The 57,671-nt window shown below is 61.3% G+C and carries 47 protein-coding genes and 1 pseudogene; 17 read left to right on the forward strand and 31 right to left on the reverse strand.

The features are described 5' to 3' along the window. Nucleotides 1–8 precede the first annotated feature (8 nt). Both rfbB and ACTJLC_RS04040 read right to left on the reverse strand, forming a co-directional pair. Complete coding sequence (rfbB, locus tag ACTJLC_RS04035) at nt 9–1,070, reverse strand: dTDP-glucose 4,6-dehydratase (RefSeq protein WP_114161957.1); 1,062 nt, start codon at nt 1,068–1,070, stop codon at nt 9–11. A 443-nt stretch (nt 1,071–1,513) separates the two neighbouring features. Next, the gene (locus tag ACTJLC_RS04040; protein ID WP_440843284.1) at nt 1,514–2,425 is read right to left on the reverse strand and encodes a GDP-mannose 4,6-dehydratase; all 912 of its coding nucleotides are present in this window, start codon (nt 2,423–2,425) and stop codon (nt 1,514–1,516) included. A gap of 201 nt (nt 2,426–2,626) precedes the next feature. On the opposite strand from ACTJLC_RS04040, the gene ACTJLC_RS04045 reads away from it, so the two are divergent. Further along, nucleotides 2,627–3,511 carry a symmetrical bis(5'-nucleosyl)-tetraphosphatase gene (locus ACTJLC_RS04045; protein ID WP_310130320.1) on the forward strand — a complete coding sequence of 295 codons (885 nt, stop codon included), beginning with the start codon at nt 2,627–2,629 and terminating at the stop codon, nt 3,509–3,511. Between the two features lie 76 nt (nt 3,512–3,587). On the opposite strand, the gene ACTJLC_RS04050 is transcribed toward ACTJLC_RS04045, so the two are convergent. The 8 genes from ACTJLC_RS04050 to ACTJLC_RS04085 all read right to left on the reverse strand — a co-directional run bounded on the left by ACTJLC_RS04050 (nt 3,588) and on the right by ACTJLC_RS04085 (nt 10,662). Next, nucleotides 3,588–4,424, reverse strand: coding sequence for a lysophospholipid acyltransferase family protein (locus ACTJLC_RS04050; RefSeq protein WP_114161955.1), 837 nt, complete (start codon nt 4,422–4,424; stop codon nt 3,588–3,590). A gap of 35 nt (nt 4,425–4,459) precedes the next feature. Then, complete coding sequence (locus ACTJLC_RS04055; protein WP_310130324.1) at nt 4,460–5,740, reverse strand: dihydroorotase; 1,281 nt, start codon at nt 5,738–5,740, stop codon at nt 4,460–4,462. A gap of 127 nt (nt 5,741–5,867) precedes the next feature. Next, entirely contained in the window at nt 5,868–6,893 is a 1,026-nt protein-coding gene (locus ACTJLC_RS04060; RefSeq protein WP_073431382.1) for an aspartate carbamoyltransferase catalytic subunit, read from the reverse strand. A 148-nt stretch (nt 6,894–7,041) separates the two neighbouring features. Further along, complete coding sequence (pyrR, locus tag ACTJLC_RS04065) at nt 7,042–7,584, reverse strand: bifunctional pyr operon transcriptional regulator/uracil phosphoribosyltransferase PyrR (protein ID WP_083085711.1); 543 nt, start codon at nt 7,582–7,584, stop codon at nt 7,042–7,044. Further along, entirely contained in the window at nt 7,571–8,011 is a 441-nt protein-coding gene (gene ruvX / locus ACTJLC_RS04070; protein WP_440843285.1) for a Holliday junction resolvase RuvX, read from the reverse strand. The genes pyrR and ruvX overlap by 14 nt, the downstream gene beginning before the upstream one ends. Then, entirely contained in the window at nt 8,008–8,586 is a 579-nt protein-coding gene (locus tag ACTJLC_RS04075; protein WP_073431379.1) for a YqgE/AlgH family protein, read from the reverse strand. The genes ruvX and ACTJLC_RS04075 overlap by 4 nt, the downstream gene beginning before the upstream one ends. 259 nt (nt 8,587–8,845) lie before the next feature. Next, nucleotides 8,846–10,258, reverse strand: coding sequence for a hypothetical protein (locus ACTJLC_RS04080; RefSeq protein ID WP_244744546.1), 1,413 nt, complete (start codon nt 10,256–10,258; stop codon nt 8,846–8,848). A gap of 233 nt (nt 10,259–10,491) precedes the next feature. Continuing rightward, on the reverse strand, nt 10,492–10,662 hold the full coding sequence (locus ACTJLC_RS04085; protein WP_007178992.1) for a rubredoxin: 171 nt from the start codon (nt 10,660–10,662) through the stop codon (nt 10,492–10,494). Between the two features lie 288 nt (nt 10,663–10,950). Here ACTJLC_RS04085 and ACTJLC_RS04090 point away from each other — a divergent pair, with 288 nt between their 5' ends. The 3 genes from ACTJLC_RS04090 (at nt 10,951) to cysC (ending at nt 13,255) form a co-directional block, all read left to right on the forward strand. Then, nucleotides 10,951–11,811 (forward strand): hydroxymethylpyrimidine/phosphomethylpyrimidine kinase, encoded by an 861-nt coding sequence (locus ACTJLC_RS04090; RefSeq protein ID WP_073431377.1) that lies wholly within the window; start codon nt 10,951–10,953, stop codon nt 11,809–11,811. Between the two features lie 483 nt (nt 11,812–12,294). Continuing rightward, nucleotides 12,295–12,606, forward strand: coding sequence for a hypothetical protein (locus tag ACTJLC_RS04095; RefSeq protein WP_114161951.1), 312 nt, complete (start codon nt 12,295–12,297; stop codon nt 12,604–12,606). A gap of 19 nt (nt 12,607–12,625) precedes the next feature. Next, the gene (gene cysC, locus ACTJLC_RS04100) at nt 12,626–13,255 is read left to right on the forward strand and encodes an adenylyl-sulfate kinase (RefSeq protein WP_310130332.1); all 630 of its coding nucleotides are present in this window, start codon (nt 12,626–12,628) and stop codon (nt 13,253–13,255) included. 149 nt (nt 13,256–13,404) lie between these two features. Here the strand turns inward: cysC and groL are convergent, their stop codons facing one another. Both groL and ACTJLC_RS04110 read right to left on the reverse strand, forming a co-directional pair. Beyond that, on the reverse strand, nt 13,405–15,048 hold the full coding sequence (gene groL / locus ACTJLC_RS04105; protein WP_073431375.1) for a chaperonin GroEL: 1,644 nt from the start codon (nt 15,046–15,048) through the stop codon (nt 13,405–13,407). A gap of 52 nt (nt 15,049–15,100) precedes the next feature. Then, nucleotides 15,101–15,391, reverse strand: a complete 291-nt coding sequence (locus tag ACTJLC_RS04110) for a co-chaperone GroES (protein WP_094778151.1) — start codon at nt 15,389–15,391, stop codon at nt 15,101–15,103. A gap of 513 nt (nt 15,392–15,904) precedes the next feature. Between ACTJLC_RS04110 and ACTJLC_RS04115 the strand changes: the two genes are divergently transcribed. Both ACTJLC_RS04115 and ACTJLC_RS04120 read left to right on the forward strand, forming a co-directional pair. Next, entirely contained in the window at nt 15,905–16,402 is a 498-nt protein-coding gene (locus ACTJLC_RS04115) for a diguanylate cyclase domain-containing protein (protein WP_310118888.1), read from the forward strand. Then, nucleotides 16,392–16,682, forward strand: a pseudogene (locus ACTJLC_RS04120) (diguanylate cyclase); the annotation flags it as partial. The gene ACTJLC_RS04115 and the pseudogene ACTJLC_RS04120, both read left to right, overlap by 11 nt. A 107-nt stretch (nt 16,683–16,789) precedes the next feature. Here ACTJLC_RS04120 and ACTJLC_RS04125 read toward each other — a convergent pair. Next, on the reverse strand, nt 16,790–17,266 hold the full coding sequence (locus tag ACTJLC_RS04125; RefSeq protein ID WP_310130337.1) for an SRPBCC family protein: 477 nt from the start codon (nt 17,264–17,266) through the stop codon (nt 16,790–16,792). Between the two features lie 1,968 nt (nt 17,267–19,234). Here ACTJLC_RS04125 and ACTJLC_RS04130 point away from each other — a divergent pair. Next, the gene (locus ACTJLC_RS04130; RefSeq protein WP_083085703.1) at nt 19,235–20,446 is read left to right on the forward strand and encodes a hypothetical protein; all 1,212 of its coding nucleotides are present in this window, start codon (nt 19,235–19,237) and stop codon (nt 20,444–20,446) included. Nucleotides 20,447–21,170: 724 nt separating this feature from the next. Continuing rightward, nucleotides 21,171–22,037, forward strand: coding sequence for a transposase (locus tag ACTJLC_RS04135; protein ID WP_310130340.1), 867 nt, complete (start codon nt 21,171–21,173; stop codon nt 22,035–22,037). A gap of 62 nt (nt 22,038–22,099) precedes the next feature. Here the strand turns inward: ACTJLC_RS04135 and ACTJLC_RS04140 are convergent, their stop codons facing one another. Further along, nucleotides 22,100–23,542: a tyrosinase family protein gene (locus tag ACTJLC_RS04140; protein WP_310130342.1), complete on the reverse strand. Its 1,443-nt coding sequence runs from the start codon at nt 23,540–23,542 to the stop codon at nt 22,100–22,102. Between the two features lie 34 nt (nt 23,543–23,576). On the opposite strand from ACTJLC_RS04140, the gene ACTJLC_RS04145 reads away from it, so the two are divergent. Beyond that, a complete protein-coding gene (locus tag ACTJLC_RS04145) occupies nt 23,577–24,692 on the forward strand; it encodes a zinc ribbon domain-containing protein (protein WP_310130344.1) in 1,116 nt (371 codons plus the stop codon). A gap of 47 nt (nt 24,693–24,739) precedes the next feature. Here the strand turns inward: ACTJLC_RS04145 and ACTJLC_RS04150 are convergent, their stop codons facing one another. The 8 genes from ACTJLC_RS04150 to ACTJLC_RS04185 all read right to left on the reverse strand — a co-directional run bounded on the left by ACTJLC_RS04150 (nt 24,740) and on the right by ACTJLC_RS04185 (nt 35,619). After that, entirely contained in the window at nt 24,740–25,921 is a 1,182-nt protein-coding gene (locus ACTJLC_RS04150) for a glycosyltransferase family 4 protein (RefSeq protein ID WP_310130346.1), read from the reverse strand. Next, a complete protein-coding gene (locus tag ACTJLC_RS04155; RefSeq protein ID WP_310130350.1) occupies nt 25,918–27,099 on the reverse strand; it encodes a glycosyltransferase family 4 protein in 1,182 nt (393 codons plus the stop codon). Before ACTJLC_RS04155 ends, ACTJLC_RS04150 begins: the two co-directional genes overlap by 4 nt. Continuing rightward, nucleotides 27,096–28,361: a glycosyltransferase family 4 protein gene (locus tag ACTJLC_RS04160; RefSeq protein WP_310130352.1), complete on the reverse strand. Its 1,266-nt coding sequence runs from the start codon at nt 28,359–28,361 to the stop codon at nt 27,096–27,098. Before ACTJLC_RS04160 ends, ACTJLC_RS04155 begins: the two co-directional genes overlap by 4 nt. Next, nucleotides 28,358–29,653 carry a murein biosynthesis integral membrane protein MurJ gene (gene murJ / locus ACTJLC_RS04165; protein WP_310130355.1) on the reverse strand — a complete coding sequence of 432 codons (1,296 nt, stop codon included), beginning with the start codon at nt 29,651–29,653 and terminating at the stop codon, nt 28,358–28,360. The genes ACTJLC_RS04160 and murJ overlap by 4 nt, the downstream gene beginning before the upstream one ends. A gap of 82 nt (nt 29,654–29,735) precedes the next feature. After that, a complete protein-coding gene (locus ACTJLC_RS04170; protein WP_310130357.1) occupies nt 29,736–30,827 on the reverse strand; it encodes an SDR family oxidoreductase in 1,092 nt (363 codons plus the stop codon). Nucleotides 30,828–30,887: 60 nt separating this feature from the next. Next, the gene (tviB, locus tag ACTJLC_RS04175) at nt 30,888–32,165 is read right to left on the reverse strand and encodes a Vi polysaccharide biosynthesis UDP-N-acetylglucosamine C-6 dehydrogenase TviB (protein ID WP_310130359.1); all 1,278 of its coding nucleotides are present in this window, start codon (nt 32,163–32,165) and stop codon (nt 30,888–30,890) included. An 87-nt stretch (nt 32,166–32,252) separates the two neighbouring features. Then, nucleotides 32,253–34,505 carry a polysaccharide biosynthesis tyrosine autokinase gene (locus tag ACTJLC_RS04180; RefSeq protein WP_310130360.1) on the reverse strand — a complete coding sequence of 751 codons (2,253 nt, stop codon included), beginning with the start codon at nt 34,503–34,505 and terminating at the stop codon, nt 32,253–32,255. A gap of 142 nt (nt 34,506–34,647) precedes the next feature. After that, nucleotides 34,648–35,619 (reverse strand): hypothetical protein, encoded by a 972-nt coding sequence (locus ACTJLC_RS04185; protein ID WP_310118912.1) that lies wholly within the window; start codon nt 35,617–35,619, stop codon nt 34,648–34,650. 686 nt (nt 35,620–36,305) lie between these two features. Here ACTJLC_RS04185 and ACTJLC_RS04190 point away from each other — a divergent pair. Next, the gene (locus tag ACTJLC_RS04190; protein ID WP_310130365.1) at nt 36,306–37,442 is read left to right on the forward strand and encodes an MraY family glycosyltransferase; all 1,137 of its coding nucleotides are present in this window, start codon (nt 36,306–36,308) and stop codon (nt 37,440–37,442) included. A gap of 24 nt (nt 37,443–37,466) precedes the next feature. On the opposite strand, the gene ACTJLC_RS04195 is transcribed toward ACTJLC_RS04190, so the two are convergent. Further along, nucleotides 37,467–38,606, reverse strand: a complete 1,140-nt coding sequence (locus ACTJLC_RS04195) for a GNAT family N-acetyltransferase (protein ID WP_310158637.1) — start codon at nt 38,604–38,606, stop codon at nt 37,467–37,469. Nucleotides 38,607–39,207: 601 nt separating this feature from the next. Here ACTJLC_RS04195 and ACTJLC_RS04200 point away from each other — a divergent pair. Further along, nucleotides 39,208–41,142 (forward strand): acyltransferase family protein, encoded by a 1,935-nt coding sequence (locus ACTJLC_RS04200; RefSeq protein WP_310130368.1) that lies wholly within the window; start codon nt 39,208–39,210, stop codon nt 41,140–41,142. A gap of 3 nt (nt 41,143–41,145) precedes the next feature. Here the strand turns inward: ACTJLC_RS04200 and ACTJLC_RS04205 are convergent, their stop codons facing one another. Continuing rightward, the gene (locus tag ACTJLC_RS04205) at nt 41,146–42,327 is read right to left on the reverse strand and encodes a GNAT family N-acetyltransferase (RefSeq protein WP_310130370.1); all 1,182 of its coding nucleotides are present in this window, start codon (nt 42,325–42,327) and stop codon (nt 41,146–41,148) included. A 434-nt stretch (nt 42,328–42,761) separates the two neighbouring features. On the opposite strand from ACTJLC_RS04205, the gene ACTJLC_RS04210 reads away from it, so the two are divergent. The 4 genes from ACTJLC_RS04210 to glmS all read left to right on the forward strand — a co-directional run bounded on the left by ACTJLC_RS04210 (nt 42,762) and on the right by glmS (nt 48,065). After that, on the forward strand, nt 42,762–44,000 hold the full coding sequence (locus ACTJLC_RS04210; protein ID WP_310130373.1) for a GNAT family N-acetyltransferase: 1,239 nt from the start codon (nt 42,762–42,764) through the stop codon (nt 43,998–44,000). 312 nt (nt 44,001–44,312) lie between these two features. Then, nucleotides 44,313–44,519 carry a hypothetical protein gene (locus ACTJLC_RS04215; RefSeq protein ID WP_310130376.1) on the forward strand — a complete coding sequence of 69 codons (207 nt, stop codon included), beginning with the start codon at nt 44,313–44,315 and terminating at the stop codon, nt 44,517–44,519. Between the two features lie 181 nt (nt 44,520–44,700). Next, entirely contained in the window at nt 44,701–46,113 is a 1,413-nt protein-coding gene (locus tag ACTJLC_RS04220) for a hypothetical protein (RefSeq protein WP_310130379.1), read from the forward strand. A gap of 134 nt (nt 46,114–46,247) precedes the next feature. Beyond that, a complete protein-coding gene (gene glmS, locus ACTJLC_RS04225) occupies nt 46,248–48,065 on the forward strand; it encodes a glutamine--fructose-6-phosphate transaminase (isomerizing) (protein WP_310130381.1) in 1,818 nt (605 codons plus the stop codon). A 121-nt stretch (nt 48,066–48,186) separates the two neighbouring features. Here the strand turns inward: glmS and ACTJLC_RS04230 are convergent, their stop codons facing one another. The 5 genes from ACTJLC_RS04230 to ACTJLC_RS04250 form a co-directional block, all read right to left on the reverse strand. Further along, nucleotides 48,187–48,459 carry a hypothetical protein gene (locus tag ACTJLC_RS04230; protein WP_083085040.1) on the reverse strand — a complete coding sequence of 91 codons (273 nt, stop codon included), beginning with the start codon at nt 48,457–48,459 and terminating at the stop codon, nt 48,187–48,189. A 20-nt stretch (nt 48,460–48,479) separates the two neighbouring features. Next, a complete protein-coding gene (locus ACTJLC_RS04235; RefSeq protein WP_310130384.1) occupies nt 48,480–49,463 on the reverse strand; it encodes an Imm72 family immunity protein in 984 nt (327 codons plus the stop codon). Between the two features lie 255 nt (nt 49,464–49,718). Then, nucleotides 49,719–50,825: an Imm72 family immunity protein gene (locus ACTJLC_RS04240; protein WP_310130387.1), complete on the reverse strand. Its 1,107-nt coding sequence runs from the start codon at nt 50,823–50,825 to the stop codon at nt 49,719–49,721. 638 nt (nt 50,826–51,463) lie between these two features. After that, nucleotides 51,464–52,606 (reverse strand): GNAT family N-acetyltransferase, encoded by a 1,143-nt coding sequence (locus ACTJLC_RS04245; protein WP_310130390.1) that lies wholly within the window; start codon nt 52,604–52,606, stop codon nt 51,464–51,466. After that, the gene (locus ACTJLC_RS04250) at nt 52,581–53,165 is read right to left on the reverse strand and encodes a hypothetical protein (RefSeq protein ID WP_310130393.1); all 585 of its coding nucleotides are present in this window, start codon (nt 53,163–53,165) and stop codon (nt 52,581–52,583) included. The genes ACTJLC_RS04245 and ACTJLC_RS04250 overlap by 26 nt, the downstream gene beginning before the upstream one ends. A 96-nt stretch (nt 53,166–53,261) precedes the next feature. Here ACTJLC_RS04250 and ACTJLC_RS04255 point away from each other — a divergent pair, with 96 nt between their 5' ends. Both ACTJLC_RS04255 and ACTJLC_RS04260 read left to right on the forward strand, forming a co-directional pair. Further along, the gene (locus ACTJLC_RS04255) at nt 53,262–53,813 is read left to right on the forward strand and encodes a hypothetical protein (protein WP_073428292.1); all 552 of its coding nucleotides are present in this window, start codon (nt 53,262–53,264) and stop codon (nt 53,811–53,813) included. A gap of 101 nt (nt 53,814–53,914) precedes the next feature. Next, the gene (locus ACTJLC_RS04260) at nt 53,915–54,964 is read left to right on the forward strand and encodes a zinc ribbon domain-containing protein (RefSeq protein WP_310130398.1); all 1,050 of its coding nucleotides are present in this window, start codon (nt 53,915–53,917) and stop codon (nt 54,962–54,964) included. A 96-nt stretch (nt 54,965–55,060) separates the two neighbouring features. Here ACTJLC_RS04260 and ACTJLC_RS04265 read toward each other — a convergent pair whose 3' ends face one another. Continuing rightward, the gene (locus ACTJLC_RS04265; RefSeq protein ID WP_310130401.1) at nt 55,061–56,137 is read right to left on the reverse strand and encodes a glycosyltransferase family 4 protein; all 1,077 of its coding nucleotides are present in this window, start codon (nt 56,135–56,137) and stop codon (nt 55,061–55,063) included. Then, complete coding sequence (locus ACTJLC_RS04270) at nt 56,137–57,390, reverse strand: oligosaccharide flippase family protein (RefSeq protein ID WP_310130403.1); 1,254 nt, start codon at nt 57,388–57,390, stop codon at nt 56,137–56,139. The genes ACTJLC_RS04265 and ACTJLC_RS04270 overlap by 1 nt, the downstream gene beginning before the upstream one ends. Nucleotides 57,391–57,671 lie beyond the last annotated feature (281 nt).

Below are 57,671 nucleotides of genomic sequence, written 5' to 3' on the forward strand. Positions count from 1 at the left end.
CCGTGCCCTTACGCGCGCTGCGCGTAGTTGGTTTCAACCCACTTGCGGTATTCACCCGACGCCACTTCGTCGGACCACTCCTGATTGTCCAGATACCACTGAACCGTTTTGGCGAGGCCTGTCTCGAACGTTTCCGCCGGCTTCCAGCCGAGTTCGCGCTCGAGCTTGCGGGCGTCGATCGCATAACGGCGGTCGTGGCCGGGACGATCCTTCACATAGGTGATCTGGTCGCGATACGAGCCGCCCGCCTTCGGACGCAGTCGATCGAGCAGGTCGCACAACGTGTGCACCACGTCGAGATTCTTCTTCTCGTTCCAGCCGCCGATGTTGTACGTCTCCCCCGGCGTGCCGCGCGCGAGCACTTCGCGGATCGCGCTGCAATGGTCGCCGACGTACAGCCAGTCGCGCACGTTCTGGCCGTCGCCGTACACCGGCAGGGGCTTGCCGCCGAGCGCGTTGGCGATCATCAGCGGGATCAGCTTCTCGGGGAACTGGTACGGACCGTAGTTGTTCGAGCAGTTCGTGGTGAGCACCGGCAGACCATACGTGTGATGGTAGGCGCGCACCAGATGGTCGGAACCGGCCTTGGTCGCCGAGTACGGGCTATTCGGCGCGTACGGCGTGGTTTCGGAGAATTGCGGATCGGTGGCGGAGAGCGAGCCGAACACTTCGTCGGTGGAGACGTGCAGGAAACGGAAGGCGGCCTTCTCATCGCCGGCCAGCGTGTTCCAGTAGCTGCGGGCGGCTTCGAGCAACGTGAACGTGCCGACCACGTTGGTCTGCACGAAATCAGCGGGGCCGTGAATCGAACGGTCCACGTGGCTTTCGGCGGCGAAGTGCAGCACGGCACGCGGCTTGTGTTCGGCAAGGAGCGCGTCGAGCGCGGCGCGATCGCAGATGTCCGCGCGCACGAAGACATGTTTGGGATTGCCCTGTTGCGACTTGAGCGTACCCAGATTGCCGGCGTAGGTCAGCTTGTCCACATTCAGCACCGCTTCGTCCGACGCGTTGAGCCAGTCGAGCACGAAATTGGCGCCGATAAAGCCGGCACCGCCCGTTACCAGGATCATGAAATTCCCTTCTAGATGTTAGTGGCAGGTCGGAATCGGTTCGCCGGCCTGCCACACCTCGCAGTGTGGTGTCCGATTCTCGTGACGCCCGCGCCGCCTTGCTGCACGGCGAGCAGGCGTTCAGACGCCAATCTTATGAAGCCCCGATTATAAAGCCGCTCGGGGCAAAAACTAGCGCCCTAACAACTTGAAACAGCTTGACAGGTTTGGTTTCGGATGATCTGGAGTGCGACTATTTCGGCGTAAGGTCGTGCCGAGTGCCGTGGAGCGCCGCGAGACAGCCGCAGCGTCCGGGGGAGACAGCGTGCGGAATATGCGGTGAGAGCAAGTCAGTGTGTGCGCATGGCGTGCGCCGGGTGGACACCGCGTTCAGCGCGTGCGCGCGAATGGCAACGGACTGGCGCGAATGCCGCCGCTCAAGCCGCTCAAGCCGCTTAAGCCGCTTAAGCGGCCAGCATCCAGCGCAGCGTATCCATGAACGGAATCGCCTCGACCTTCGGCACCAGCGAGCGCAGCTTGGCCGGCGAACCCGCCAGCATTTTCACGTCGGTTTGTCGCACGAACGCGGGATTGACCCGCACCTCGAGTTCGTGCCCGGTGAGATCGCTCGCCGCCGACAGAATGTCGCGTAGCGTATAAGGCGTGCCCGTGCAGACATTGACCGTTTCGGCAGCGGCCTCGGAATCGAGCAAGGCTTCATAAGCGCTTGCCACATAGCGCACGTCCGAGAAATCGCGTGCAACGTCGATATTGCCGAGTTCGATCGACGGTTCACGCCGCGCGAAGTGCTCGACGATCTTCGGCACGAGGAAGTTCGACGCCTGCCCGCGACCGGTATAGTTGAACGGCCGCACGATCAGGATCGGCAGCCGGTCGAACCACGTCCGCACCATTGTTTCCATTGCCGCCTTGCTGGCGGCATAGTGGTTGACGGGCGTGACCGGAAAGCTCTCGTCGATGGCGTCGCTCGTCACATTGCCATATACGTTCGCGCTGCTCGCGATCAGCAGCTTGCGCGGCGTATGACCGACGGCCGAGCAGGCCTCGAGCAGATTGAGCGTGCCGATTACATTGACGCGGTAAAAGTCGAGCGGATCGTTATGACCCACGAAGCTGATCGCGGCGAGGTGCACGATGTAGTCGGGCCGCGCCGTTTCGATCACGCGCCGGCACGCATCCGGCGACGTGATGTCGAGACGCAGGCGCGTGGGCGTTTCCGGCTCGTCGCACCCGGCGATCGTTTCGATCACCGTATGCCCGCGGCCGAGCAGATTGTCGACCAGATAACGGCCAGTGAAGCCGCTCGCCCCGGTGACGAGCGTGCGGATGGGTTGCTTCGCATGAGAGGTCGACATGCTTTCTCCGTTCACGAGGTCATCCTGTTGTGCCGCAATATCGCGTGGGCGCCAGCGCTGTGCCCTTCCGGCTGCGCCTGACGGCGCATGGCGCGATGCCCGCGCTTCAAACGGGCTATTATGTCACGCTACGATGTTGCACTGCCCACCGCGCCACGTCGCATGCGTAACCGCATGTATCAAACTGCACCGAATCCCTCGATGACACCCTTGAGCACTTCCAGCGCCCGCTCCGCTTCCCAGCCGCACCCGCCACCGCTCGCCTTCGGCGACCTGCAAGGCTGCCGCACACCGTTCCAGCGGCTGTTGGCCAAGGCCGCGCCGCCGGCGGGCACGCCGCTGTGGTTCGCCGGCGACCTGATCAATCGTGGGACGGAATCGCTCGCCACGCTGCGCGACGTCATTGCGATGGGTGATCTCGCCGTGCCGGTGCTGGGCAATCACGATCTGCATTTGCTGTCGGTGTCGGCGGGAATTCGCAAGTCGAGGAAAGGCGACACGATCGACGAAATCCTCGCCGCGCCGGACGCCCCCGAGCTGCTCGAATGGATTCGCCACCGTCCGCTCGCGCACTTCGACAACGGCATGCTGATGGTGCACGCGGGCGTCCTGCCGCAGTGGGACGCGGACCTCACGATGGAACTCGCCGATGAATTGCAGCGCGCGCTGCGCGCGCCGAGCTGGAAGGAAACGCTCGCCGGTTTGTACGGCAACGAGCCGAACCGCTGGACGCCCAACCTGAAAGGCATCGACCGCTTGCGGCTGACGTGCAGCGCGTTGACACGCATCCGTTTCTGCACCGCCGATGGCGCGATGGATTTCAGCACGAGCGGCGGCCTGAACGCCGCGCCGCCGGGTTGCATGCCGTGGTTCGACGTGCCGTCGCGCAAAACCGCGGACGTCACCGTGGTGTTCGGCCATTGGGCCGCGGTCGGCTTGACCTTGCGCGACAACCTGATCGGACTCGACTCCGGCTGCGTATGGGGCGAAAAGCTGTCGGCCGTGCGACTTGCGCCCAATCCCGCCGAGCGCACGCTGACGCAAGTCGATTGCGAGCCCTGTCGCGAGGCTGGCAGCGGTAATTGAGCCGGTCGTGCCTGGCAAGAACCGCCGGCTCATCGCGGCGCAACGCGGTCCGTCTGTCGGCTGAACCGACTGACCGTTACGCCGAGCGGCCCTGCTGGTCGATTGGCTCTTCGACCAGCGCATGCGCCGCGGCAGGCGTTGCGGCTTCCTCGGCACACACGGCACCGGCGCTCGCCGTGCCGCTTTGCATTTCCCGCAACGCAGCCGCAATGACCGCTTCCGCTTCGGCCGCCAGCGTGCGCCGGTCGGCGCCCGGCGCCAGCGGCGCACCCACATACACATGCGCGGTCAAGGGTCCGCCGCGCAACAGCAGGTTCAGCGAATCCGCCAGCGACAGATCGTCGATATAGGCGGGCGCGGTGGATTGCCGGCCCTGCGCGTCCTCGTACATGATGCACAGCGGCTGCACCGGCGCCGAGGCCGATACCGCCGCCTGAAACATGTTCGCGTGAAACGGCAGCAGCGCGAGTCCATTGGACGTCGTGCCTTCGGGGAACACGCACATCAGTTCACCGGCGCTCAAGCGGTCGGCGAGCTCATGCATGATCCGCTTCGCGTCGCTGCGCTTCTCGCGCTGGATGAACACCGTGTCCAATTGCTGCGCGAGCCAGCCCACCAGCGGCCAATTGCGAATCTCCGCCTTGGACACGAACGGCGTGGGCCGCCACGCATTGATCACGTAGATGTCGATCCACGAGATGTGATTGGCGACCACCAGCGCGCCGCAGTCGAGGCGCGCACCGTCGTTATGCACGACGAGCCGCATGCCGCACAAACGCAGCATTTTCAGCGACCATGCGCGATTGAGCGCATGACGCCGGTCCGGGCCGGCTTTAGGAAAGCGCGTCGCGACGATCCACATGCCGTGCAGCAGATGCGCGATGAGACGGGCCTTGCGTAACGCGAGCTTCATGTCGGAGCTTTCCGTAACGGGCAATGCCGCGGATGTTAGCGCTGTTCGAACGCGATGCGGCCGGACACGATGGTCGCCCGCACGCGCGCCGGCAGTTCATAGCCGAGGAACGGCGTGTTGTGCCCCTGGCTCTTCAGCGCGCGCGGTTCCACGAGCCAGTGCGCGTGGCGGTCGAACACGCACAGGTCCGCCGCGCCGCCCACGGCGATGCGGCCCGCGGCTTCCAGGTTCAGCACATCGGCCGGCGCCGCGGTGATGCGGTTGAACGCCTTCGCGAGCGGCAAGCCCGCTTCGTCGGCCCATTTCACCGTCAGCGACAGCAATAGTTCGAGACCCGTCGCGCCCGGCGTGGCTTCGGCGAACGGCAACAGCTTTTCGTCGTCGTCCACCGGGGTGTGGTCGGAGCAGATCGCGTCGATCGTGCCGTCGACGAGTCCCGCGCGGATCGCGTCGCGATCGCGTTGCTGGCGCAGCGGCGGATCGAGCCGGTACTGGGCGTCGAAATAGCCGATGTCGAGGTCGATCAGATGCACGTGGTTCACGGTGACGTCGCATGACACCGGCAAGCCCTCGGCCTTGGCGGCGCGTACCAGCGCAATGCCCGCCGCCGACGACACATGCGACAGATGCACCCGCGCGCCGGTCACGCGCACGAGTTCGAAAATGGTGTGCAGCGCGATGGTTTCCGCCGACACCGGCACGCCCGAGAGCCCGAGGCGCGACGCCAACGCGCCGCTCGCGGCCACGCCGCCCTTGCCGAGATAGGCATCCACGGGACGCAGCCATACGGTGTAGCCGTAGGTCCTCGCGTATTGCAGCGCGCGCATCAGCACCTGCGTGTCGACCACCGGCACGTCGGCCTGCGAAAAGCCGATGCAGCCCGCTTCCGTCAGTTCGACCATCTCGGTGATCACCTGGCCCTTGAGACCGACGGTCAATGCGCCAAGCGGATAGACGTGCGCCTGATCGAGATTGCGCGCGCGAAACTTGAGCATCTCGACGAGGCCTGGTTCATCGAGCGTCGGATCGGTGTCCGGCAGGCACACGAGACTGGTCACGCCGCCCGCGAGCGCCGCGGCCATTTCCGATTCGAGCGTGGCCTTGTGCTCATAGCCCGGCTCGCGCAAGCGCGCGGCAAGGTCGACCAGACCAGGCGCGATCCAAAGGCCCTTTGCGTCGATGGTTTTCTCGGCCTGGAAATCGGCAGGCGCGTTGCCGATCGCGGCGATCTTGCCCGCCGCGATAAAAATGTCTTGCTGCTGTTCGGTGCCCGCTGCCGGATCGATCAGCGTGCCGCCTTGAATATGAATCTTCATGCGCTGCCTTGTGTTCAGTGTTCAGCCAGGTTTCGCGTGACGTGCCGCGGGTTCGCACGCTGCCGTGCCGTCGTGTCGACGGCGCGCCGTGACACCCGTTGCGTGACCGCGCTCGAAACCGGCAAGTTCAATCGTGATTGCCCGCGACGATGCCCATCACCGCCATGCGCACCGCGATGCCGAACGTCACTTGATTCAGGATCACCGACTGCGGACCGTCGGCCACCTGCGAATCGATTTCGACGCCGCGATTCATCGGGCCGGGGTGCATCACGATCGCATCGGGCTTCGCGAGCGCGAGGCGCTCCGGCGTCAAGCCCCAGCTCTTGAAATACTCCTGCGCCGAGGGCAGCAGCGCGCCGCTCATCCGCTCGTTTTGCAGACGCAGCATGATGATGACGTCGACGTCCTTCAAGCCTTCGTCGAGATTGTGGAACACGCGCACGCCCATCTGTTCGAGCCCGCCCGGCAACAGCGTGCGCGGACCGATCGCGCGCACTTCCGGCACGCCGAGGGTGGTCAACGCATGAATGTCGGAGCGCGCGACCCGCGAATGCAGAATGTCGCCGACGATCGCCACCCGCAGATTGGTGAAGTCCTTCTTGTAGTGGCGGATCGTGTACATGTCGAGCAGTCCTTGCGTGGGGTGCGCGTGACGGCCGTCGCCGGCATTGATCACGTGCACGTGCGGCGCGCAATGCTGGGCGATCAGATACGGCGCGCCGCTCGATGCGTGACGCACGACGAACATATCGGCATGCATCGCCGAGAGGTTGTTGATCGTGTCGAGCAGCGATTCGCCCTTGCTCGTGGACGACGCGTTGATGTTCAGATTCAGCACGTCCGCCGACAACCGCGTGGCGGCGATTTCGAACGTGGTGCGGGTGCGCGTGGAGTTCTCGAAGAACAGATTGAACACCGACTTGCCGCGCAGGAGCGGCACCTTTTTCACTTCGCGATCGGTCACGCTGACGAACTGCTCGGCGGTATCGAGAATGTGATTGACGATCGCCTTCGGCAAGCCCTCGATCGACAACAGATGTTTGAGCTCGCCGTTTTTCGTGAGCTGCGGGTTGCCCTTCAGGAAGCCATGACGGAAGCGCTCGGTGGCGCTATCGGCTGGATCCTTCGGAGCCTGAGTGGCGGTGTTCATGGGTGTACCTGCTTCAAATACGGGCTTCAACGTGATCGATGTCGATGCGGACTGCTTGCGTGGTTTTCGGCTACGCCGGCCCTTCGCGCGAAACGCGGTGCGCCCGCGGGTAGTCAATGACGGTTTCGCGCAGCGTGCAAAGCCGCGTTCAGTCGACGCGTGCCTCGGTGTGAAAAGTGAAACGCTGCTGCCCCGCCGCGCCGCCCTCTTCGCGAGCCAGCACGAGCGTCGCGTCGGCGGGCACGTTCACCGTGCCGCCGACAAAGCGCGCCGCCACCGGCAACTCGCGTCCGCCGCGATCGGCCAGCACCGCCAGTTCGACCGACGCCGGACGGCCATAGTCGTATAGCTCGTTCAGCGCGGCGCGAATGGTGCGGCCGGTGTAGAGCACGTCGTCCACCAGCACGATGCGGGACTGGTCGACCGGGAACGGCAGCGAGGTCGGGCTCGCCTGCGAGTGCAGGCCTTTTTTCGCGTAGTCGTCGCGATGCAGCGCGACGTTTACCACGCCGAAGCTCGGCAGGTTCAGATCGCGCGCGAGCCGCTCGGCGAGCCATGCGCCGCCGCTATAGATGCCGGCCAGCACGGCGCCTTGCGCACCGTCTTGCCCCGCGCCGAGCTGCTCGCCATATACGGCGCGAATCTGCTCGAGCAACGCGCGATAAAGCGCTTCGGCGTCAATGGAACTCATGATCGTCGGAAAGTCCGTCTAGATATTGCTGGAGGATGATGCTGGCGGCTTCGGCGTCGAGCATGTCGGCGCGGCCGTTGCCGGCGCGGATTCCCGCCTTCGCCTCGACCGACGAATAGCGCTCGTCGACCCACGTCACCGGCAGGTTGAAGCGACCGTTAAGCTGATTGCCGAAGCGCTTCGCAAGCTGGGTCATTTCATGGGGCGTGCCGTCGGGATGCATCGGCAAGCCGACCACCAACGCGTTGGGCTTCCACTCGGCGATCAACTTGCCGACCGCCTCGAACCGGTATTCGCGGCTGCGGTTCCGCACGATCACGAGCGGCCGCGCGTGGCGCGTCAGCGAATTGCCGACCGCCACGCCGATGCGTTTTTCACCATAGTCGAACGCAAGCAGCGTCGCCTCACGTCCGGCCGGCAGGTTCATGCGTGGCCCGCCTCGCCCGACAGCATGGACAGCGAAATGCCCAGCAGCGCGAGCGCGGCTTCGAGCCGCTCTTCGGCGGGCACGTCGAAGACGATTTTCGGGTCGGCTTCCACTGTGAGCCAGCCGTTCTTCGAAATTTCTTCCTCGAGCTGGCCCGCGCCCCAGCCGGCGTGGCCGAGCGTGAGCAGGAAACGTTCCGGACCGGTGCCGCTCGCGACGGCTTCGAGCACGTCTTTCGATGTGGTCATCTCGAGCCCGCCCGGCACCGACATCGACGACGTGTACACGTTGCCGTCTTTCGGATCGTGCAGCACGAAGCCGCGCTCCGTTTGCACCGGACCGCCGAAATACACGGGCACGTGAAGAAGGGGTTCGATCTCGAGCTTGAGATCGATGCGACTGAAGAGCGCTTCGAGGTCGATATCGGTCGGCCGGTTGATCACGAGGCCGAGCGCGCCGCGCTCACTGTGATCGCAAAGGTAGACCACCGTTCCCGAAAACGTCGGATCGGCCATGTTCGGCATGGCGATCAGGAACTGGTTGGTCAGATTGATGCGATCGTTACTCTTGGACATAGTTCGGATTTTAGCAAAGACGATGCAGTGTGGCGGGCTTTGAGCATGGGACCGCGATGTGCGCGATGCAGTGCGCCGCGAGCCATCGACGGCCAGTCAAGTTCCACTCTATCACGCACGCGAGCCCTGGCCACGGTGCAGGTTAGCGGTTTGCGGCACGCATTTCATGTGCCTCCCGGTTCGATCATTGCTTCCTTCGTTGTTCGCTCTCCTGCCGGCGGCGACGCTCGCCACGGACACGGCCGGCCACGCATGCCCGTCAGGCGTCGCCCTCCTCGATCGAGCGCGTCAACGCGGCCAGCGTGGCGCCGCCGGCCGGTGGAGCGACGCCGGCCGCCACCTTGTGCAGCATCGCGCGCAACGCTTCGGCGGTCCGCTCCAGTGTGCTCGCCGCCGGCGCGCCGACGATCACGTGCTCGCGCACTGCCGGGGTCGAGACGCCCGCGTGCGCGCGGCGGCGCCAGGCGAGCCCCAGCGCGTCGGCAAGCAGCGCCACATGGCCCAAGCCGAGCGCGCAGGCGGCGGCGCCGAGCCGGTAGGCGGCGTCGCCCGCTTGCAGCGCTTCGCTCGGATCGGCTTTCTCGGGCTGGTCCGCCGCGCGGGCGTGCTCGGTCAATGCCGAAATCGCGGCATCCGCCGTCTGAAGAAAGTCTTCATAGGCGTGCGCGTTGACCGTGAGCACGCCCAATTCGCGTGTCAGCGCGGAACGGCTGGCGCTGATCGTTTGCGCTTGCACAGCGCCTGCCTCCCACAGCATTTCGGATGCCAGCGTTCCCGCGACGTGCCAATCGACCGTCAAGCCGTAGTCGTGCAGCACCTCGACCTGGTCGGCGTCTTCGGCTGCGGCGCCGAACAATGCATAGTCGCGCCACAGCAGCGCCAGCGTCGCGCGCACCAGTGAGCGCGGCGCTCGCTGGATACCGCGTGCATGGTCGGCCAGCGCGAGATTGCAGCGAGCGTAGAAACGCCGCGCGTCGGTTTCCCCGGTGGCGCGGCCGCCCGCGCGCAACGCTTTGGTGCAGGCCTTGGCGAGACGCCAGAAGTCGTAGGGGTCCGGGCCGGCGAGTTCGGCGAGCACGGCGTCCAGTTCGTCGAGCGCCGCGTGGGTGGCGGCCCGCGCGGCCGCGCTGCCGGTGTCCGGCTGGGAGCGCAGTACCGGCAGCAGCGCGCGTTCGTAGCGGGCGCGCAAATGGGCCAGCCGGTCGGCGGCCTGGGCGTGAAACGACACCGGCGGCACGGGTCGCGCGCTGAGCGCGAGGTCCTCGAAAGCGATGGTGAAGCCGGGCGCATGATCGGCCAAATGCGAGCAGAGGGCCCGATAGCGCTCGAACAGCGTGGGCGAGCACGCCAGTTCGCGCAGATTGTGCCGTTCGAGCGCCGTGCGGAAATCACGCAGCGCCGCGCCGAACACGGGCCGCGTGCTGTCCGCCTCGGCCGGATCGGCCGCCGCCAACGGCGAGAGCCGCACCAGGGCGTCCGCGAAACGCTGCGCGCTCAACCAGCCGGCGACGCGCAACGCATGAGACGCACGCACCAGCGCGGCGGTGCTCTCGCCGCGCTGTTCGAATGCGAGGAGCGCTTCGGCCAATGCAAGCTCCGCGGAACGGACGGCGCCGCCGCGCGGATTCGGCAAGGCATCGAAGGAATCAGGTGCGGCGGATCGGAGAGTCATGAGCAGGCGAGAGGAAGCTGACGGGCCGCCGCTTCGCGCCGCGCGCAGACTGATCGGCTAACGCGCGAACCGGCGACAGGACAATGACAGATTACCGCTGCGGCGCGGCGCAATCGAGAACGTTCGGTGTCGCCACGGCGGACAGTGCGCCGGCGTGCAACCGGCGCATTCGATGCGGCGCACGCCGTTTTGCAAAGGCAACGCCGCGCCGGCATTCGCCGGTATGCCCGCGTTCAGATCTGGACCATCTCGAAGTCTTCCTTGCGCGCTCCACACTCCGGGCAGGTCCAGTTAATGGGGACGTCCTCCCAGCGGGTGCCCGGCGCAATGCCTTCCTCCGGCAAACCGGCTTCTTCGTCGTAAATCCAGCCGCAAATCAGGCACATCCAGCTTTGATATTCCATTCTTGTGTCGCGTCGTAGAGTCCGTGGAAATGGGAGCCATGATGGTACCGTGTTGCCGCCCCAATGCCTAGCAATCACAAGCGCGCGATCGCAGTCCGCAGCGGCCGCTGGCTATGCCGGTTGCGTCGCCGCAGGCGGTCGCTCGGGCACCGTGCGGCCTTGCGCGCGCCGCTCGTTCCCGGCATTGCGCCCAGGAATGCGAAAAAACGCCCTCGCGACAGTTTAGGCCGCATAATTGAGTCGATTGCGCACTCTCTGCGCCTAAATACCGCTCCTTTTGTCAATTTCATGCCCAGCGATACGCCTCCGATCGTCCTCACCTTCGGCCTCTCCGACCCCACCGGCGGCTCCGGCCTGCAAGCCGACCTGATGACGCTTGCAAGCATGGGCTGCCACGGCGTCACCGTGCTCACGGGCTATACCGTGCGCGACTCGGCCAGCTGCGACGAAGTCAACGGGCTCGACCCCGAAGTGGTCGCCACCCAGGCGCGGATGCTACTCGAAGACATGCCGATCGCCGCGTTCAAGGTCGGCGCGTGCACCCGCGCCGAAGTGGTCAGCGCCATCGCCGAAGTGGTCGCCGATTACGACGACATTCCGCTGATTCTCGCCCCCGACTTCACGCTCGACGACGAACACGTGCTCGCCGCCGACGAACTGCGCGAAGCGATCGCCGATCTGCTGGCGCCGCAAACCACCTTGCTGGTCGCCGATTCCACCACGCTGCTCGCCCTCGCCCAGCCGGACGGCGACGCCGAGGCGCCGAGCCTCGACGCCGCGATTTCGCATCTGCTATCGCAAGGCTGCGAATATATTCTGTCGACGGAAACCGGCACCCACCGGCTCGTCAATACGCTGTTCAGCGAAGACGGCCAGTTGCGTCAGGACATGTGGGACCGCGGCAGCCATCGGATCATGGGGCTGACCGATACGTTGGGAGCCGCCATCGCCGCGCTGTTGGCCAACGGCCAGGAACCGGCCGAGGCCGTGCGTGAGGCGCAGGAATATCTGTATCAGGCCATGCGCAGCGCATTCCGGCCGGGCATGGGCGCCTATATGCCGGACCGTTTTTTCTGGGCGCGCAGCAGCGACGACGAAACGCCGCCCGCGGCCGGCAAGGACGCGGCGCCAGGAGAAGCGCGGCATTGAAATGCGTGGGGCGTTGATAAAAAGCGCGGGCGCGGCGCAGTTGGCCTCGCTGTTGGTCCCGAGCTACTGACGGTCAAAAAACCCGCCTCCGTGCGGGTTTTCTCTTGAGGCACCTTCTGCTCTTGCATAAGCAGCACATGTGATTTCGCATAATTACATGGCCGTCGGTAAACGAATCGCCGCTTGAACGACGCAACGAGGCGTTGTATTGCGCAATCAAACGTTACAACCAGCGTAGTTTTGATCACGCTACACTTACAACTCGCAAATCCGTCACCTAACCCCATGTCTTTGCCCGTCTTTTTCTTTCCTCTACCGAACGGCGGGGGATCGCCTGCCATTCCCTTTTTCGATTTGAATAAAGGCAAAGGTCGATTCCTCCACTTCGAATGCGATCGACAAGGGCGGAAAAGCTGCCGCGCAAGGCGTCGAGCAACGCGTATTGGCGGCGGCCAGCACGCATATCGCATTCACAGAAGCCCGATGAGCACCGCCAATTACCACATTGTCCTGCCGCTCGTTTTCGAAACAAACAGGACCAGCGGTTCACAAAAAAGCGCAAGCCGTTTGAGCGGAGAGGCCAAAACGGAATTCGTTGAAGACAATAGCTTCGATTACGAACTCTTTGTTCATGCCAACTCGGAAATCGAAAAACGTGCACTCGAATCGGGCAGCAATTTCTCGAAAGATCGGCAATGGGTCCAGCGTGTTGTCGCTCGAATAAATGAACCCGAAAATTCGCCGGAGCGCCTGAGCAACGCGGGAATCCGGCGCCAACGATGGCACCACGCCTGAGCGCCAGGGGAGCATGACAATGGGAAAGTCTCACGCTTTCGTGCAACGTTGCCACGGTGCGATTACCGCTGAGGACAGAATCCGGATGTTCCGCCAAAGGCCGGTCACCATCTGGCTCACCGGTCTTTCAGGTGCAGGCAAGTCGACCATCGCGTTCGCGCTCGAACAACAGCTCGTGTCACTCGGGCATGCGTGCTATGTGCTCGACGGCGACAATATCCGTCACGGCTTGGCGCGCGACCTCAGCTTCCAAAAGGAAGATCGGCGCGAAAACATTCGCAGAGTCGCACACGTCGCACAGTTGATGAACGACGCCGGTCTCATTGTCATCACGGCGCTCATTTCTCCCATGCGTGAAGACCGGGCCATGGCGCGCGAGATCATTGGGGCGGGCACATTCATCGAGACCCACCTGTCCGCGCCTGTTGACACGTGCGCTCGCCGTGATCCGAAAGGCCTCTATGCGAAAGCCAGGGCGGGAGAGATTCCTTCGTTTACCGGTGTATCGGCACCCTATGAAGCCCCGGTCGAGCCCGAGTTGCGGATCGATACCGCAACGTTGACGCCGGATCAAAGCGTGGCGAAGATATTCGACTATTTGCGCGAGAACGCTCTCGCCCTGAAGCTCGCCCGCGAAGCGGCCTCGTGATACCGGAAGTGCCCGCGCGCGCGCCGCCCGCTCCCAAGAAAAAACCCGCAAAGCTAAATGCCTTGCGGGTTTTTCGTTGGAAAGCACGCCTCGCGGCGCGCTTTCCCATGCATTCCCAAGCGAGCCTCGTAACGAGGCCCCACGCGGAATTACATGTCCATGCCCATGCCGCCCATGCCGCCCGGCATTCCGCCGCCGCCCATCGGAGCGTCTTCCTTCGGCAGTTCGCACACAGCTGCGTCGGTCGTCAGCAGGAGACCTGCAACCGATGCTGCGTTTTGCAGCGCGGTGCGGGTGACCTTCGTCGGGTCCACGACACCTGCGTCAACCAGGTCGACGTACTCGCCGGTTGCCGCGTTGTAGCCGTAGTTGCCCTTACCGGCAGCAACAGCCGCCACCACGACGCTGGCTTCTTCGCCGCCGTTCGTGACGATCTGGCGCAGCGGCTCTTCCATCGCGCGCAGCACGATCTTGATACCTGCGTCCTGATCGGCGTTGGCGCCCTTCAAACCTGCGATTGCCGTGCGTGCGCGGATCAGCGCGACGCCGCCGCCGGCCACGATGCCTTCTTCCACAGCTGCGCGCGTTGCGTGCAGTGCGTCTTCGACACGCGCCTTCTTTTCCTTCATTTCGACTTCGGTCGCAGCGCCAACCTTGATCACTGCAACGCCGCCTGCCAGCTTGGCAACGCGTTCCTGCAGCTTTTCACGGTCGTAGTCCGACGTAGCTTCTTCGATTTGCGTGCGAACCTGCTTCACGCGTGCTTCGATGTTTGCAGCTTCGCCAGCGCCGTCGATGATCGTGGTGTTTTCCTTGCCCACTTCGATACGCTTTGCTTGACCCAGTTCGGCCAGCGTTGCCTTTTCGAGCGTGAGGCCGGTTTCTTCCGCGATGACTTGGCCGCCAGTCAGGATCGCGATGTCTTCCAGCATGGCCTTACGGCGATCGCCGAAGCCCGGAGCCTTCACGGCAACCGTCTTCAGGATGCCGCGGATGTTGTTCACCACCAGCGTGGCCAGCGCTTCGCCTTCGACGTCTTCAGCGATGATCAGCAGCGGACGGCCTGCCTTTGCGACTTGTTCCAGCACCGGCAGCAGATCGCGGATGTTCGAAACCTTCTTGTCGTGCAACAGCACGAACGGGTTTTCGAGCACGGCAACTTGCTTGTCCGGGTTGTTGATGAAGTAGGGCGACAGGTAGCCACGGTCGAATTGCATACCTTCGACGACGTCCAGTTCGTCTTGCAACGACTTGCCGTCTTCAACGGTGATGACGCCTTCCTTGCCGACCTTGTCCATCGCTTCAGCGATACGGTCGCCGATCGACGAATCGCTGTTCGCCGAGATCGCGCCAACCTGAGCGATTTCCTTGTTCGTCGTGCACGGCTTGCTGATCTTGCGCAGTTCTTCGATCGCGGCGGTCACGGCCTTGTCGATACCGCGCTTCAAGTCCATCGGATTCATGCCCGATGCGACGTACTTCATGCCTTCGCGGACGATCGACTGAGCCAGAACCGTTGCGGTCGTGGTGCCGTCACCGGCGTTGTCGCTGGTCTTGGAAGCGACTTCCTTGACCATTTGCGCGCCCATGTTCTGGAGCTTGTCTTTCAGTTCGATCTCTTTCGCGACCGAAACGCCATCTTTCGTGACCGTCGGGCCGCCGAAGCTGCGCTCGAGGACAACGTTGCGGCCCTTCGGACCCAGCGTGACCTTCACAGCGTTCGCGAGGATGTTCACGCCTTCAACCATCTTGGCACGGGCGGAATCACCGAATACGACGTCTTTAGCTGCCATCTTCTAACTCCTTGAATTCTTGGGATATAACCGGGGAAGTAGCGGCTTGCGCTTACTTCTGCACCACGGCCATGATGTCTTCTTCGCGCATGACGAGCAGTTCGTTGCCGTCGACCTTGACGGTCTGGCCTGCGTACTTGCCGAACAGAACGCGGTCACCCACCTTCACGTCGAGCGCGATGGGTGCGCCCTTGTCGTCACGCTTGCCCGGGCCGACTGCCAGGATTTCGCCTTGATCCGGCTTTTCCGCTGCGGCTTCGGGGATCACGATGCCCGACGCGGTCTTGGTTTCTTGATCCAGACGTTTGACGATCACGCGATCATGCAAAGGACGAAGGTTCATACATACTCCTCTCTTGATTGAGACTGAAGAACGCTGAGAAAACCCGGCTGGCCGAGCCAACCGGCGATGTTGTTAGCACTCTCGTGCAGCGAGTGCTAATTATATGGACGGGTGGTGACAAATTCAAGAAGGGATGCGGCGATTGTCGAGGTCCGCTTGCCTTTGAGCTTTGTTCGCTTCACTTCGAACCTTGCATTGCGGCAAAAATTGGCGTCTCATTCGAGTAATCCTCTTTCGCGACAAGCACTTAGATTGCCGGGCATCGCCAAGTGTCATCGGTTCGGGCGCAGGCTGCCATTTGGAAATCAGCGCGCAGCAATTCGATGCGCGAGCATTCTGGCAGGGAAAACCCTAGGCGACCGGTAGCAAGAAGTATTTGTCAGCCTTTGAAGCAACCGCAGGGCGTGCTGATCATGTGTTTTGCTGCAAGCTCGATATTGGTTTTCTAAGGTCTTTTACCATAGCCTCCAGATCGGCAACCCGGGCGCTGTTGCCCTCGTTCTGAATAGCGGCGTGACGCTGATTCGTCGACCGTTCGACGTAGAAGTGATGCGCAAGAACGTGCGGGGCACCGAACCGTACTTCTATCGCACGCCCGGTCCGTCCGGACGGCGTTCATCCAATCAGCGCAGAGTGGCGTCATGCGGCTCAACACCTACCGCCGTCACCCGCACTGCCTTTGTCGCAGTTGCGTCGTCCAAAGGTGAGATTTTGCATGAGTGGTGGCGCACACAATCTGGCATTCCGCTGACGTGCTTTGCCTTGTCATTGTGTGAGCTTGATCGGCTGACATCCGATCCGGCAAATCGAACTCGTGATCGACTTTCATTGCAGGACGGCCTGACCTGGCTCGCAAATCGCCGCGAATTCGATATCGCATTGCATGACGAATTCAGTCGCGCCATGCGTCGCGTGAATGCTCTTGCACCGATCATGCTGGACGTCGATTGCTTCGAGCAATACTACACATCCAGGGACACGCAGCAGCCGATGACGGTCTGTGCTCATTAGAGATTTGACGGCCCGACGTTCTGAAGAGCTGACCGCACACTATGTGGGAGAGGAGATTGCAGCACTTCTTCCGTATGCCGATGTAGCCCATGCCGTAGTAATCGCGGACGCTATCCGCAACGCTATCCGTAGCCTGAAAATTGAACATTCGGGCAACCGAACTGGCTTCGTCACAATAAGCGCAGGTGTTGACGAGCGAATGCCGATACGAAGCGTGGGCGAGCCCATGGAGCTAATACTCGCTGCCGACAAGGCATTGGATAAGGCAAAGTGCAAAGAACAAAATCGAGCGCTCGGCGCCAACGGTGACTTCCGTCATCGATTACTGCCTTACATCGTCACCGAGCGCATCGAGTGCAGAGCGTTCAATCCATTGCCACGCTGGCTTCATCCATGCCCGACGCCAAGCAGCCGCCGCGCTAGCGCCGCGCCGCCTTCGCGCATCACTGCGTCGTGGTTCCATTGGAAAACCGGTCGCAATAGCGGCGCCAATGCATTCATCCATGCGCGGTTCGTACGGACGCACCAGTCATAGCGGACCACGGTAAGGTTGCGTCCGTCAGTCGAAAAGCTCCAACGGCCGACGCCTTCGACGTCGCCACTGGCTTCCCCTTCCAGCGCTACCAACGGTTCGACGCGCGTCACTCGCATGTCGAACACGAGACGATAAGGCAACCGGCCTTTCCACGTATAGCGTTGTACGGCGCCCACGCCCTGCTCGGAACCGGCCTTTAGCTGGTCCACGCGCTCGACGTTAATCCACCACTCCGGCCAGCGCGCCGAATCCTGAATTGCCGCCCAAACTTCCTGCACTGGCGCATCGATGCGCCAAATGGTGGAAAAGCGGTATTCGACCGTCCGCACTCGACCTCCATTTTTTGATGTTCTTGCAGAGATTTTGTCAGATGCTCATTGCACTTTCCATTAGCCGCGAAACGACACCGCTTTTCAATCCTCATCTCGTCAAGCCTGCTGCGACAGAATGCAGGATAGTTGAAGGCGGGCGAATGTGCATGAGAGCCGATGGCGAGAGCTTCAATCCCGGCACAAGCACGATCCATTAAGATCATCTCTTGCAGCCTTGAGGCGGCCGTGACGGTAGACGACGCATGTGGCGCTTCCTCCGCAGTTGTTGTTGGCAATAGCGGCCAGATCCACCGCCGCTACTTTCGATCTGCTCGCTCAAACGTCAAAAGCGAAGTCTTTGATCACGACGACAGAGTTGAGACAGCAACGGCGAAAGGCGAGGTACAACTACATGATTGGATGTATCTCCGCCCGCGGAGTTGTCAGCAACGCATTCATGTTCGGCCGTCGCCGGCGAATATGCTGTCTGCGATACCCGAAAATCCAACCCAATGGCGATGGCAACTCGGGGCCTGCGCCATCACTGGGCCGATCGTTCAAATGGTGATACAAGACGTTGCTCATGCTTGTCGCGAACTAGGGGAGCTCGGCAATCCAACACGTCTGGAGACCCTGCGCCACAAAAGAAGAGCACCGTTCACCCGTTGCTGCTGAGGTAATGGTTCGCTTGCTGCGATTGGCGCGCAATATTTTTCCAGCGCAAACCATCGACGTTGCGCACAAACAGCAGCGCAATAGTGATTTGAGCATCGCCGTGACGTCGCCGCGTCCGCCGAGACATACATTGCCAAAATCGGCTCGAGACAATGAGCGTAGTCGTGTCACGCCCATGTCGAGACTCGAGCGTCCAACGAACACCGTACCGCGCCTATGCAGAACCGTCCGGGTTTCCCGCCGAGATCGATCAATTCGATTCCGATTATTGATCTGATAAAATAAAACCGATATACTGACGCTTATTTATATTAATAATATAAAACTCCATAGCTTCAAATTATTAGTCCGTCAAGTCCAGACTAACGCGTAAAAAAATAAAAATACTCATTTTCCCGCACAAACAATGTACCGATTTCTTATTTCCGCGAGACGCGGAACATTCGAAGTAAATATCAAGCGACCGGTTTCGATCCGTCCTTATCAGCAATATTTCCAATCTCGTTACAGAAGTGAAACGTTTATAATTCTTCTGCCAAAACCTTCTGCAAGTAATACCTTGAAGCCCAAAGGATCAGCAATATTTACCGATCCCTGTTGGATACCGTCGGATAGACGTCCCGTGCAGCACTGACTAATGGAAGCGGAGCTTCAAACATCCGCGGCCATGCGCGCCGCAGATGCTGCGCTGCCGCAATCCGGCGCGGGCTGGCCCAAGGCTATTTGGTTCGCACCGAGGCGTTATGCATGAAAGCTTGGGGAAAAGAGATCTGTCATCTTTTAGTTATCCTCAATTTTTGAAGTTGAAGCATCGAGTCGAAGAGTCTGTTTTTACATCTACAAGCATGCTAAGAATCTAGCGTAAGTCTTACACGCTGGTCCCTCGCATGCATAAACTTCATGCGTTGGCCTTTGGCCTCGCGTGTGAGGGACGAGTCGTCGACCTAGCTGAGAGGTCGACTGAGTCGTGTCGCAGGTCGAGTGCATACGGGAGAATCTCGCCCGATCGTGTACTCCGGCCTAGTGGTGCAATCCAAAGCTTTAATCATTAATAGCACTTCGCTATATGGATCATATGCAAGCGTCTATTAAGTACTACGAAATATGTACCTGCCGACTACTTTCAAGTCAACAGGTTTAGAACACTGCCCTACCGGCAGCAGTCGATACACGTTCGTCTAACGGTATCTGCGAGCGCATATCGGCACATCGGAAGCGTCAGCTTCTTCAGCAATGAACGCGGTCAACGCGTTCCCTTGTTTCGCCTCTTCGCTAGAAATAGCGCCATGTCTAACTTTGGAATGTAACGGAATGAGACATCTCAAATACCTGCTTTTTTTCCTTTTTTCACTCGCCTTTTTGCCTGCGGCGTACGCGCAGAACAACCCGTCGAGTGTCGTCGTGAACGGCACTACGTGGAACAAGTGTGCAGACGAGCACGGTACCTGCTCGTTCTCCGGCACGCAGAACGTACTGTATGGCGCATGGCCCCCGAGCGCACCCTCGGCTAAGTACGCGGTGAACGGCACCTATACCGGCAAGGTGCCCTGTGACAATAGCGCCATGGCCGATCCTGCGGTTGGCTATCTGAAAGCGTGCTATATCAAGGCTACGTCTACCTCTACATCGACGTCCACGCAATTTACTCCGCCGGCGCTCGTGAACCCGGTGAATCCGATGGCCTATGGCGCGAAGTGCGACGGTGTAACGAATGACACGGCCGCATTCCAGAAGGCGATCAATGCTGGCGACGTGTTGGTTCCGTCCGGAACGTGCGTCATCAATGGCACTCTCAATGTGAGAGCGAGCAACCGACACATTCAGTGCCAACAGACCGTGCTCAAGCGCACCACCGGCTACGCCAACCAGATGTTCGTCATCGGCGACTACAACAACTACTATCACGACGACAGTATCGTTAACTGTAATTTCGTGGGCGCCAACACCGTGGTGCCGCAGTATTACAACAACGACGCACGGCATTGGGACATTCCGGTTGAAACCGTTGGTCCGGTCAGCAACTTCTTCCTGGCAGGCAACAGCTTCAAGCAGTTCTTCGGCCAGTCGATGTTCCAGACCTACGGCTCAACCAACGGCGGAAGCGGCGACAAGATCATCTACAACACCTTCGCAAGCTGCGGCTACTATGGACCGGTGTTCGTTGCTCATACGAACGGCTACATCGGACACAACACCGTGACCGACTGCGCTGTGGGTATCGAGAACGACAACACCACGCAACAAACCGGCCATAACGTGATCGAGTACAACACCATTAAGGCTGTCTATGGCTATGGTGCGCCTGACATGTCTTCCTCGGTGATGCTGACCGGCGGTGTCGCTGCAAGTGCCGACTACTCAACCAACATCGTGCGCAACAACACGGTGTCGGGCACGAGCAACGCGCAAGGCTTCCGCGGCGCTAACATCCCGAGCCGAACCATCATTGGTAGGAACTGGGGCGTAAAAGCCGCGCAGTACTCAAACAACACCTGCGTTTCGGGATGCCTGGTTACGCAGTAATCATGCGGCAGTAAAGAAGAAAGCAGAGTCGGACTATCGTGCGCGATTGGCTCGACTCTGCTGCTCTCAGGGCATCGATTTGCAATCGCATGCCCGCGCATGACCCTCTATTTGCGCCCACAGGTACTCGACAGGATTGACTTGCTGAGAACTGCAACCATGACGCGATCGAAGTGCACCCAAAGCACGTTGAAACCCGCCGTAACGTTGCCAGTCACTTCATGCACGGCATGATCGTCAGTGTCCTGTTGGGCGCAGCCAATCTCTCCGCTTCGTCCCCGCGCAATGCGGCGCGACCACCGGCATGCGATGTGCCGTGTCCAGGCTGCGCGATATCCTGAACGTCCCTGCCAGCCCATCAAGTCGATGGCTACACCTTCCCCTGCATCGCAAGATCGTCAAACCGCACTATTGCGCGCGCGTTCAGCCAAGGGACAGATCCTGCGTCAGCATATCCTGACAAAAGATTCAGCGGACGCTGCGTTGAGTCGTGTCCAAACCCTGACTGCAAAAAACAATATGGCATGGGTCAATCACTATCAGGCGGGAACTTCGCATCGTCCTGCCGCACCTATCCGGTTTCAGCCGGCGACAGAGCAGCCCAGACCTCTGGCAGGTTTGTCACCGCTATTTCCGCAGACAATACGCGTCGTCACCGCTTGTGCCCGTCGAACTGCATTCGCGCGCGGTGAGACCTGGGAGTTGCAATGTCCTGGAGGTTGCAATGTTCTTCGAAGAGCTTTCCGACGAGGAGTGGTCATTGATCGGCCCCATGCTTGCCGATCCCGTTGTTCGCATGACGAAACGCGGCCGTCCCCGGGTACAGCCGCGGGTGGTTACCAACGCGGTCTTGTGGATTTTGACCACAGGAGAATCGTGGTCGAAGCTGCCCGAGAAATATCCGTCGCAGCCCACCTGTAGGTACCGATTCGAACAGTGGCGGCTAAACGGAAAACTGGCGGAAATGATGCGCGTCCTGTCGCATGCAGGACGGCATTTTTCATATGTTCCCGACCGACCGCCTTCGGACAAGAAAGCGGATCAGAAGCCGGCCGTTGCTCCACTCGATGATGCGGGCACGGACGACGACGTCCGCACACCTGATGTGGTCTGGAAAAGCCAGGAGTCGTGGCTGAGCACGAGCACCGAACGCACCGCGTACCATGCCGATAGTTGGATATTGGGCGACATCGGCCGCACGCGCGACACGGAGCCCGGTCCTCCAGAAGCATGCAACGACGACGCGAGCGCGCGGGAAGAAGCCTCGTCGAAACGTCAGCGCGTTTACTCCCAAGGGGCATGGCGGACCGCGTCGGAAGCCAGCGGAACGAGCGTCGTCAACGAACGGGGCTATGTCGTCCACGCGGCTGCGGACCTCATGCAGAACGATCTGTTTCGAGGCTGGGCGGAAATCATGGAAAACGGACAACGCGTGGCGCACTCCGGCCTCGTGGGCCCGAGGTTTATCGCGCCGGAGGCTGCCAGGCAGTGTGCGTTGGACTGGGCGCGGGATTGGATCGACAAGCAGGAAGACGCTGCGAACTCCAGCCGCTACGCAACCAGGCCAAGGGCAACATTGCGAAGAGGCTGAAGTGAGCGGCAGCGACGCGCGCAACCCTACCCGCGCGTCACAGCGCTCACGCTCTCAGCAGGTCACGGGCCTTCCGTCGACAGCTCGAGACGCATCTCGCCTACCGTCAATACCGGGCCCGTTGGGTAGTTCGGACCATTGACGCGTACTAGCGAGATCACAACCTCCTTCAGATTCGCTACGCCGACGTTGCGCAACACGTCGGTCGCCGGCAATACCAGGCTGCCCTCGCCATGATGTATTGCTCCGGACACTTCAAATGGCCCGAACGTGCCGAGAAAGTGCGACTGACTCTCGACGTCCGCGCTACCCGAAGCGGGCAGATTGAGGTACACGTTGTAGAAATAGCCGCCCTTCTTTCCCGCACTGGTGACACCAAGCTTGTCCAGCACGATGCGCGGATACTTGAACGTTGTCGTTGTCGTTGTCGTCTCACTCGTGCTGGCCGTATCGACGGTTGACGCATTCGCAGCCACTGCATCCTGCAAGGAGGTGGTGCCTGACGCCTGCAACAGCACACGCGCACTGATGGACCGCTCGTTGAGCGTAAGATTCGCGACGCCACCAAGCGACCGGCGGGTCGTCGCGATCGAACGCGGGGGTGTCGTTGAAAAGCTGCCGAGCGCCGGTCGCACGAGGATCGGGGAAAGCTGCGCCTGCACACGAATGATGCGTCCTTCCTGAGCGTTCAGCGGCATTGCAGTCGGCACCTTTTGATTCGAATATTGGTAGTTCAGCAACGAGGGCATATAGGTCTTCGATCTCTTCATCGTAAGGCCGGTTGCGTAAGTGAACGTTCCGGACCAGTATGAACTGTTCGGATAAGGCATTGTGGTTTGCGGCTGCTGCGCCCACGCGTCCCATAGGCGGTCGACGTTCGCGTGATGCAAATAGAAGATCGGGTCGGTCGGCGACTGCATGTCGGCCATCCATCCACCGATGATGTTGTGCACCGGATTATGCGGAGCCGATTCGAAGGACGCCTCAAACGAGTTGGACGTACCGCGCTGAAAATTGATCACGGTCGGTGCGAACGGCGCAAGCGTGAGCGCGGAATAGACGTTCGAGTTGGCCCGCCCCGACACATAAAGTGCATTACCGCTGGAGGGATCGGTAAACTCGCTGGGCATGGTGGGATAGGTGTAGTAGTCCCAGTACGGCAAGGTCAACAGGCTGTCTCCGGACACCGTTCTCAACTGCTGCTCGAAGTAGTAAATGTAGCCCCTATGCCACGCGAGAAAGTACGGCACCATATGCGGACAGTAGTTCATATGGACGTTGACCCAATACGCCCAGGAGGTCGGTTTTGTCGCGTCCGTGACCGCTTTCATCAGTTTTACCGCATTCAGGAACGACGCGTACTGAGGCGTCGTTTTGAAAACCTCCCATTCCAGCCGGGTCGAAACCGGCCCTGCGCTCATGGCCGGCATTGGAAGCGACATGAGAGCCGCAGCCGATGCGGACCCCTGCAGGAAAGAACGCCGGCTGAAATGATTCTTTGACATTCAGGTTCTCCTCAAATCGGAAGGATCGGGGGCCTTGCTTCAGGGTGCCGGCTGCTTATTAAAACCGTCTTTTATCCGATCGCGCCTTTATAGCCACAGATACACGATAGCCTGGCTGTCCATCGATCACGGTGCTATTCCCGCGAGAAATGTGGTCGAGCCCACACTTCAATTTCGCCGAACAGCACAACATCAATATCCGCGCTTCGACGGCCGTCAGCCGCGTTCGGCGATCTTCATCGCATCGGGTCGCAGCGTATTGACGGACATCATGGCCAGGGTCGCTGGTCATAAAGCGACATACACCAGCAAGGGCGCGAATCATTCGAAAGGTTCGAGTATGAACAAGCGCATGCTGTTTCCAGTCGCCATGGTTTCCGCCGCCTGCCCGCGTTGTGGAAGCCTCGTACAACGAGAGCAACGCTTCTGTACCCGATGTGGAGCGTTTCAGTCCGCCATGCCCGAAGCAAACCGCGACCAGTTGGGCACGTACTCACAACGAGCGAATGTGCAGCAATCTCAGCCTCCGGAACGCGATCTGGTGAGCGTCGACGCCTACGACGCTCACGGCCCGTCCACGTTTCCTTCGAGGCCGCCTTCGCTGTTGCAGCGAACGCTCAGCGTAAGGACGGCTTTGTTGGGCGCATGTGTCGCGGCTGCCGTCGCCTTCGGCCTGGCCTATCTGCGCTATGCGCCACCTCAGACGGTTCGCGAGGAAGCGCAGCCTGCCCGTCATGACGATGCCGCCGCAGAACAGAACTCGTCTGCCGACACCGCTTTCATGACGCCGCGCGCGTTGCGCGAAATCGATGCAACGCTCGGCATGTCCAAAGACAGGTCCGACACCGCGCCGCCTTCCGGGCTTAAGTCGACCGATACGGCCCTCCCCTTCGCCCGGGTACTCACCGACAAAGACGTGCGCGTCGACGCATCACCTGCTGATAACCGCACGGTCGCGGAAACCGCGGCAACGGCAGTAGTAGAACCCAACCCGGTTACAGACACCGACGTCCCCCAGCTACAGCAACGGCCGGCACTCTCCGCGGATTTTTCAAACATTCGCGACCCAGACGCCTTGGAACAGGCGATCAAGCAGTACGGCTGGACCCTCGACAAGAGCGCTGTTACGCAGAGAGGCGGTGCGGACTAAAACACTTCCCGAACAAACAGTTCTACACGCCATGCGCGACCCGCCGCTCAAACCGCCGACTGTTCTCGCTTGCCCAGTGCTTCCACGTAGGTCTCTTCGTAACGGCGCCAACTCGCTTCTATCGAGAAGTGGCTTTGAATCCGCCTTCGCGCCGCATGTCCGAGCCTCGTGAGTTCGTCATGCGGCAACGCGAGTAACGAACACAGCGCGCGACCAAGCGCCTCGGGATCTTGCGGTGGCGCGACGCGGCCGGTCGTGCCGATCAGCAACGCAGTGTCGCCGACATCCGTTGCGACGCACGGCACTTCGCAGGCCATCGCCTCGCCGATCACCGTCGGCAAGCCCTCGCTGCTCGACGACAAACAGAACACGTCGAGTCCGGCGAGCAGGGTCTGCGGTTCTGCCTGCGGTCCAACCAGGCTACAGGCATGAGCGATTCCCGCTGCGTTGAGCAGCGCTGCCAATTCGTCATTACTCGGGTCGAGCCCTTGACCGGCCATCACGAAACGGCATTCCGGCATGGCGTCGATAACGATGCGCATCGCGGCGATGAACGTCCCATAGTCCTTGACAGGATGGTAGCGGCCGACGATTCCAACCAGTGGAGTGAGCGCCCCGATACCGAGCGAGCGCCGCAACATCTCGCGCGCCCTTGGATTGGCGTGAAAGCGTTCGAGGTCTATCCCGTTGTGAATGACGGTCATGCGCTGCGCGCAGTAGCCGCCCTGGCGGTGCGACGCTTTCGCCGATTCGGCGCAGCAAACGATCCGATCAGGTATGCGCGACGAGATCAGCGCGCATGCGCGCGCGATCCAGCGCGTCATGCGTGCGCTGCCGGCCAAACGCAGATCCGTGTGATGGACGCCCCACAGCAGCGCGGGTCGCTTCACATGCGCGCCGCGCAAAAACCGCGCGGCTTGCGCCCCATAGGTGGCCGCGCCGCCCATCAGGTCCGCGTGATACATCCAGGTCTGCACGACATCCGGTTCCAGTTCGTCGAGCCATCGGATGAGGCGGCGAAACGTCCTGATGTCAGGCATGCCGCGCCCCATGCCGAGGACGCGTACCTCCACGCCGAGTTCGACGAGACGATCGGCCAGCGGCGCCTCGCGCGAGAGCGAAATGACGACATGCTGCAAGCCCTCGCGCTGTGACGTTCGGATCAGCCGCACCAGCATCGTCTCCGCGCCGCCGACGGCCAGATCCGTAATCACGTGAACGATCTTCACGGGACGACGCTCCCGCTCACGGGCATGGCCTGCCGCGCCGGCTCGAGCACTTCCCGGTAGACGGCGAGCGTGCGCTCGATGATGATCTGTTCGTCGAATTCGCGTAGCGCCTTTTGCCGCGCCGCCTCACCGAGCTTACGCGCCAGCGCCCGGTCGTCGTCGAGACGACGAATGGCGTCGGCGAGTGCGCGGCCATCGCGCACCGGCACCACGAGCCCTTCTTCACCGTCGATGCCGACAACCTCGCGGCATCCCGGCGCATCGGTAATGATGAGCGGCAACGCGCACGCCGCCGCCTCGATCATCGATTTGGGCAGCCCTTCGCGATAACTGGGCAGCACCGCCACATCGGTTTCGGCAAAGAGCGCGGGCATGTCGCTAACGTGTCCCAGCCATTCGACGAGTCCATCCCTGACCCAGCCCCGCAGCAAGTTCTCGTCGACGGCAGCCGGATTGCCCGGGTCCGGTGTTCCCGCGAGAATGCATCGCACGCTGCGGCCTTCCGCTTTGAGGATGCGCGCCGCTTCGACGTATTCGGCGATGCCTTTGTCCCACAGCAGCCGTCCCGCCAGAACCACGCGTAACGACTGCGCTTCGAGCGGCTCCGCTTCCTCGGAACGCGGCTTGAAGCGGCTGATGTTGACCCCCGAACCTTTGATTACGCGTATCGCCCGTTCGTCGACGATATTGGCCGTGCGGAACAGCGCGAGATCGTCGGGGTTTTGCAGGATCAGCATGCTGCGCTTGCCGCCGAACGCCATGCGCATCACTCTGCGCACCAGCGGACGCAGAACGACCGCTTTGACGTCGCGGCTCGAAAATACATAGCCCATTCCCGCCACGGCGTTGACGCGCACCGCCACCCCGGCAAGACGGGACGACAACGATCCGTAGACCGCGCACTTGATGGTAAAGCCGTGCACGAGGTCGGGCCGTTCGCGCCGCAGGAAACGCACGAGCCACATCAACAGCGTCACTTCGCGCAATGGGTTGAGACTGCGCCGCACCATCGGGGCCGGCTCCCAGCGAAATCCCAGCGCGCGCAATTGCGGTCCGTATTCGCCCGGCGGAGAAAGCAGCACGACTTCATGGCCCAGTTCGCGCAACTTCCGCGCGAGCGATAGCCGGAAGTTGTAGAGGTACCAATCGGTGTTGGCAAACAGGATCACCTTGCTCATGTCGGCTCCTTGTCGACGCGCCGGATGTCTACGAGCGCGGGCTGGCGTGCGGGTTGGCGTATATCCCCGCACGAACTGTCGGGCGGGACGGCCGGCATCGCGGCACTCACTGCCGCGCCGGCGCGCCGCGGGCGCGCGCCCACACGCTCGAATTGCGCGTCCCACATGTCGAGCACGGCCCGCGCCGAAAAACGCTCGCGGATCGAGTGCGCCGCCCTGCGGCCGAGTTCGGCACGCAACGCATCATCGGCGAACAGGCGCCGCAAGCCCTGCTCCATTCCGTACGCGTCGCCCGGCGGCACGAGCCATCCGTCGCTACCGGCGCGCATCAGTTCCCTGGGTCCGCTACGGCAATCGAATGCGATCGTCGCCATGCCGAGTCCCATCGCTTCCATCAGTGCCATCGGCAAGCCTTCGAAACGCGACGACAGCACGAAGACGTCCGAGCGCGCCATTTCCGCCCACGGGTCGACGGTCTTGCCGGGCAGAAAGACGCGCTCCTTCAGGGCCGCATCCGCCACCTGCGCCTCGAGCCTTGCGCGCTCCGGCCCGTCGCCCCAGATCCACAAATCCCATTCAGGGAACGCATCGGCAAGCGACCCGAACACGGTGATCAACAGGTCATACTGCTTCTGTTCGTGCAAGCGGCCCACGGAGATGAGCCGTCGCCTGCCATCGCCATGCGCTGTCACGCCTCGCTCACGGGCGCGCCCGCCGAGGTCGGCGCGATCGAACAGTTCGTCGGGCAGCGGATTGGGCATCACGGCGACGCGCGCCATGCGCGGCACCATCTGCCTGAACGGCGCGACGACGTTCTCCGTCAGCACCGCTGCAAGGCTCGCCCGCGGATAGAACAAGCGGCACGCGAGCCGCCACAAACGGGAGCGCCCGTCGGCGGCGGGGTCATTGTGTTCGCACACGATGACGGGCACGCGCAGTCCCCTCGAAGCCAGGATCGCCGAAATATTGACGTTGGTGAGAAACGAAATGACGACATCCGGCTTGCTGTCGCAAAGTAGCGTGCGCAGTGCGCGCAGGCGTGCCGCATAACCGCGCAATCCCGAGCGCTTCCGCCCCGCGAGATCAGCAAGATAGATGAGCCGCACCTGGCTCGTGAGCGTATAAAAGCAGGAGCCGCGGCCGCTATACGTGATGACGAGCGTCACCGTGTCGCCCCGCCTGGCCCACGCATTGACGAGCGTCGATGCCACGCGTTCCGCGCCGCCCGTGCCCATCGAACTCACGAGAAGAACGATATTCATGGCTGCCCTGCCGCCGTCGTGGAGGTGTCCGTTGGCCAGCCTTGCACGTAGACGAGATAGTAGATGAGCGTCGTCGCGTGCATCAGCGCGGTGGCGGCGAAAATGCCGGGAATCGCCAGCCAATGCGTCATGACCACATTGGCGACAACCTTCACGACAAAGCTCATCAACGCGATGATGGCCATTTCCCGGTAACGTCCCGCGCTCGCGAACAGCGTCAACAACACGAGGCCGGAGAAATAGAACGGCACCTGCATTTGCCCCCAGCGAAAAAGCTCCGCCACGGCCGCCGTATCCCGCGCGGTAAATGCGCCGCGCTGGAACAGTAGCGCGACAGCTTGCGGCGCGAGCAGCCACGACACCAGCGCCACGCCCGTGCCGAGCAGAAACATGAGCAGCGTCCACTTCAGCGCGGTATGGCGGGCACGCGACAAATCGCCGACGCCGATGATATCCGACAGAATCGGCAGGATGGCCCGACCGATCGCGAGCGCACCCATGCTGAGCAGCAGCGAGAGAACGCGGTTGGTGTAGCCGACGGTGGCGACCGCGCCATCGCCGTAGGCGACCACGAAAAACTGATCCAGTATCGGCGTGCAGCACATGACCACCTGGCCGAGGGCGAGCACCCGCACCGCCCGGTACACCCGCTGCCATTGCGGCGCCTTCAGCGTCAGACGCAGCCCGTGGCGAATCGGGTCGACCCGCACGGACAGCATTCGCAATATCAGCGTTTGCACGAGGTAGCCGCCGATCGTGCCGCATATCAGCGGTAGCGCCGAGACCTCGCCGCCGGCCGACAGTACGAAGCCCAGTACGAAGCCGGCGGGCAAACCGTCGAGCAAGGTGTTGATGTGGCGTTCGCGCGATTGCAGCCTCGCCGCGTAGGCGCTGGACACGAGCATGAGCGCGCCGATCGGTCCCATCGTCAGGATCATCTGCCGGCAGATCGCGCGCGTTTCCGCCGACAGATTCGTCGCGCCGATATGCAGCGCGAGCGGCCAGCACGCATAGAGCAATAGCGTCAGCATCGCGCCGACCACGATGGCCCACCCTTCGAGCTCACCCAGAAAGCGTGTCTGATCCGCAAGCGGCTGCGCGCGCAACTCGACGAAGACAGGCACCAGCACCATCGAGAATATCGTCGCGAGCACGACCGGCAGCCAGCCCACCAGCGTCATGGTCAACTGGTACGCATCGACTATCGGCCCCGTGCCATAGCGATACGCGACCGCCATTTCCTTTAATGCGCCCGCGCAGCGTCCGACCAGCACGAAAACCGAAATGCGCATCGCACCGCGCGCGATGCGCATATGATCGGGGTGAAATGGCGGGATCTTGCTTCGTAACGTGCCGAAGTACGGAAACACGCGCTCACCCCGCCGTCATGTGAATGGCTTCATTGAAGCCGCGAGCGTCGTCGCCTCGGTCGTTGCGCTGAGCAACGAAGCGCACATACCACGGCATCGCCACAGCAAGGCCCTGCGCGAGTGGAATGGCGTCCGCGTAGCCGAGCAGTCGTTCGGCCTTCTCGACGTTGGCCTGTGAATGCCGGATGTCGCCGTCGCGCGCGGGGCCATAAGCGGCACGGTGCTCGCCTGGCTGAACGCCATGAAGCGCGAGCGTCGCCTTCAGATAGTCGTACAGTTGGTTGAGCGTGGTGCGGTCGCCCACCGCGACGTTGTAGACCTGGTCGCGGCTCGCTTCGTCGGCGCACGCAGCCAGCAGATTCGCCTGCACCGCATTGGCGACGAAGCAGAAATCCCGGCTCGTCTCGCCGTCGCCATTGATGACGACTTCGTTGCCGTTGATGAGCGCGGCCGTCCAGCGCGGAATCACAGCCGCATAGGCACCGTCCGGGTCCTGGCGCTGGCCGAAAACGTTGAAATAGCGAAGGCCGATCGTTTTGAAACCGTAATTGCGCGCGAAGACCGATGCGTACAGTTCGTTCGCGTACTTGGTGACCGCATAGGGCGACAACGGGTGCCCTATGCGGTCCTCGACCTTCGGCAATCCGGCGTGATCGCCGTAAGTGGAACTCGAGGCGGCATAGGTAAAGCTTTTGACGCGCGCATCGCGTGCGGCAAGCAGCATGTTCAGGAAGCCGCTGAGGTTGACCTCGTGTGTCGCAATGGGGTCCAGCAACGAACGCGGCACGGAGCCGAGCGCCGCCTGGTGCAGCACGTGATCGACGCCCTTCACCGCCGCCGCGCATTCGGCGGGATTGCGTATATCGCCTTCGATGAACCTGAAGCGCTGCCATTGGTCGATGCCGACCAGCGAACGGACTTCGTCGAGATTGCGGCGGTGGCCGGTCGCGAAGTTGTCCAGCCCGACCACATGCTGATCGAGCTTGAGCAATGTCTCAAGAAGATTCGAACCGATGAAACCGGCCACACCTGTTATAAGCCACGTTTGCGGATGCTGAACGAGGTCGCGACGTACCCGATCGTATCGGTTTGACATTGAAGTCCTCCTGACCATGAGACCCATGCCGGCACCGAGGGCCGACGGGCTTATCGAGCACTATAGGCGCAGGTCGCTCGACTCTGCCGGCAGCACATACTTGAGGTCGTAAAGCACATGCCGCGGCTTGCCGAACGAACGCAGCTTCTCGTATCCCCACTCGACGAACTGCCTGTGCGCAACGGCGACAATGGTCGCGTCGTACACACCCACATCCGGTTCCTCGATCGGATCGATCCCGTACTCGTGGTGCGCGGCCTCCTTGGACACCCACGGATCGAATACATCGACGAGCACGCCGTAGTCCTTCAGGCCGTGGATGATATCGACCACGCGCGTATTGCGCAGATCCGGGCAGTTTTCCTTGAACGTGAGGCCCAGCACCAGCACCCGCGCACCGGGTATGAAAATTTCAGAACGCGTCAACGCCTTGATCATTTGCGACACGACGTACTCGCCCATGCTGTCGTTCAGCCGTCGTCCGGCAAGGATGATCTCCGGGTGATAACCGATCGACTGCGCCATATGCGTCAGGTAGTAAGGGTCGACGCCGATGCAGTGGCCGCCCACGAGACCGGGACGAAACGGCAGGAAATTCCATTTGGTTCCGGCGGCCTGCAGGACCGCTTCGGTGTCGAGGTTAAGCTTGTTGAAGATGATCGAAAGCTCGTTGACGAGCGCGATATTCAGATCGCGCTGCGTGTTCTCGATCACCTTGGCGGCTTCCGCGACGCGGATGCTGCTCGCCTTGTGCGTGCCGGCCGTGATGATCTCGCGGTAAAGCGCGTCGACCACCTCCGCGACCTCCGGCGTCGAACCCGAGGTGACTTTGCGGATGTCGGTCACGCGGTGCGCCTTGTCGCCGGGATTGATGCGCTCCGGGCTATAGCCCGCGAAGAAGTCCACGTTGTATTTGAGGCCCGACACCCGTTCGAGAACCGGCACGCAGTCGTCTTCCGTCGCACCCGGATACACGGTCGACTCGTAGATCACGATGTCGCCTCTCTTGAGCACGGAGCCGATCGTTTCGCTCGCCCGCAATAGCGGACCAAGATCCGGCCGCTTGAAACGGTCGATCGGCGTGGGTACGGTGGCGATGAAAACGTTGCATGCCCGCAGATCCTCCACGTCGGACGTGAACGTCATGCCGGTCGCCGCCGCCAGTTCTTCCTCGCTCACTTCCAGCGTCGCGTCGCGCCCTTCCCGCAGCGCCGAAATACGCGCGCCACTGATATCGAACCCCACTACCGCACGATGCTTGCTGAACTCCACCGCCAAAGGCAAACCCACGTACCCCAAGCCGACTACCGCGACCTTTAGTCCATTCGACTCACGCATGACCAGTCTCCGCTAATGCAACGATTGCGTTGGGGCGCCCACGTATTGCCCCCGCTTTGTTCTTGAATGTGCAGCCGCTAACGTCGGTTAACGCGTCGTCGAGTCCGAATGGTAGTCGTACGCGACATAGGCGCGACTGCCGTAGCGGCGCGCGAGCGCATAGTCCATCGTGTGCATGTTGATGCCGTTCAGCAGCACGCCGTTCACTCGGGCGCCGGTCTGTCCAAGCCGCTTGACGGACTCCTCGAGCTCACGCACACGCGTGTCCGCGAAACGCGCGACGAGGAACAGCAAGCCCGCGACGGGCGCCATGATGCCTGTGTCCGACGCGACCAACACCGGCGGTCCGTCGATAACGACGATGTCGTAGCGCGCCGATGCGCTTTCGATCATCTCCCGGTACCTCGGCAGCATGAGCAGTTCGGCGGGGTGACTCGGGTAGGGACCGGTCTGCAGAACATCGAGCCGCGGCTGCACGTCTCGCGCAATCGCCGCGTCGAGTTCGCACGTTCCGGCCAGCACATCCGCGAGACCTTGACCAGGCTGCAAACCAACCAGGCGATGCAGGTGTCCTTTACGAAGATCCCCGTCGATCAGCAGCACGCGCCGGCCGCCCGATGCAAGCAGCGCCGCCAGGTTGGCGGACAGAAACGACTTGCCGATGCCCGGCAGCGGGCCCGCGATCATGACGACGTTGTTGCGCGCGCCGATCTGTGCAAACTGCAACGCGGAGCGGAGGATACGCAACGCTTCGACGGCGGCATCTCTCGGATAGAGGGAGGCAAGCAGCAGGCTCTCACCGGTTCGGGCCTTCGCCTTCCTGTCCACCAACTGCTGTTTGTCGCTTTGCGGAATGGCCGCGAATACACTCAGGCCCGTGCCGATTTCGATCTCGCGCGAGTCCGTCACGCCGCGGAAGACGTAGTCACGCGCAATCGCGAGCCCGATGCCCGAGAGCAGCCCGAACATCGTCGAAACCAGCATGACGAGCCATTTGATCGGCTTGACCGGCTTTTCCGGCACGTCCGCCGTGTCGATCAACTGCGCTGAGGCAGCCTTGCCAGCCTGGATAACGCGCAATTGTTCGATGTTGTTGCGCAGCGTCGTATACAAGTCTGTGTTGACGCGAACGTCGCGCATCAGCCGCATCGCGCCCTGCTGCTCGGTGGGCATCCCCTTGATCTGCGAGTTCAGGTCGTCGATGTACTTCTGTGCCGAGCCGATCTGCTTATCGAGTGCCGCGACGGCCGGATAGCTGGCCGAGAACGTCGCCAGCAGCGTGGCGCGCCTTTGCTGCAATTCGATCAGTTTGGTCGTCGCGTCCGCGCTGCGCGAGAGGAGCAGTCGTGCCTCCTCGTTCATGTCCAGCAGCGAGTGTCCGTTGCGATAGTTGTTGTACGCGTCTTCCGCCTCGCGAACCTGCCGCGCCATCGACGGCAACTGGCTTTGCAGATAATCGAGCGAGTTCTTCGCGATGACCGCCTTGCGCGCGGCGTTCCATTGCTCGTACTCGCGGCCGATCTGATTGATCGTCTCGGTGGCGCGAGCCGCATCGGGGCTTTCGATCGAGACCTTCAGCACGCTGGATTTCGCGCCCTGCTCCTTGATCTTGAGGGTTCGCTGCAGCCGGTCGACGGTCAGTTGACGCGATTCCCTCGTCAGATCGAATTCGGCGCCGGAACGTCCTACAAGCGATTTGACCAGCAGCGTGATTGGACCGGCTGCCGAGTCGACGCGCAGTACGCGCCCTACCGTGCCGGTTGCGCCTTCGTCGGGCAGTCCTGGCCCGCTCAACGAATACAACCCGTTCTGCAGCGCCTTCAGCGTGTAACCCTGGCCCTGATCTCGTTGCGGCACTTCAAACGACTCGACCTTGATCGATTCGGCGCCCCAGACATACCCCCCCAGCCCCATGAAGCCGGGCGCGGACAGACCGTCCGCGCGGCGAGCCAGCCATTCGCCGATCAAAGGGAAGTAGTGCGGCTTCGCGTTGACGTAAAGGTGCAGCGCATCCACCGCGCGCGCAATGATCAACCTCGAACCGAGCACCTGCATTTCGCTTTCGGCGGACGACTTCTCGTCGAAGCCGGGCGAAATGTTATTCAGGAGTTCATTACCGTCATGTCGTGGGGCCATGCCGGTCGAGTCTTCGACCTTGATGAGCACGCTCGCCTCGTAAATCGATGGCGTGAGAAATGCGTAGCTCGCCCCAAGCATCATCACGACGAGCGTCGTGACGATAATCATCACACGGTATTCGATCAAAGCGTCGAGGATTGAAGCCAGACCTGCCCGCTCGTCCCGGCCGACGCTCGCCTCTATGGTTGAAGCTTGTTTCATGGGCTTTCTCGCTAAAGACTGTTGCAGCGCTATCCGTCTGTCAGCGCGTACCTCAAGCTATCAGCGCACCCTCTTCAGGTATGTTCGGGAGCGCACGCATGCACGACGGCCCATCTCAGGCAGAGTGGCTGCGGCGAGCAAGCTAGGGGATGATCTTCTGATTGTTCACGACGATTTCCGGGCCGCTCACGCGGTCATAGTTCTCGCTTCTCAATGCCGCGAGGCGCGGCTTGACCCACACCGGCGAGTCGATCACGATGCGGCCTTTCACGATTCGGCCATTCAGTTCCAGCCCCGAGATGTTGACGGGGGAAACGGCCGCCGACTCGTCCCGGTGATGCGTTATTTCGATCTGAATGACCTTGGGGATCGGGCCGACGAGTTCCTGCAAATACATCAGGATGCCCGTGCGGCAATTGCGCGTGGTCGGGCTTACGACGCGGATTTTCTGCAGCACATCGAGGTTGCTGTTCGGCTCGATATCCAGACCCGCCGACGGCATCGTCCCGCCGATGTTCTCCCAGACCGGGTGCTCGAAAAGGATGTCGGAGCCGCTGATGATCGACACGCCCTGGCGGCGGCAGCCATACGCCCGATGGCCAATCACCTTGATGGCGCTGGGAAATCGGCCCTTGTACTTGTAGCTGTTGGCGATATAGATGCCATCGCCCCAGCATTCCGACGTGGTCGGCGCCATGAGCGTGACGTTCGAGCTTCCGGCGATCGAAATACCCATGCCGTATCCGCCATTACGGGTATCTTTTGGCGCGGCATTCAATTCCTTGCTGCCGTCCAGCATCGCGCGTTCCAGCACGACGTTCTGCACGTCCCAGATGCGGATGATTTGATAGAAGGCTGCGTCGTGCGGCAGCAACTTGATCGACGCGCCTTGCGCGAACCGCACGCGGCTCCCGCTGCGCAGATCCAGGCCTCGCTCGTCGATGCGGCATGCGCCCGTGATCACCAGCGTCTTGCCGACTGATCGGTCAATAGCCGCCTGCAGTTGCGCTCGATCGTTTGTCTGTCCGTCGCCTGCGACGCCGAACGAACTGGCCATCACGACCGGAGCGTTCGACGCGTCGTCGGCATACGCCGCGTGCGCCACGTGTGCCATTCCCGCCGCCATCGGGCATGCCAGCAACGGAAGCGCGCGGATCATGCGCCGCCGCGTGACCGAAATGGATGGCCCGGTCTTGCGCGCATCCTGCGCCATCTCCTCGCGGCGCCTCATTGTCGGCCCAAGGAATCAGGTTGCCGTTCGATAGCACACATGTCGTCTCCTCCGTGGGTTTCATACGCTGGCATAGGCATCGCCTGTCAAAACTTTAACTCACATTCTTAAACCAGCAAGTCGAAAAACACTAAGCGGTTACCCGATCGTTCAATCACGCAATTCCTCATATATATTAATTCCCGCTTATTCAGTGTTATCCGCGCATCACATCTCCGATGGAACAAGCGTCCATTAAGCAAACCGCGGAACCTATGTGCGCTAGCAGACATTGGCCGCTGCGCGAGTGGCGTACTAACACGGTAATACGGCGGACGTGTGCGGTCTTTTGCTGATCGGGCCGGCCATGCTGCTATCTCAGTGCGTCGAATGAAGGTAAACCGCCATGCTAAATAATCTTGAACGCGCGCTTTTTCTGGCTATGATGAAACGGTCGCGGGATTGGCCATTCATCTGGCTTGCTCATACGTAAGCATTATGCGAAATATTCTTCATTAAACCGAAAAGCGGACGCAAAGCGCACCTCCGTTCATGAGTCGTCCCATAGTTGAGCTGCCGGCCTGGATACCATGTTTAATCTCTCGCTTAGCTTCATTAGTTCTTTCCTCGTCACGATGCTGATCGTTCGCTACGCGGGCATGTTCGGCAAGTTCTCGATGGACTACGACTTACACGGGGTGCAGAAGAACCACACCCGCGCTGTGCCGCGAGTCGGCGGCATCGGCGTCGTGAGTGCAACCTGCTTCACCTGTTTCGTTGGCGCGCTGTTCGGAACCAATCCACGTGCCGAAACCATGCTGCTGTTGGCGGTGGCCGCGCCTGCCTTCTGCAGCGGCCTCGCTGAAGATCTGACCAAGCGCGTCAGTCCACGCGTGCGCCTGCTGCTCGCCATGGCAGGCGCCGGGCTAGGTGTGTATCTGCTCGATGCGGTAGTGGTGCGTGTGGATTTGCCGCTGATCGACGCGTACCTGGTGTTCGCGCCAGTCGCGATCGGTCTCACCGTGCTGACCGTCGCCGGGCTCACTCATGCCATGAATATCGTGGACGGCATGAACGGCCTCGCCTCGGTCACCGCGATCCTGATCTTCGGCTCGATTGGTTACGTCGCGCACGAGGTAGGGGACTGGTTCGTGATGAGCGTCGCGCTCACCATGGTCGGCGCAATCCTGGGCTTCGTCATCTGGAACTATCCGATGGCATCGGTGTTTCTCGGGGACGGCGGCGCATACTTCGCCGGCTTCGTGATGGCGGAGCTGCTGGTGATCCTCATACTGCGGCACCCGAATGTGTCCGCCTGGTATGCCGCGGTCGTCACCATTTACCCGCTGTTCGAAACCGTCTTCTCGATCTATCGCCGGCGCATGCTCAAGGGCCGTCCAGCGAGCCAGCCCGACGGTTTGCATATGCATACGCTCATCTACAAGCGCATCGCACGGCGCGGCGTGTATTCCGGTCACACCCGGCGGCGCGAGCGCGGCAATCCGACTGCGTCGGTCTACCTTTGGGCAATGGCGCTAATCGGCATTGTGCCCGCCACGCTCTTCTGGCAAAGCCCGCTCCTGCTTGCCTGCGCGGCGCTCGCCTTCGTCGCGGTGTATCTCTGGCTCTATAGCTGCATCGTGCGGTTCAGAACACCGCACTGGCTGCTCATGGGCCACCACGAAGTGATTACCGCGTCCGCCCCTGACAAGACGCGGCATCACTAAATCGCGCGCGCGAGGCGCGCCGCCCTACGGCGAATGCACCGGATTCCGTTCGGGCGTTCGCCGGCCCGCGATATTCGAGCTCACCGTGCGCAATTGTTTGGCGACCTGCTTCGCGGCATAACCCGCCTGCCCCCAGCGGGTTGGAATGACGAGAAACGACGAAGTGAGGTACGAGTGCCCGGCGCTCCAGAAGGATTTGTATTGCTGGTCGCCCGGCCCGAAGTCCATGTCGAGCCGATTGTCGAATGCCCATTTCACGCAGTAATCGACAAGCACCGTTCCCGGTGTCAACTTGCCGTATCTGAGATCGTAGGTGTTGGCCACCAGATAAGCGCGCGTGGCTTGCACGGCGACGATATTCAAGGCTACCGGCTCTCCGGCCAGCGTAAGGACGAACAGGCGGAATACGCCAACACCAGACGAATCATTCGACAACAGGCTGCGCCAGAACTTGCTGCTGGCTTCCGAAAAGGTCCACCGGCTGTCGATCAGATTGTGCTGCGCCCACTCGCGTTTGCGCGACACGAACCACTCGACGAGTGACGGCACGCGACTGTCGTTGACATCGATGATTTCAAACTTCATTTCACCGTGCCTTGCGAGGCGCCGCTCCAGATACTCCGGCCGGGTTTTCTTGCGGCCGGGCAGCGCGCGCACGAACGTCTCCCACGGGCCTTGATCCCTCAATCTGGCATAGGGTGTCGTTTCCTCGGTGCCTCGCTCGATGACACCATGGCGCGTCGCATTGCGACACAGCGGCGAATTCGAGCGAATTCGCCATAGCTCGATGGCGTCGGCGCGAGTCGATCGCAGTGCCGCTTTCCATGCGCCATTTACGATCTGCTCGACATCCGCCTCCGGCGAGGCAAGGATGTCACTGGGCGACCGGTTTGCGGGCGTAAGCGCTGTAGCGTATTTCCAGCAGCTTCTCCAGAACGTCATGAGAGGCCACACCACGACTAACCTGCCCTCGCGCCGTCCGGCGATGCAGTGGAGTTTGCGTCGGGATGCAGCGTCTTCCGCCTCGAGCGCGCCATGGCAGAAAGCGAAGGACTGGAAATACTCGCCTTCCGCGCGATGCCACAGATCGTTCCAATCGGATTGCAGCGCGCGGAACCGGTCGATGTCTCGAACGACTTCAAACGCGACGGGGCTCATTGCCATCGTGGTGCTCCTTTACGCATCGCATCGTGCATAGGGGGACGAGCGACGCCTGGTGGACCGCCCGTAAGCCGCTCAAGCCGGTGAAGGAACTGCCGCGCCATCGCAAGCGGCCACCTGTGAGTAGCGGCGCTTGCGCACTTTCCTGATTGAAGTGTGAGCAGTTCGATATCACGTCCACGGTTGCAATAGAGTCGACGAACGTGTTCATTCCGTTTGGCGGAAGAAAACCAGATATCGTGCGCACCGGCCGCGACGTCCGGGATGAAATCACAAAGGTCACATTATGAAGGCTCGTTGTAAGCCGCTTCTTCCTATTCAGAGAGAAGCGTGCGCAAGCGCACATTGGCTATTCCTTTTCCCATTCAGTAAGCGAGACAGTAATAGCCAGCGAAGTGGCGAACGTTCGATCGCCACGATTATTCCGTAGGCGTTTCCCCGCGCCGAGGGAGCATGGAAAGCGTGCGCCATCGCACATCGACAGCTCGTAGGGGCGATGCATCATTCAACTCGGGTCAGTGTCCAGCATCTCCAATTCAGGTATGTAAGGAACTCATCCGCCGACGTTCGCCGTCGTCGGCTTATCGGCACCCGGGAGACTTCGATGAAATTCCGAAGTGACATCAACGGTCTGCGTGCCATTGCCGTGGCAGCCGTCGTTCTTTACCACTTCTCGGTGCCGCACTTTCGAGGCGGGTTTATCGGCGTCGACGTGTTCTTCGTCATATCGGGCTTCCTGATGACCGACATCATCTTCAGGGGCATCGACAAAGGCTCGTTCTCGGTTCTTACGTTTTACAAGTACCGCGCGCGAAGGATCGTTCCCGCGCTGGCGGCAATGTGTTTCATGGTGTTGGCCATCGGCTGGTTCGTCCTTTTGCCCTCGGAGTTTCGCGCCCTCGGCAAGCAAGCCGCCACCAGTATCGGCTTTTTCTCCAATATCTCGTTCTGGCGCGAGGCCGGCTATTTCGATGTTCGATCCCTCGACAAGTGGCTATTGCACACATGGTCGCTTTCGGTCGAGTGGCAGTTCTACCTGCTATACCCGCTCGTCCTTGTCGCGTTGAGAAAGTGGCTGTCCGCCGCATGGTTGCGCAGATGGATCATGATCGGGACCGTGGTTTCCCTTGCCACCTGCCTCTACCTGTCCGCGCCGACGAGATGGCCCACTGCGGCGTTCTATCTCTTGCCGACGCGTTCCTGGGAAATGCTCTTCGGCGCACTCGCGTATCTCTACCCGATACGCGCACCCGAGCGTACGCGAGCGGCAATGGAGTGGGCCGGCCTTGCGCTGATAGCCTTTGCGCTATTGAGCTTCAACGCCGGAGTCAGTTGGCCTGGCTGGTTGACGCTATTGCCCGTGGGCGGCACGGCGCTGATCATCGCCGCGGCGCGAAGCACATCGTGGGCGACGAGCAACGCGGCGGCGCAATTCATCGGCAAGATTTCGTATTCGGTGTACCTGTGGCATTGGCCGATAGTCGTGGCGGAAAACTACTATGAAAAGGCCGCTCAACCAGTGTGGATCGCAGGCGGCATTCTCGCTTCGTTCGTCTTCGGTTATCTCTCGTGGAAGTTCGTGGAATTGCGCACGCAAGGCAAGACCGCTCCCTCTCATGCCTTTCTGCCCAGCGTTCCACTGCCCGTGACGCTTGCATTCGCGTTGCTGGTTTTCGTCGGCGGCGGCGCGATCTACTACCGGCAGGGTGTACCGGAGCGCTTCGACCATTCGGTCTTCATCGCGGACGAGGAAACGTACGACACCAATCCGCACCGTAGCGTCTGTCACATGCTCATGGATCCATGCGACGTATATAAAACGCAACTGGCGAGTCGTGCCGTGATCCTCGGCGATAGCCATGCGGACGCGCTCGCCGAGGCGGTGAACGCCGCCGTGCCGAACGGCAAGCGTGGCGATGTGATCCTGATCGCAGTGCAGGGTTGCCCGACGATCGACGGCGTGCGCCGCGATAACGGCGAATGCTTCGAGGCCAACCGGAAATACATCCATCTGCTCGGCAAGCAATCGTCGAAGAGTCCGCCTGTCATTATCGTCAACCACTGGTCCGAATACATGTCGGGCGAATCCGCCAGCAAGCTGTCTTTTTCGGATACCAATCAAGCGGGATACAAGGGCGAGCCGTTCTCGGCCGATCAATATCGCAGGCGCTTTCTCTCGACCATGTGCGGTCTCGCTAAAACGCGGCCCGTCTATCTGGTGCAACCGGTTCCCGAATTCGACGTGAACGTGCCGAATACGCTCGCGCGCGAAAAGCTCGCGGACCCAGGTGCCCCCGACCTGACGCTAGACATGGCTGAGTACTACAAACGCAACGCGCGAGTGCTCAAATTATTGCGTGAGGCACGCGATCAGTGCGGCGTCCAATTGCTCGATCCAACGCCGTATCTCTGCCCACAGGGGAAGTGTTTGGGTTCCTACCAGGGAAGGCCGCTCTATTCGGACAGGCATCACATGAGCGAGTACGGGAATCGCTTTCTCGTCCCGATGTTCAAGCAAGTGTTTGCGTTGTCGCAATAGGCGTCACCCGCCACGTTTCAGTTGCCTCACGCGCTGGCGCATCGAACGTGATACACATCGCCCCAGATGCAGGATGCTGCGCATCGCGGCATAGTCCGCGCTCGCTCGCGTGACCTCGAGCCGGGGAACCAATGTTCCCCCGAAACCGCTGAGGAACTTGAGAATACCGACATTGGAAATGCCGTCGAAGTCGAAAGTGAGATTTTTTTCCCTGGCATTGCGCATGGCGTTCCATAACAACAGGCCAATGACACCGCCGTGGGCCTCTTCTTTTCTCGACGACAGCAGGTAATACATCGTGTGCTTATCCCATATCACCGCGATGGCGGAGCACAAGCTGCCGTCCGCCTGGTAGGCGCCAAGCACCATGCCCGATCCCCTTGAGATGAAGGCATCGACGAGTTGCCTCATGACGTGCGTGCCGTACACGTTGTCACGATTCCGGCGCGTCAAATTGGCATCGTAGAAGCTGACGAACAGGTTCGCGTCCGTTATCTGACGAACGGTGTGCTGTTCGCCGGCACGGCGAATCAGGTTGCGGGTATTCGGACGAAGTCCGGCCCATACCTCCGGCTCGGCCCTGCCGGGCTCGATCCGCATCGTATAGCTTACGGCGACCTCGAAGCCCAGCAACGCAAATCCCATGGCATCCGAGACGTGCGGATCGAACCGCTGGTGAAACAGCGCGCACTCCGGCAACTGCTCGACCAGGGCTTGCGTTGCACCGAAGCAATGACGCCAGTCATCGTCGCTCGCGCCTTTTGCTGCCGGAATCACGGGACCGAGCGTGCGCGTGAGCGGGGGCAAGGTCGAGAGGCGCCAGATGCCCTTGCGCGTCACGGTGTACGGCATTTCAGCGATCAGTTGACCGCGCTCATGAACCGACGCCAGCTTCCAGTTGCCCCCGGTCGCGATATCCAGCCACCAGGGCTCATGGAAAATCGAGCGCTCGTTCAGACCGGCGCGTGCGGCGTGGATGACAGTTGTGCTGGCGTTGCTCACATCGGTGCGCATTCGGTCGAGTTCGATTCGTGGTGCAGGCATCAGCTTCACGGAGACGTCTTCGTTAACCATGTTCACGGTACCAGCGTAACTGTCGCAAGCAGCCACATAAGGATTCAATCGGCTGGAGCGTTTACAGATAACGGGTTTAAATATCGACACGGCCGCCGAGGCTTCATTCATGAAACCCGTTATATAGTCGCTGCCCCGTCGCGCCTTGGCGCTCAACACCGCTATTGCGGCGTCACGTCAAATTGTAGTCACCGTCCTGAAACGAACCCAGAAAGTGCGGCAGACCAAGCGTAGCGGCAGTTCGAATGCACCACTGTGCGCGATCAAACACTCGTGATTCATCGCTACCGCGGCGAATATCGCTGTCTCACGTCCGATATCGCAACGCGCGTAACGCGAGCCGAACGTCGGCCGATCGCCGGTCGTATAACTCGACACATAATGGAAAGCCGGCGATTCGGCGCGCTTTTTGCCTATTCGTCAGGTATGTTGGCAAACCCACATTTCCGCAGGTTGGAATGAGCAGAATATGGGCATGTGCCGATCACCTGGTATCTTGAGGTTTTCCATCGATCTCGGGTGACGCATCGGCCGCGGAGACCAAAATGCACAACCCGAAGTCGCATATCGAGATCATCTCTGACGTAGAGCGCTTTCGAGCGTTGAGAAACGAATGGGAGGATTTGTGGTCGCGAGCAAACGGTCACTACCATGAGGCGTTCGCGGTCTGTTGGGAAAGCTGGCTGAATATTGCAGAACCGCGCGGCAGCAAGCTGCGGTGTATCGTTGGGCGCCAAAACGGCCGGCTCGTCATGGTATGGCCACTGGTCGTTACCCGGCGTGCATTGTGGAGAGTACTTCGCATGTTAGGGCCCGAGGCTGCCGATTACACGAGCATGCTGCTCGACCCGGAGGCCGACGCTCAATTACTGGTCGATCAGGCATGGCGCGCGGCCATGAAGCATTGCGGAGCGGATGTGTTGCGGGTGCCTTACCTTGACGAGAGATCCCGGCTCCACCGCATCATCTCGAGCGAGCGACATATCGTGTTCGGCGAGCAGCGCAGCGCCGCCATTGCAAGGCTTCGCGCGGAGACAGATTGGGGGTCTTTCGCCGGCGCCCTTGGCACGCTGTCAGGCAAGAAGCCGGGCGCGCTGGAACGGCGGCTGGCAAAGCAAGGCAAGCTCGAGGCACGTCTTCTTTCGCCGGATGAAGCAGAAAGAAATCGCGAACTGGTCGACTGGACGCTCTCGCGCAAACGTGAATGGGCATCGCGCGTGGATAAGCGGGGCGCGTGGCTATATTCGGCCCAGTACCGGGACTTTCTCGTCTCGCTGCTCAACACGCAAGCACACGAGCCCGCAGCGCGCCTTTATCTCATCACACTCGATGATGTCCCGCTCGCCACGACGATTATCGGCATCGGGAAGTCCTCGATCAAGGGGCTGCTTACAGGTTTCGACCAACGTTATGCAAAGTACAGCCCGGGTCAGCTCGTCGTCGAGTACATGGTGAAGTGGGCCTTCGACCATCGCCTTGATTTCGATTTTGGTGTGGGCTCAGAGAGCTTCAAATCCTATTGGAGCCGAAACAACGCCATATCCGTGGCAAGTGCGGAGGTTGCCGCGACAGCATGGGGGCGCGTCGCGTTTGGCGTCAGAAAACTCATTTCGCGAAACTCGGCCCTCGTACCACGACTCCGGCAACCGTCGTTTGGTGAGAACGACGGCGCAATCGAAGCGCCAGATGACGGTGAATGCCGAGGCGAAAAGCGCCAACCGACCAAGGAGCGACGCAACGCTCGAAGCGGCCCGACTCTTGTTGGCGCAGACGATGCAACGTGATCGGCCCGTGCGCCGATGAAATCCCCTCGGCTTTCGTAGAACGAAAGCCGGGCTATCGCCTGTCCGCACTTGAAGCGCAAATCAGACAGGCCGTGGCTTGGGACCGTGTTCGCCTCTAGCGCGAATCCGCCCTGTTCCTCCTGATCAAAGCGTCAAGCGCCTTCCCTACCATAGTGCGCGATACCGCACATATCGTCGTGCTACCATGTCTTCAACGCTCGCCGTCTCGCGCTGCGCTGCCGGAATGCGCATCGGCGCTTGCGGCATTCGGCTCAGTGAGATGCTGAAGATCTTCCATGTAGAGAGTGAGATATGGGTTTGCTTAATATCATCGGCACGGTCATCTTTCTGGCTGTCGTCGCCCTATCACTGCTGGCCGTCTTCGATGTTCTCTCCCTCAAGCCGGGTTCAAGACGGGGCCGCAATGGTACTCAGAGATCCGACTCGAAAACGCCTTCCCGCTCGCATTTGACGGGCGAAGAAGACCTTGCTGCCGAAAAACCTGCTCGTCGGCGCTGAACGTTTCCGTTCACGCAAAATAGCTGCCGCTTCCCCTCCTTCCCCGCTCCCTCCTTTCCGGCTCGACCGCCCCTCTCCGTTCATATGTGTGATGCCGCACTGTGGTGCATGTGAGCCTGTATCACGCTTGACACACGAAATTAAGCCGTCTCGCAGCGCTTCTTTGTGATCGCGAGCGAGCTTGAACGGCAAGACTTCCGACTTTCGCGCCCTCGCTGGAACAGGCTTGTGCTGTCTGCAAAGGCATGACAAAGACGCCAGCGGAACGGGAAATGCGCGGGAAACGCGCCGAAGCGCAACATTGCCTGCCTTTGCGGGCTGGTATACGAAGGCAAGATCGCCCATGAGCCGCATTCTTCGTTTTCCGATCCTGTTTATCGCGCTGCTTCTGTCGTCGCTGGTGAGCCACGGCGCCTATGTTCAGATGGCTGGCATCCTGCTGCTGTGCGCGTACTGCATAGGCACTCACAGTACGCGTGCGGAGTTGCTCGGACATCGAAACCTCATGCTGGCCGCAGCAGTGCTGGCGATCATTACCGGCTTCTTTCTCTATTACCTCCTCTTTCCCGTGGCGAACGGCGCGCCTGACCTTGAGAAGTCCGCGTTCAACAACTACGCATTCCTCGTCCTGGTCACGCTTTTCGTGCTGTGCTTTCATGCGCTCGTCGTTGCGACGCCCGACGAGCTGAGCGCTTCGCTCGTGGGACTTATCGTTCTCAATACCGTGGTCCAATTCGCGCAGACCGCGTCTCTGATTGCCACGAACACCTACATTGATTTCGTCGAGCCGGTGACCGGCGAGCCGTCGCGTTTTCACAATTACGAGGGTCTTAATCCTGTCTTCGCGTACCGACCGACCGGCCTGTTCATCGAGCCATCCACGTTCGGCGCAGTGATTGCCTCGTTGACGATTGGCTATGTCGTGCTTGGCAAGGTGCGTCAACGCGAAGCGCATTTCTTTCCCGTTTTGCTCGCGATCGTTGCGATGTTGATCACCCAGTCGACAGCGGCCATCGTGCAATGCGCGTTGCTGATATTCGCCATTCTTCTCGTCAAGGGAAAGTCGGCCCGAGTGATGATCATCATTCTGTGCGTCGCTGCGTTATTGGCGGCTCCGTCTTTTTTCGAGGCGTATTTCAACAGCTTTGCGATGAAGATGGACGAGTCCTCCGCAATCCGCCTGGAACTGCTGGACTACATTTATAACGTTCGCACTGGTTGGGACTGGCTCCTTGGCTACGGGCCCTTTACGCTCGAAAGCTCGCTATACCATCTCGCGAAGCCGGGTGGCGGCGTGCACGTAGCGTCACTCAACGACGCCGGACTGATTCAATACTTCGTCGTGCGCTTTGGCGTCCTGGGGCTGATCGTTCCCGCGCTGATGTTCATGAAGATGCGAAAGGACCTGCCGCATGTGCTGTTTTTTGTGGTGATCATGAGTCTGAAGCTCAACTATTCCGAGCCCGCGCTCTTTTTCGGGCTGCTCCCCTTGCTGATGCGCCTGCCGGCGCGCGCCCGCGCACCGCAAGACAGCGAAGCGGAAGTTCGCCTGCCCGTGCATCGAGCGTCGCCGGAACACCTAAGAGGAACATGACGGGGACGCGTGGCGTTTTCGGGCAGCCACGTGTCGAAGAACCGCCGGCTCGCTGATCGTCCACACGCCTCAATGCGTGAAGACGAGAAGATTGATTCAGATTCCGGATTGCAACTCCGCTTGAGGCCTTCATCATGTGTGGCATTGTCGGCGCGGCAGCGCAAAGAAACATCGTTCCTGTCCTGATCGAAGGGCTGCGTCGCCTCGAATATCGCGGCTACGATTCATGCGGCGTGGCCGTACTGGCGAACGGCGAACCGAGACGCGCGCGCAGCGTGGCACGCGTGTCGGACCTCGACGGCAAGGTGCGCAACTCGCATCTCGACGGCGTCACGGGTATCGCGCACACGCGCTGGGCCACGCACGGCGCGCCCGTCACGGACAACGCGCACCCGATCTTCTCGCGCAATGAAATCGCGCTCGTGCACAACGGCATCATCGAGAACTACGAGGTGCTGCGCGAGATGTTGCGCGCCAAGGGCTATGAATTCGCCTCGCAAACCGATACCGAGGTAATCGCGCATCTCGTGCATAGCCTGTATCGCGGCAATCTGTTCGCCGCCGTGCGCGAAGCGACGCAGCACTTGCACGGCGCGTATGCGATCGCGGTGCTGCATAACGACGAGCCGCATACGGTGGTCGGCGCGCGCCGGGGTTCGCCGCTCGTCGTCGGCCTGGGCGAAGGCGAGAACTTTCTCGCATCGGATGCGCTCGCGCTCGAGCACAGCACCGACCGCTTTATCTTCCTCGAAGAGGGCGATGTCTGCGAATTGACGTTCGACGGGGTGCGCATCGTCGATCGCGATGGCGAGCCCGCGGAGCGTGAGACGCGTCACGTGGAAACGTACGGCGGCGCGGTCGAACTCGGCCCATATCGTCACTTCATGCAGAAGGAAATTTTCGAGCAGCCGCGTGCGGTGACGGACACGCTTCCGCAAGCCGACACCTTCGACGCCTCGCTGTTCGGCGACAACGCAGCCGAGGCATTTTCGGAGATCGACAGTCTCCTGATCCTCGCGTGCGGCACCAGCTATTACTCGGGGCTGACGGCGAAGTACTGGCTGGAATCGGTCGCAAAGATCCCGACACAGGTGGAAATTGCCAGCGAGTATCGCTACCGCGAATCCGTGCCGAATCCGAAATCGCTGGTGGTGGTGATCTCGCAGTCGGGCGAAACGGCGGATACGCTGGCGGCGCTCAAGCACGCGCAGTCGCTTGGGCACAAGCACACGCTCGCGATCTGCAACGTCGCGACTAGCGCAATGGTGCGTCAGACCGAACTCGCGTTCCTGACCCACGCGGGGCGCGAAATTGGTGTGGCGTCGACGAAGGCATTCACGACGCAACTGGTCGCGCTGTTCGTGCTGGCCGTGACGCTCGGCAAGATGCGCGGGCATGTGGATGCGGAACATGAAGCGGACTACATCAGGCATTTGCGTCACCTGCCAGCCGCGTTGAACAGCGTGCTGGCGCTCGAGCCGCAGATCATCGCGTGGTCGGAGGAATTTTTGCGCAAGGAGCATGCGTTGTTCCTCGGGCGCGGCTTGCACTATCCGATCGCGCTCGAAGGTGCGCTGAAGCTCAAGGAGATTTCCTATATTCACGCCGAGGCTTATCCGGCTGGCGAGTTGAAGCACGGGCCGCTCGCGCTCGTCACTGAAGCGATGCCGGTGGTGACGGTCGCGCCGAACGACGCGCTGCTGGAAAAGCTGAAGTCGAATATTCAGGAAGTGCGCGCGCGCGGCGGTCAGCTTTATGTATTCGCCGATGCCGATACGAAGATCGTCAACGATGAGGGGCTGCACGTGATCCGCATGCCGGAGCACTATGGCCTGCTGTCGCCGATTCTGCACGTGGTGCCGCTGCAGTTGCTGGCGTATCACACGGCGTGCGCGCGGGGCACGGACGTGGATAAACCGCGGAACCTGGCGAAGTCGGTTACGGTTGAGTGACGGGCGAAGGCGCGTTGGCCGGCCCATTGGGCAGTACCATTAGCCACTCCACCGCGGCTGCCGGGTACTCGTCCGGCCACTCCTTGGTCGGCGATTTCACCGCTTCCCGCATCCGCGACAGCTAGTCTCCAAATGGGTTGTCAGCGTCCTTGACCTCGGTACTGAGGTTGTACTCCGCACGCACGGCCTTGAGCACGTCCTCGATGTCGCGGTCGAAGCCGACTGCGTTGCCGAAATGGGTCATGTTCCAGTTACATCCCGTTTTGTCAGGCTCCTGCAACTGCGGTCGCGGCACGCGAATCTTTACACCGTCCTCGACGATCGCCTGCAGTCGATGGATTCGCCGGTCAACCTCCTGCTGAAGCCTGGAGGCGTTGAGCGTCTTACGTATCATCCGGGTCTCCTTGCTGTCGGTTACGCCAGTCTAGCGCCATGCTCGCCGAAGAGGCGGAATAATGCCGGCGGTCGGGAACCGTGAAGAGAATCCATGTGCGAACACACGCGGTCCGTTGCCCCATCCGTCGGCGCACGTTCAAGGAAATACGCAGACTCGTCGGGAATAACACCGTCCTTGTATCGGTCGTCTTCCCAAAGGAGCCGCCAATGGGTACTGACCTTGTCCGCCCGGCCCTTAGCCGCATGAAATTCGCCTGTTATCGTGGGCGCTCGCGTCCCAGCTACGAGATAGTTAAAGCACCCCTCGTTTCTTTCGCTTTTTGCGCCGAAAGCGATAACCCCTAGTACTTTCTCGCGATGGATTTTTACGGGCTCCCATATGCCATCGACCGGAATTTCCTGCCCCGAGCGCACAATCGGCCCCGTGCCAAGGAGCACTTCTGGCAGGTTGTTCGGGAATACCGGGTACGGGAGTTGGTAAAACTCGTATTTATAGGCGTCTGGGTTCAACAGTCCCCCAGGTGATGTCCAATGTGCAGATAGGTTTGGAACATACGGCACATCGAGAGCAGACTGCTCGCCGTGATACTCGGAAGCACGCATGAGACGATTTAGCGCCTCCACCTTCGGCGGATATGGAGCCTCCTGCTGACCGCGCTCCCAATAACGGGGGTCTGTATAAAAGTAGCTGGTGACAGTATGGTAGTTCGTTATGGCCAACCGAAATGGCTGGCCTTCACGCCACACGAAGCGCCGACCCTTCGCCAACTCTTCCAAACCTTGGTTATACAGACTTAACGTCTCGTAGATGATTGGGAGCAGGTCTGCAGACATCTGCTCCGGGTCGCTCTTTGGCCACATTTTGACGGCGACTTCGTACTCGTTCGCAAAGGTGGCAAACGCGTCGCGCTTCCTTTTCCAGAGCGCATAGCTTGTCAGTCTCTGAAGCAACCAGAAAACTTGACGGCGAGCCAAGTCAACCTGCATGTCGTACTGCTTCATCGTATATGTCACCGTTGCGTCTCTAGATCGGCGCCAGTTCTCACTGCAGCCGTCTTCACACTGTTCGTCTGCGTAACCTTGCTCTGAGCTTCATCGGTCGAGCGGCGAGCCGTCTCCTACGACAACGCCCTCCGTTCCGCAATCCCGTCGAGCACCAAGCCGTTGCGGTCCGTCTTGTCGTCCTTCAGGATAAATCTGCGGCTCACGCTGGTCACTTCATTTTCTCAATTGAGCTGTTGGCGATGTATAAGAGCTTCACGCTCGCCTGACGAGACGCCATGTAACCCAGTGAACACGGCGCTCACCCGAACCGGGCGCGCTGGCGAGAACATCCGGCATGACCTTGCCCTTCGATGCCTCAATGCGGTGATTCTCGAAGTCTTTCGCTTCCCAGGTACCCGTTACCGGGCAAACGTCGCCTGTTCGGACTTCAAGGTCACCTATAGCAGCTTCGCGTGGGGCGTCTTGAATAGGTTGCTTGCTCTCAAGAAAGTATTCGGATTCGTCGGGGCTTGTGCCGTTCTTGTATCGAGTGTCCTCCCAGAGAAGACGCCAGTGCGTACCGGTGCGCTCGGCTTTTGAGGCCGCTTCGTTCCAGCCACCAATGATATTGGGTGCCTTTGTGTCCACCACCAGGTAATTGAAGCAGCCGTCATTTTCTATGCTCTTCACGCCTACCGGGACGATACCGAGAACCTTCTCTCGTTCTATTTTGACGGGCTCCCATATTCCATCGACAGGAACGCGCTGGCCCGAACTGATGATAATGTCTGCCCCCGCCGGGACGGCTGGAAGCACATCCGGAAAGACAGGATACGGAAGCTCATAAAACTGGTACTTATATGCTTCCGGGTTGAGCAGACTTCCCGGGCTGCTGTGACGAGCTATTGCGTGAGGAACAAACGGTACTTCGATGGGTGCATAGTCACCCTCATACTTACCTGCAAGAAGCAACCGTTGGAGTGCTTCAACCTTGTCTGGATAAGGTGCTAACTGGGCGCCCCTCTCCCAGTAGTCGGGATGAGGGTAGAGGAAGCTCATAATAGTGCCGGAATTATCCATCGCCACCTGCAGCGGCTCGCCGGAGCGCCACACGAAGCGATGGCCTTTTCGGAGTTCATCAAGCCCTCTGTTATATAGACTCAGCGTCTCGAAAATTCGAGGTAGCTTATCTGCGTCCATTTGCTCGGGTTGACTTTTCGGCCAAGTCTTGACCGCATTCTCATATGCTGTGGAAAAAGACTCCCACGCATCACGTTTGCGTTGCCATAAAGAATAGCTGGTTAGTCGTTTGAGTAACCAGAAGACTCGGCGTCTCGCCTCATCGTCTCGCATATCGTAGAGTTTCACGGTGTCGCTCACTGCAACTGCTCCTGATTTTCGGCGTTTCCAGTACGCGCGGTAGCTGTGACGCGGCTGTTTGTTACCTTCGTCTGAATTTCGTCGCTGGCAAGCCGACGCGTCCGTACGGTTCCGGAAATATCCTCCGAGAACTTGCTGTACCCATACGCGACGTTCCGCTCGCCCGTTGAGGCACGAGAACCTCTGTGCCGAGCGGCGTATCCAGCTTCAGCAGCCTTTCGGTTTGATTGATGCCTGCGTTGATTGCCGAAACAAGGTCTTGCGCGCCCATCTTTCTGACCCCGGGAAAATCCAAATTTTGAAACGTCCGGAATCATATGATGAACACGAATATCGCACAATACCGCGTGTGCGTCGCGCTCTGACTGACACGCAATTCGACGTTGCGCTTTTCTTTATCGCTTCATACTGCCGCCGTTTCCGGTTGGTCATTAGCCCAAGACCGCTCAATTGAAAACGGGAACAGCCAACACGGATTTGACGGACCAGCACAAAGATCAATCGAATTGCGCTGTTTATCCAAAATGAATAGAAAGAGAAAGGGAATGCTTGCACCGGTTGGGCACTACCGCTGAGGCAGGTACGGGTGTGGTGTTCCTGATGACGAGCGCCTCGGCAATCACAACCCTCCCCCGCACTCACTCGCCCGTGCGGTCTACCTCGGCATGCCGGGCCGAAAGCAGGCTGACGGCGCGCCCCATCATGCCCTGAAGCTTTTTCGCGGCCATCTTTGCCCTGTAGCCCATCAACCCCCACGTGGTCGGCAAAACGAGGAACGATGAAGTCGTGTATGACGCACGCCCGCTCCACGACACCTTGTACGGCTCACTTCCGGGCGTGAAATCGACATCGAGTCCATGCTCGAATGCCCATTTCACGCCTTCGTCCAGAAGAACCGTACCGGGCGATAACTTCGCAAGCTCCATATCGTAGGTGACGGTCAGGAAGTCCACCCTTTTCGCACCCACTGCCACGATCAGGGCTGCAATGGGTCGCTGCTGATGCCAGAGTACGAATACACGCATTACACCGGCTTCGTATGTCCTGTTCAACATCAGATCGCCCCAGAACTTGTCACTGGATTCGGAAAAGACCCACTGACTGTCGATGTCCTTGACGTGCGCCCACTCGCGCTTATGGGAGACGAGCCAGTTCACCACGGAGGAGGTCCGGGCGTCGTTCCGATCGAGTACTTCGAGGTTGAAATCAATATGCTTGGCAAGCTTTCGCTTCAGATAGTCCGGGTGTTTACTCCGTCCCGGCCGCGAGCGGCAAAACGCCTCCCAATCTTCCAGGCCGCGCAGCGACGCATAGTATGTCGGCTCGATCTGTGTTCGACGGGTCGCGGCGTACGTCGTCGCGCATCGGCATAGCAGCGAGCTCGAACGGACGCGCCACAACTCCACGATATCCGCACCCGTCGACTTGAGCGCCGCATCCCACGCTGACTTCACGAGTGGCTCGCTGCCGCATTCCGGCGCAACGAGGATGTCACTGGGCGAGCGGTTCCGCGGCGCGAGCGGCGCGGCATACTTCCAGACACTATTCCAGTAGGTAACAAGCGGCCACACGAAAACAAGGCGGCCGTTTTGCCGTCCAGTGACGCAGTGAAGCTTCCGTCGCGAACCCTTTTCCTCGGCGATCAGGCTGGCGTGGCAAAAAGCAAAGGATTGGAAAAACTGCCCGTCGGCAAGACGCCAGAGATCGTCCCACTCGCGTTGAAGCGCACGAAAGCGCTCGATATCGTCGACGACGTCAAACGATATGGCGTCCGCCGCCATCGTATTTTGGCGATGCGTGTGAAAGAAAGAATGAGCCGCGCTCTGTATTTTTGTTCGCGCAGTAAGGTCCATTTTGGCTCCGGTCAGTGGTTCCTGGATCGCCTCTGCATTCGTCCCCGGCAAGGGGCGAAAGACTGCTTGCGCGAAGCAGGCCGTGACTTGTGATTGCACGGTTATCAACTATCAGGCAACTAGCAACGATCAAGCGATACGTGCGTCGTGTGCGTCGACCCCGGACGCGCAACAGCATGACGAACCGCTTGCCGATGTCTTCGAGGTCGATCATCTCCTGTTGCCGTCGTTCGTTGTGCGGCGTACCGCACAACGTGGCGATGAAAGTGCTGATCGCGTTCGCGCGGCATGCCGGCGACGGTCGCTCAAGACCGGCATCGTCGGCGGACAACCGCGCCAGGGATTGCCCGTACGGATCACCAACCTGTCCACCTGTTTGCGCAAATATGTCGTGATTCGACTGCAGGATGGCGTTTTCTCGCGCTATGCAGCGCGTCGCGCCGGCAAGGCACGGTGTTACGCTGAAGAAAGCAGCCTTCGCGGTCATGAGCCGCCGTTCAGCGGCAGAATCGACAGCCATCAGAACACGCCGCGAAGCGCGATTGCCTGCGAACGGCGAAACATCGCTGCGGGAGCGACTGCGATGAGAATCAGAACATATACCGTACTGACGATAATGGTGTTCAGCAGTGGCGCCTTCGGGTGGCAACCGCTCACCTATCCGATCCGAAGTCAGAGCGCGTACCAGCGCAGCGTCGACAACGCACTATGCTTCGCGGCGGCGAACAGGCAGACCAAGGTCAACATCGCTCGCGAACCGCAGATTCCGCCGCGCAAACCGCCCGCCGCCAAGTCCTCGTCGACCGGCGCGCCATCGCGGCCGCCGTTGCCTTCCAGCAGCTTTTCGTCCTCGCCGATGGGCGCGAGCATGCCGTCCGCCGCGAGCGCGGCAACGGCAACACCGGCTTCGACCACCAGGGCGGCGAGCGCCACCACCGCAAGCGCCCCGGCGACGAGCGCCGCGGCCGACGCGAACGACGGCGCCTCGGAGACAACCGCGGCCAGCGCGCCGCCAACGACTGCGGCGTCCAACGTGAAACTGCCGCCGCTGCCGGCACCGGAACCGCCGATGACACAGTATTGGGCCGCGTACGGCGCGTGCATGCAAGCTCGGGGTTACGTCGTTGCGCAGTGACCTCGCAGTAGCCCGACATGCAAGCCTCGTTGCGGTGCCTTGTTCTCTAGTTGCGGCGCCGCTCTTCGACGCCCGTTTGCGACACGGCAATGCTTAGCGACATGACTTCCGATCAACGCGATTCTCGCCAATGCGGACACTGCGGTGCACCGCTAGCCGGGCGTTTCACACGTTGCCCTTCGTGCCACGCGCGCGCGGCCGACACGCTCGACTCGCTCGACTCGCTCGACACGCGCTTTGCGCCGCCACGCTCCCTGAACGTTCCGCTGCACGATAGCTCGCCGATCGTGACCACCCCGCTGCCGGCGCGCGGCATCTGGCGTCCCGCGTCGCGCGCGCTGGTCGATCCGTACGACATCGCGGAAGAACCCGTCGTCGCGTTGTCCGCGTATCAGAGACTGCGCCAGCCCGTTGCGATCAGCGCCTCGGCGCTGGTGGTGGCGTCCGCGGTGTACCTGGGTTTCATCCACGGCGACGATTCGAGCGTCGGAACGCCAGTCGTCGTGTCCGGCAAGGTGACGACGCAAGCCGCCAAAGCGCCGATTGCCGCTGCCCGGCCGGCCGTCGTCATCGCCCAGCAGCCCGCGGCCGCGCGCGCGGTGCCCATGCGGCCGCCGCCGGTTTCGCCGCAGGTCGCGTCACCATCGCCGCCACCACCGCCGCCCGCGCGCCGCGTCATCGCCGCCGCGCCCGCCGCGCCCGCGATAGCCGCCGTGCCGCCGCCCCAGCGCACGCCCAACACGAAAACGAACGATCAACCGGATAAACCCCGCACGGATGTGTCGAGACATCTCAAGGCCGCGCGCGCGAGTCTGGAACAGAACAATCTATCGGCGACGAAAGCGCGCCTCGCGGCGGCCGTCGCCGCACAGCCGGCCAACCGCGACGCCCTGAACCTGCGCACGGCAGTGAACACACGCGAGCAGCAGCGCGACGCGCTCCTGAATCTCGCGCGCGCCTGCGGCTATGTCTCGCGATGGGCATGCATGTGGCGCAACGCCAGCAACGCGCTGCAAGTCGACTCCAGCAGCAAGGAAGCGCAGCGGCTCGCCACGCTCGCGATGCACGAGTCCGCGTTCGAGAACACGCCGCCCGCCGAGCCCGCAGCGGAGCCCACGCCGGAGATTCGCTCCCCGAGCAACCATCATTGACGGCATGCGGCATCGAGCGATGGGTATTGCACGGCTTGGCTCGTCACTCATCGCGCCGCCGAAAGACCATGCGGCCGCACTCACGCGTGATGCGCGCTAACGGGCCGAGACGGCGGCGAGACACACCTGTTGCGCGATCGCCCGGTAGCGGGCAGCGGTATCCCTGAGCGTCAGGCCGACGAGCGAACGCTGCGCTCGCGCTTGCCCCAATGCCGCGATGACCGCATTGGCATAGCACTGCACGTCGTCGGTATCGACCAGTTGCACGCCCGGAAAGCCGTTCGCGAAGGCAAACGACGGAATCCGGCTCGCGACGATCGGCACGCCGGAAGCGAGCGCCTCGAGAAACGCCACGCTATGCGCCTCGGAGCGCGACGGCATGACGAACACGTTCGACTCCGACAACACGGTGGCGATATCGGTGCGCGGGCCCGCCACCACGACACGTTCGGCCACGCCCAGTTGTTTCGCCAGTTCGATCACCGCGCGCTGATAGTCCGGGTCCTCGACGACGCCGTACAACACGAGGCGCGCGTCGTCCACCCGTTTGAGCACTTCGCTGAAGGCCCGCACGGTGAGAAGCTGATTCTTCACCGACGCATAGCGGCCGATCTGCACGATCTGCGGCGCGCGTCCGCCACTTTCCACGCCGTCGGTAAAGGCAAAGCGCGCGAGGTCCACGCCGTTCGGCACCACCGTCATCGCGGGATGCGGCCCGATCGCCTGCACGTAGTCGGTCAGGCCTTGCTGCGAGACGCCGATCACCACCCGCGCGCGTCCCGACAGCACATGCTCGATGCGCCGGAACAACGGGCGCTCGAAGTCGTTGGTCGCCGAGTGCATGACGTAGACGACCGGCACGCGCAACGGCAACGCGCGGGCGTAAAACGACGGAATGGTGGCATGCGCGAAGATCACATCAGGACGAAAGCGCCGCACCGCGACCAGCAGATTCCACAGCTTGCGAGCCGCGCGATGACGCCGCGCCGGGAACCAGCACTGCACGCCGTGACCCTCCAGTTCGTTCTGCAAGGGCACGAAGTCGGCGTGCACGGGCACGAGCGAGGCCACGCATACCGCCATGCCGTCCGCGCATTGATCGATGGCGAGATCCTTCGCGAGCACTTCGGCGCCCGACAGGCGCGGCGCCAGAACCAGATGAAAGACACGCATCACGAAGTCCTTGCAGTCAGCGTCCTGAACAGCATCCAGGCCGCGGCACAGCCGAGGCCCAGCGTCATCGACCAGGCAATGCCCGTGACGCCCCACCAATGAACCGCGGGCGGCGCGCTCGCCAGCAGCACGACCACCTGGATCGCCGAGGCATGCACGGTCGCCTTCGCGTCGCCCACCGCGCGCAGATAAGCGACCAGCACGGCGATCAGCGCGCCGATCGCCATGTTGATCACCAGGATCCTGAAGAGCGGCACCGCGGGCAGCCACGCCGCGCCGAGCAGCAGCGAGAAGAGCGGCTCGGCGACCAGCCGCAGCCCCTCGACGAACACCGCGAGGCCGACCGCGACCGCCAGCAGATAGACCTTGATGAGCCGCGCGGCACCCTGCGGATTCCTGCGATGATGCGCCGCGAAAGTAGGAAACAGGTATTGCGACATGGCGATCGCGGCGTCGGCGAGCAGCATCTGCGCGAGCCGCGACGACATCTGATAGCTGCCCAGTTGCGCCGGGCCGAGCAGCTTGCCGACCACCACCTTGTCGAACTGGTTGAGCAGCAGATTGATCACGCTGCTCGCCCAGATCCAGCGGCTGAAGCCGACATACTGGCCGATGCCCGACCACACCATGCGTAGCGGCGGACGCGGCGTCATCGTCAGCCAGGTCAGCGCGCTTTTCAGGGTTTCGCCGGCGACCAGGCCGAGCAGCACCGAAACCGCGCCCACGCCGCCATAGGCGAGCGCGAGGCCGACCGAGCAATCGACGAAGGCGGCCGCCACTTCCACACCCGCGATATGCTGGAAGCGCCGCTCGCGCTGCACGACGTAGTAAGTGGGCGACGCGAGACCGCGCAACAAGGGCAGCAGCGCCGCGAGTTGCAGCAGCACGAGTGAACCGTCGAGATGGAACTGGCTGTTCAGCAACGGCGCGAGCGCGACCAGCAGCAACGAAATGAGCACGCCGCGCGCGGTCAGCGTCGTCCATACCGCGCTGAGTTGCGAGCGCGTCGGCGCGTGTTCGCCCTGAATGACCGCTTGCGCGAGGCCGGTATCCGACAGCGCCTCGGCAATCGCCACCGCGAGCAGGGCCACGCTCACGCTGCCGATCGCTTCCGGTCCGAGCATCCGGCCGATCGCGAGGAATTTGACGGCCACCAGGCCGCGCACGGCGAACTGCTGCAGCAGCACCCACGTCGCCGCACTCGCGCCGAAGCTGCCCGCTACCGAGAACGCCGGAAGCCTGTTCGCCCGCAAGCTGTCTCTCCGTCGAATCGACACGCCGTTGGATCGGTCCGCGCGCAGCGATTCCACGCATCGCTGCGCACGCCGCCGGCGCATGGTTAGTTAGGTCGCGCCAGTAAGCTGGCGAATTTTTCATTGCACTGCATGCACGACCTTACCGCGAGACAATCGGCGACAACCGCCATCAGCTAGCGCGGTTCAGCCGAAGCCGTCGCGCTCCGGTACGTTGACGCACAAAGCGGGTCAAATTGACTGGGTCCGCGCGTGCCGGCGATGCTAACGTTGTTGCGCCA

Origin of the sequence: Paraburkholderia sp. 22099 (assembly GCF_052045835.1) — a bacterium.
Classification (GTDB): Bacteria; Pseudomonadota; Gammaproteobacteria; order Burkholderiales; family Burkholderiaceae; genus Paraburkholderia; species Paraburkholderia terricola.

Bases quoted from the DNA above. Each gene is read 5' to 3' on its own strand.
- rfbB (WP_114161957.1), bottom strand. From the start codon at position 1,070: ATGATCCTGGTAACGGGCGGTGCCGGCTTTATCGGCGCCAATTTCGTG.
- ACTJLC_RS04040 (WP_440843284.1), bottom strand. From the start codon at position 2,425: ATGTCGACCTCTCATGCGAAGCAACCCATCCGCACGCTCGTCACCGGG.
- ACTJLC_RS04045 (WP_310130320.1), top strand. From the start codon at position 2,627: ATGACACCCTTGAGCACTTCCAGCGCCCGCTCCGCTTCCCAGCCGCAC.
- ACTJLC_RS04050 (WP_114161955.1), bottom strand. From the start codon at position 4,424: ATGAAGCTCGCGTTACGCAAGGCCCGTCTCATCGCGCATCTGCTGCAC.
- ACTJLC_RS04055 (WP_310130324.1), bottom strand. From the start codon at position 5,740: ATGAAGATTCATATTCAAGGCGGCACGCTGATCGATCCGGCAGCGGGC.
- ACTJLC_RS04060 (WP_073431382.1), bottom strand. From the start codon at position 6,893: ATGAACACCGCCACTCAGGCTCCGAAGGATCCAGCCGATAGCGCCACC.
- pyrR (WP_083085711.1), bottom strand. From the start codon at position 7,584: ATGAGTTCCATTGACGCCGAAGCGCTTTATCGCGCGTTGCTCGAGCAG.
- ruvX (WP_440843285.1), bottom strand. From the start codon at position 8,011: ATGAACCTGCCGGCCGGACGTGAGGCGACGCTGCTTGCGTTCGACTAT.
- ACTJLC_RS04075 (WP_073431379.1), bottom strand. From the start codon at position 8,586: ATGTCCAAGAGTAACGATCGCATCAATCTGACCAACCAGTTCCTGATC.
- ACTJLC_RS04080 (WP_244744546.1), bottom strand. From the start codon at position 10,258: ATGACTCTCCGATCCGCCGCACCTGATTCCTTCGATGCCTTGCCGAAT.
- ACTJLC_RS04085 (WP_007178992.1), bottom strand. From the start codon at position 10,662: ATGGAATATCAAAGCTGGATGTGCCTGATTTGCGGCTGGATTTACGAC.
- ACTJLC_RS04090 (WP_073431377.1), top strand. From the start codon at position 10,951: ATGCCCAGCGATACGCCTCCGATCGTCCTCACCTTCGGCCTCTCCGAC.
- ACTJLC_RS04095 (WP_114161951.1), top strand. From the start codon at position 12,295: ATGAGCACCGCCAATTACCACATTGTCCTGCCGCTCGTTTTCGAAACA.
- cysC (WP_310130332.1), top strand. From the start codon at position 12,626: ATGGGAAAGTCTCACGCTTTCGTGCAACGTTGCCACGGTGCGATTACC.
- groL (WP_073431375.1), bottom strand. From the start codon at position 15,048: ATGGCAGCTAAAGACGTCGTATTCGGTGATTCCGCCCGTGCCAAGATG.
- ACTJLC_RS04110 (WP_094778151.1), bottom strand. From the start codon at position 15,391: ATGAACCTTCGTCCTTTGCATGATCGCGTGATCGTCAAACGTCTGGAT.
- ACTJLC_RS04130 (WP_083085703.1), top strand. From the start codon at position 19,235: ATGAGACATCTCAAATACCTGCTTTTTTTCCTTTTTTCACTCGCCTTT.
- ACTJLC_RS04135 (WP_310130340.1), top strand. From the start codon at position 21,171: ATGTTCTTCGAAGAGCTTTCCGACGAGGAGTGGTCATTGATCGGCCCC.
- ACTJLC_RS04140 (WP_310130342.1), bottom strand. From the start codon at position 23,542: ATGTCAAAGAATCATTTCAGCCGGCGTTCTTTCCTGCAGGGGTCCGCA.
- ACTJLC_RS04155 (WP_310130350.1), bottom strand. From the start codon at position 27,099: ATGAGCAAGGTGATCCTGTTTGCCAACACCGATTGGTACCTCTACAAC.
- ACTJLC_RS04160 (WP_310130352.1), bottom strand. From the start codon at position 28,361: ATGAATATCGTTCTTCTCGTGAGTTCGATGGGCACGGGCGGCGCGGAA.
- murJ (WP_310130355.1), bottom strand. From the start codon at position 29,653: ATGCGCATTTCGGTTTTCGTGCTGGTCGGACGCTGCGCGGGCGCATTA.
- ACTJLC_RS04170 (WP_310130357.1), bottom strand. From the start codon at position 30,827: ATGTCAAACCGATACGATCGGGTACGTCGCGACCTCGTTCAGCATCCG.
- tviB (WP_310130359.1), bottom strand. From the start codon at position 32,165: ATGCGTGAGTCGAATGGACTAAAGGTCGCGGTAGTCGGCTTGGGGTAC.
- ACTJLC_RS04180 (WP_310130360.1), bottom strand. From the start codon at position 34,505: ATGAAACAAGCTTCAACCATAGAGGCGAGCGTCGGCCGGGACGAGCGG.
- ACTJLC_RS04185 (WP_310118912.1), bottom strand. From the start codon at position 35,619: ATGGCACACGTGGCGCACGCGGCGTATGCCGACGACGCGTCGAACGCT.
- ACTJLC_RS04190 (WP_310130365.1), top strand. From the start codon at position 36,306: ATGTTTAATCTCTCGCTTAGCTTCATTAGTTCTTTCCTCGTCACGATG.
- ACTJLC_RS04195 (WP_310158637.1), bottom strand. From the start codon at position 38,606: ATGGCAATGAGCCCCGTCGCGTTTGAAGTCGTTCGAGACATCGACCGG.
- ACTJLC_RS04200 (WP_310130368.1), top strand. From the start codon at position 39,208: ATGAAATTCCGAAGTGACATCAACGGTCTGCGTGCCATTGCCGTGGCA.
- ACTJLC_RS04205 (WP_310130370.1), bottom strand. From the start codon at position 42,327: ATGAATGAAGCCTCGGCGGCCGTGTCGATATTTAAACCCGTTATCTGT.
- ACTJLC_RS04210 (WP_310130373.1), top strand. From the start codon at position 42,762: ATGCACAACCCGAAGTCGCATATCGAGATCATCTCTGACGTAGAGCGC.
- ACTJLC_RS04215 (WP_310130376.1), top strand. From the start codon at position 44,313: ATGGGTTTGCTTAATATCATCGGCACGGTCATCTTTCTGGCTGTCGTC.
- glmS (WP_310130381.1), top strand. From the start codon at position 46,248: ATGTGTGGCATTGTCGGCGCGGCAGCGCAAAGAAACATCGTTCCTGTC.
- ACTJLC_RS04230 (WP_083085040.1), bottom strand. From the start codon at position 48,459: ATGATACGTAAGACGCTCAACGCCTCCAGGCTTCAGCAGGAGGTTGAC.
- ACTJLC_RS04235 (WP_310130384.1), bottom strand. From the start codon at position 49,463: ATGAAGCAGTACGACATGCAGGTTGACTTGGCTCGCCGTCAAGTTTTC.
- ACTJLC_RS04245 (WP_310130390.1), bottom strand. From the start codon at position 52,606: ATGGCGGCGGACGCCATATCGTTTGACGTCGTCGACGATATCGAGCGC.
- ACTJLC_RS04250 (WP_310130393.1), bottom strand. From the start codon at position 53,165: ATGACCGCGAAGGCTGCTTTCTTCAGCGTAACACCGTGCCTTGCCGGC.
- ACTJLC_RS04255 (WP_073428292.1), top strand. From the start codon at position 53,262: ATGAGAATCAGAACATATACCGTACTGACGATAATGGTGTTCAGCAGT.
- ACTJLC_RS04260 (WP_310130398.1), top strand. From the start codon at position 53,915: ATGACTTCCGATCAACGCGATTCTCGCCAATGCGGACACTGCGGTGCA.
- ACTJLC_RS04265 (WP_310130401.1), bottom strand. From the start codon at position 56,137: ATGCGTGTCTTTCATCTGGTTCTGGCGCCGCGCCTGTCGGGCGCCGAA.